Source organism: Pseudomonas sp. SJZ078 (assembly GCF_007828255.1).
Taxonomy (GTDB): Bacteria; Pseudomonadota; Gammaproteobacteria; order Pseudomonadales; family Pseudomonadaceae; genus Aquipseudomonas.
This window is the reverse complement of record NZ_VIUG01000036.1, coordinates 1-56013: the sequence shown is the minus strand read 5'-3', so window position 1 is coordinate 56013 and position 56013 is coordinate 1. Positions and strand designations below refer to the sequence as shown.

Genomic DNA, 56013 nt, shown 5'->3' with positions numbered 1-56013 from the left:
AATGGGCATAAAAAATCCGATACCAGAGGACTGGTATCGGATTTTCTAGAAAGCCCGGCTTGGACTCAAATGCTTAAGTGAACAGCATTACGGCAGGGCCGGGGGTTCTGAAGGTCACTCGTCGAGGAAGGAGCGCAGATGCTCGCTTCGTGTCGGGTGGCGCAGTTTGCGCAACGCCTTGGCTTCGATCTGACGAATCCGCTCGCGCGTCACGTCAAACTGCTTACCGACTTCCTCGAGGGTGTGGTCGGTATTCATATCGATGCCGAAACGCATGCGCAGTACCTTGGCTTCACGGGCAGTGAGGCCGGAAAGTACTTCACGAGTCGCTTCCTTGAGGCTCTCGACGGTGGCGACATCGATCGGCGACTGCATGGTGGAGTCTTCGATGAAGTCACCCAGATGGGAGTCTTCATCATCACCGATCGGCGTTTCCATGGAGATCGGCTCCTTGGCGATCTTCAATACCTTGCGGATCTTGTCCTCAGGCATCTCCATGCGTTCGCCCAGCTCTTCCGGGGTCGGTTCGCGACCCATTTCCTGCAACATCTGCCGGGAAATACGGTTGAGCTTGTTGATGGTCTCGATCATGTGCACCGGAATACGGATGGTGCGGGCCTGGTCGGCGATCGAACGAGTGATCGCCTGGCGGATCCACCAGGTGGCATAGGTCGAGAACTTGTAGCCGCGACGGTATTCGAACTTGTCCACCGCTTTCATCAGGCCGATGTTGCCTTCCTGGATCAGATCGAGGAATTGCAGGCCGCGGTTGGTGTACTTCTTGGCGATGGAGATCACCAGACGCAGGTTCGCTTCGACCATCTCTTTCTTCGCGCGGCGGGCCTTGGCCTCACCGATCGACATGCGACGGTTGATGTCCTTGATCTCGGCGATGCTCAGGCCGGTTTCGGTCTCCAGCGCGCTCAGCTTCTGCTGGCAACGAACGATGTCCGGTTGCAGGCGGGCAATGGCCTCGGCGTATTTGGTCTTGCCTTTGGCCAGCGCATCGGTCCAGCTTTCGTCGACTTCGTTACCCGGGAACTGGCGCAGGAAGTCGGCACGTGGCATGCGGGCATCGCGAACGCATAGTTGCATGATCGCGCGCTCTTGCTGACGCAGGCGATCCAGGGCGCTGCGAACACGCTCGACCAGGCCTTCGAACTGCTTGGGCACCAGCTTGATCGGCATGAACAGCTCGGCCAGGGCCAACAGCTCGGCAATCGCCTGCTTGTTGTCGCGACCGTGCTTTTTCAGCGCCTTGCGGGTGATTTCCATCTGCTCGGCCACGGCGCCGAAACGCTGTGCGGCAACGATAGGATCAGGACCGCTTTCGGCTTCTTCCTCGTCCTCGCTGGCTTCGGCGTCGTCGTCATCGCTGTCGTCGTCGGCCTTCTCGGCCTTGGCGTCGATCGGCGGCGGTACTTCGGCGGCAGGCGGCGTGGTGCCGTCGTCCGGGTCGATGTAGCCACTCAGTACGTCGGACAGGCGGCCACCTTCGGTGGTGACGCGGGTGTATTCGGAGAGAATATGGTCGACCGTGCCAGGGAAGTGCGCAATTGCGCCCATTACCTCACGGATGCCTTCTTCAATACGCTTGGCGATTTCGATTTCGCCTTCACGCGTGAGAAGCTCTACCGTACCCATTTCACGCATGTACATGCGCACGGGGTCGGTAGTGCGACCAATGTCGGTCTCGACAGCCGCCAGCGCTGCGGCCGCTTCTTCAGCGGCCGCCTCGTCGGTATCGGCGTCGGCCAGCATAAGGGCATCCTTATCTGGCGCAACCTCGAATACGTTGATCCCCATGTCGTTGATCATGCGGATGATGTCTTCCACCTGTTCCGGATCTGAAATATCCTCCGGCAGGTGGTCGTTGACCTCCGCGTAAGTCAGGTAGCCCTGCTCACGACCCAATAGGATCAACTCTTTGATACGAGACTGCTGTTGCGCTTTTCCGGACATAACACCCTATCCACTGAAGGTCTTGGCGGGCAAAAAACAAGCCGAGGATTATACCTGAGCTGTGACCTCACGCGCCAGTTGAGGTCGGGTTTGATGTGGAGACACTGCGTTTTAATAGTTCACGCATTTCATTCGCTATCTGGCTGGCATCCTCCGCAGTCAGCCCCGGTTGCCTTGCTTTCTTGATGAGGTTTTCCAGGTTCTGTGCGTCTTGTCCCGCGGATAACCTAGTAATGGTGTCTAAAAATTGTTGTTCAAGATTGTCGTTTTCAATCAACCACTCTTTTTCTGCTAACGCCTTAAGCAGGCGCCCCTGATCGGTTCCATGCCAGCGAGCCATAAGCTGAATGGAGCTTAGCTTAGGATTTTTCTGCACTGCCTCGACCAGCGCCACCAGCAGCTGTGCATAGATATTGCTCTCGTTTGCGAAATGATCAGCGGTTTCGACCTTGCCAGCCATCTGCGGGTGATGAATTAGCGTGCGAAGAGCGATTAGGGTTGGTGCTTCGACGGCTATCGGCACGCGCGGGGCACGTGGTTGGTCGCGATCACCGCGCTTGCCGTTCTTGTCCCAGGGTTTCTTGTCCCATTTCTTGCCGCCGCTACCGGTTTTTTTCGGGGTCCATTCCTGCTGCGGCGCATAGTCCTGCTGAGGATGATGATAGTCGGCGAAATCCGGCATCGCGTCGTAGTCGATGCCCGGGTCGTATGTCGGCGGTGCCTCCGCCGGGGCGCTATGGGCCAGTTGGTTGACCGCATCGCTGTTGAGACCGGTGATTTCGGTCAGGCGCTGGCGCATCAGCGTGCGCAGGTTGGCGCCGGGTACCTTGTCGATCAGCGGTGCCGCGAGGGTGACCATGTGGGCTTTGCCCTCGAGGGAGCGCGGGTCGGCCTCTTCGGTCAACTGCTGGAAGAAATAATCGGCCAATGGTTGCGCGTGCTGATTGATCCGCGCGCGGAACGCATCGGTGCCTTCGGAGCGCACCAGGGTATCGGGGTCCTCACCTTCCGGCAGAAACAGAAAGCGTGCCCGCCGACCATCCTGCAAGCACGGTAGCGTGGCTTCCAGTGCGCGCCAGGCGGCATTGCGACCGGCCTGATCGCCGTCGAAGCAAAACAGCACGCTGGGCACGACGCGAAAAAGTCGCTTCATGTGCTCTTCGCTGGTGGCCGTGCCCAATGTCGCAACGGCATTGCGCAGACCTTGCTGAGCGAGGGCGATGACGTCCATATAACCTTCGACGACGATGATCTCGTCGAGGTTGCGGTTATTCTTGCGGGCCTCATACAAGCCGTACAGCTCTTGGCCCTTATGAAATACCGGGGTTTCCGGGGAGTTCAGATACTTGGGCTTGTCATCGCCTAGAACGCGGCCACCGAAGGCAATGATTCGCCCACGCGTATCGCGGATCGGGAACATCACCCGGTCGCGAAATCGGTCGTAGCGCTTGCCGGTCTCGGCGTTCTCTATCAGCAGGCCGGCGTCGATCATGGCGCGTTGCTGCAGCGTGTCGCTGCTCAAGTGCTTGTACAGATTGTCCCAGCCGGGCGGGGCGAAGCCGAGGCCAAAGTCCCGGGCGATTTCGCCGGTCAGGCCGCGACCCTTGAGGTAATCTACCGCGGCCTTGCGGGCCGGATGGCTTTTCAGGGCTTGACGGTAGAACTCCGCCGCCGCGGTCAGCAGCGGGTAGAGCGGCGAGTCGGTGGGTTGGCGCGGCTTGTGCGCTCGACCGCTTTCCTCGCGAGGAATTTCCATGCCGGCGGCTTTGGCCAGTTCTTCGACGGCCTGGGGGAAATCCAGGTTGTCGTGGTCCATGATGAAGCCGAGGGCATTACCGCCCGCGCCACAGCCAAAGCAGTAATAGAACTGCTTGTCGGGGCTGACGCTGAAGGACGGGGTTTTTTCCTTGTGGAACGGACAGCAGGCGGTGTAGTTCTTGCCGGCCTTTTTCATTTGCAGGCGAGAGCTGACCACATCGACGATGTCGGTGCGGTTCAAGAGGTCGTCAATAAAGCTCTGGGGAATCAGCCCGGCCATGGCGTTCTCATCATCACTGCACGAAATAGGGGCCCGGAATCGGCAGGCGTAACCGGGGCCTGGTCTTGAGACACTGTAAACGGTGGCTCGACCGGGTTGTCTGCATCATTGCTGTCGGGAAGTGTATCTGCCGATAATCCGCTGACGTTAATTACCATCGGTATTCGACTGTTTGAATATGTTGCGCTGAATCCGGTAACGGCCGGTCAGGCCTCGGATAGCTCATCGAGCGGGCACGCAAGCAGGTGCCATGGGCTGATCGTCGTTAGAGGAATCAGGGTGTGCTCGTCAGTAGCCTTGGAAGGCTCGTCAGAAGAGACGTGCACCGCTGGCAAAAAAGCCAGGTCTGACGTGGTGAAGCGGTTGTCTCGGTCGCATCGGCGGCTTTGACAGTGAAGCATCAAGCGTTGTTCCGCAAATGCCATAAGCCCGGCTTGAAGGCCGGGCTTGGCAGAAGCTTGCTACGAACGTCTGTGTATTAGTACAGACGTACGGCGCGGCGCTGTTCGCGCTGAACTTTCTTGGCGTGACGCTTAACAGCGGCTGCTGCTTTGCGCTTACGCTCGGAAGTCGGCTTCTCGTAGAATTCGCGGCTACGAACTTCAGCCAGAACACCGGCTTTTTCGCAGGAGCGCTTGAAACGACGCAGAGCTACGTCGAAGGGTTCGTTCTCTTTTACTTTGACGGCTGGCATCCAGAGCTACCTTCATTCATTACCGGGGTCAACATCCTCGCGGCAAAAGAGCGCTTGAAGACGTCGGTTTTTAAGGGTTGCGGATGTTAACCCCTCAACGCCAGGAATGCAAAGCCTCTGATCGAAAACCGCTGGTCGGGGCACAACGTGGCGACTATTATGCGCGCCTTCGAATTCAGCCTCCACAAGGCGCAAACCCATGCTAGTACTGGGATTAGAAACGTCCTGCGACGAAACCGGCGTCGCGCTCTACGACAGTGAACGCGGCTTGCTGGCCGATGCGCTGTTCAGTCAGATCGACCTGCACCGCGCCTACGGTGGCGTAGTGCCCGAGCTTGCGTCCCGCGATCACGTCAAGCGCATGCTGCCCCTGATCCGTCAGGTCCTGGCCGAGGCCGGCTGTGTGCCGAGCCAGATCGATGCCGTCGCCTATACCGCCGGGCCGGGTCTGGTGGGCGCATTGCTGGTCGGCGCTGCCTGTGCCCAGGCGCTGGCTTTTGCCTGGGGCATACCAGCCCTGGGCGTGCATCACATGGAGGGGCATTTGCTGGCGCCCATGCTGGAGCCGCAGCCGCCGGAGTTTCCGTTCGTCGCCTTGTTGGTTTCCGGCGGCCATACGCAACTGGTCCGGGTCGACGGTATCGGTCGATACGAGTTGATGGGTGAAAGCCTTGACGATGCGGCCGGCGAAGCTTTCGACAAAACGGCCAAGATGATGGGCCTCAATTATCCGGGGGGACCAGAAATCGCCCGGCTTGCGGCCCAAGGGGTTGAGGGACGTTTCGTGTTTCCTCGTCCGATGTGCGACCGACCGGGCCTGGATTTCAGTTTCAGCGGCTTGAAGACCTTCGCCCTGAACACCTGGCAGCAGTGCGTTGGCGCCGGGGGCGACCATGAGCAAGCCCGTTGCGACATCTCGCTGGCGTTCCAGCAGGCCGTGGTGGAGACTTTGACCATCAAGTGCAAGCGCGCCCTGAAACAGGCCGGGCTCAAGCGCCTGGTCATCGCCGGCGGCGTGAGCGCGAACAAGGCCTTGCGGGTGTCGCTGGAAAAAATGCTTGGCGACATGAAAGGCGACGTTTACTACGCGCGGCCGCAATTCTGCACCGATAACGGCGCGATGATCGCCTATGCGGGCTGTCAGCGCCTGCAGGCCGGCCAGCAGGAAAGCCTGGCGATCAGCGTGCAGGCGCGCTGGCCGATGGAGCAGTTGTCGCCGTTGTGAAGTATTTAGAAATGTCGTTCGCGCCCGGCGAACAGGTCGCGTAGATTGCCCCGGTGACGCCAGACGATCAGCGCGACCAGTGCGGTCATCGGCAGCAAGGCCTCGGGTTCCTGCCAAGCCAGCAAAGGCAGGGTCAGCGGGGTGGCGATCAGGGCGGCCAGTGAGCTGGTGCGGGTGAGGTAGAACATCAGCAGCCAGGCCGAGACGGCCAGCAGCGCGGCGGGCGGATACAGGCCCAGCAGCATGCCGGCGGCGGTGGCGACACCCTTGCCGCCCCGAAAGCGGAAGTACAGCGGGAACAGATGACCGATGACCGCGCAGACACCGATCCAGGCCTGTTGCTGCAAGGAAAACCCTGCAAGGCTGGCGATCAGGACTGGTACAAGGCCTTTGCAGAGGTCGCCAAGCAAGGTCAGGACGGCGAGTTTGCGTCCGGCCAGGCGCAGCATGTTGGTGGCGCCGGCATTGCCTGAGCCGCTCATTCGCGGGTCGGGGTGACCCGTCAGGCGGCTGAGCACAATGGCGAAGGACAGCGAGCCGAGCAGGTAGGCGAGGATCGCCAGTAACCAAAACATGCTAACTATTCCGGGCGAGGATGCCCTGATTCTAACGGCGCATTGCGCCCTTGTCGTGCTGCGGAGAAGAGTGCTTGGACAGAGTGTTTATCGAGGGCCTGGAAGTCGACACGGTGATCGGTGCCTACGACTGGGAACGAGACATCCGACAGTGCCTGCGACTGGATCTGCGTTTCGCTTGGGATAACCGCCCGGCCGCCGCGGGTGATGACCTGAGTCTGGCGCTCGACTACGCCAGTGTCACATCGCGCATCCAGGCATTCGCCGCACAGGCCCGGTTCGAGTTGGTCGAGACCTTCGCCGAGCGGCTTGCCCAGGAACTGATGGACGAGTTCAAGATTACCTGGCTGCGTCTGAAAGTGACCAAGCCTGGCGCGGTTCCAGCGGCCAGCGGAGTGGGTGTGGAGATTGAGCGCGGATGTCGCTGACACAGGTTTTTCTCGGGCTCGGCAGCAATATCGAGCGCGAAACCCATTTGCGCGCGGGGCTTGAGGCCCTTGCGGGCTTTCTGGTGGACATACGCTGTTCGGCGGTGTTCGAGAGCCAGCCGGTGGGCATCAAGAGCGGGCCTTTCTTCAATTTTGTCGTATCGGCCTTCACCGACCTGCCGCTGATGGAGCTGGACCGTCGTCTCAAGTGCATCGAGGCGGATAATGGTCGTTATGCGCCAGACCGCAAGGGCCTGCCGCTGGACATCGACGTGTTGCTGTATGGCGAGCAGGTTGGCAACTTCGATGGGTTGATTCTGCCGCGGGCGGAAATCCTCAAGAACGCGTTCGTTCTGTGGCCGCTATCGTTGATCGCGCCGGATCGGATTCATCCGGGCGTGGGCAAAAGCTTCGCTGCTTTGTGGGATGAATCGCAAATCGATCAGATCCTGGCCCCGGTGGCTTTTGAGTGGCGAGGTGAACAGCTCACGCCGTTACAATTGCTGCGTTCTTCCTGACGCCATCGCGAGCAGGCTCCCACGTGGAAGCGAGCCTGCTTGCGATTACAGTATGACATCACTCAAAAAAGCAGACTGATACAATACCCTCGTCAGTTCGCCGCTTCCTTGTACGCCTTCAATGCTTTCAGCCGCTCGCGCTTGATCGCCTCCCCCAGCTCAGGCCCTTTGAAACCTTTCTCCAGCAAGGGCTGCACCGCCACCGCGCGCGCCGCCACTGCCGCACCGCGCAAATAGTCCGCCTGTGGATAACTTCGATTCTCCAAGCCCTTGCGGCCTCGGGCATCCATTTCGCAGGCTGCGATAAACTCTTCGAAACGTTGGGGGCGGCGGTACACATCAAAGCTCTGTAGCAGTTCGAGCAAGGTAGACGCCTTCAATTCAAGCGCTCGATGACCATGGGTGTGATATTGGCCAACCAATAGCGCCAATTCCTGGCAATCCCGTGGCACCTTGAAGCGTTCGTTAACCGCCTTGATCGGTTTCAGTCCCTTGTGCTCGTGGGCGATGTGGCGCGGCCAATCGTGCTCGGATGTCAGGGCTTTGCCCAGGTCATGCAGCAGGCAGGCCCAGCGGACCGTCAGCGGTTGTTGATGGAGGGCAGCCTGTTCCAGCACGCTCAGGGTGTGTACGCCGGTATCGATTTCCGGGTGATGGGCTTCGGGTTGCGGTACGCCGAATAGCGCATCGACCTCAGGCATCAGGACCTTCAGGGCATCGCAGTCGCGCAGGACCTGGATGAATACCTGTGGCTGGTTTTCCATGAGGGCGCGGGAAATTTCTTTCCAGCTGCGTTCGGCGGTCAATGCTTCCAGCTCGCCAGAATCGCTGAGCTGGCGCATCAGCTCCAGGGTCTCGTCTGCGACCTTGAACCCCAGTGGGGCATAACGGGCGGCAAAGCGGGCAACCCGCAGGACTCGGAGTGGATCTTCGGCAAACGCCGGAGAAACGTGGCGCAGCAGGCGGGCTTCGAGGTCCCGTTGGCCGTGGTAGGGGTCGGTGAGGTTGCCATGATCATCTTCGGCCATGGCATTGATCGTCAGGTCCCTGCGAACCAGGTCTTCTTCGAGAGTGACTTCAGGGCTGGCATGAAACACGAAGCCGCCATAACCCCGGCCGCTTTTGCGCTCCGTGCGGGCGAGGGCGTACTCCTCGCCGGTAGCGGGATCGAGGAACACAGGAAAGTCAGCACCCACGGGGCGAAACCCCTTGGCGAGCATTTCCTCGGCGGTGGCGCCCACCACGACCCGGTCGACGTCGGTGACGGGGATGCCCAGCAGGCGATCGCGAACGGCGCCGCCGACTTTATAGATCTGCATAAAAAACCTCCGTTGATCCGACAGGATAACCTTTGCATCGGGCCAACGGAGGCGAAAGTGGGATCAAAGGTGGATGACGGCCAGGTCCAGGCGGCCATAATCACCCTCGGTCTGTTCGTTTCTGGGTGGGACATGGTGGGTCTTCATGACCTGGTCGCCCTGCAGGGTTTCCAGATGAATGTCGAAGCCCCACAAGCGATGCAAGTGCTTGAGCACTTCATCCGTGGAATCTCCCAGCGGTTTACGATTGTGCGCCTGGTGACGCAAGGTCAGCGAGCGATCTCCCCGGCGGTCGATGCTGTAGATCTGTACGTTAGGCTCGCGATTGCCCAGGTTGTACTGCGCGGCCAGGGTTTCGCGGATGGTGCGGTAACCGCTTTCATCGTGGATGGCGGGCACCAGCAGGTCGTCCTTCTGGTCGTCATCGAGGATGCTGAACAATTTCAGATCGCGGATCACCTTGGGCGAGAGGTATTGCAGGATAAAACTCTCGTCCTTGAAGCTGCTCATGGCGAACTTGATCGTGGATAACCAATCCGAGCCGGCAATTTCCGGAAACCAGCGACGGTCCTCTTCGGTGGGGTTTTCGCACATGCGTCGTATGTCGCGGTACATGGCAAAACCCAGTGCATAAGGGTTGATGCCGCTGTAATAAGGACTGTCGAATCCGGGTTGGAACACCACGCTGGTGTGGGACGTCAGGAACTCCATCATGAAGCCGTCGGTGACCAGGCCTTCGTCATACAGGTCGTTCATCAAGGTGTAATGCCAGAACGTGGCCCATCCCTCATTCATGACCTGGGTCTGGCGTTGCGGGTAGAAATACTGGGCAATCTTGCGCACGATGCGCACGATTTCCCGTTGCCACGGCTCCAGCAGCGGAGCGTGTTTTTCGATGAAATAGAGAATGTTTTCCTGGGGTTCGGCGGGGAACCGCGCGTTGTCCTTCTCACTGTACTTGTCGGCACCCTTGGGGATGGTGCGCCACAGGTCATTGATCTGCTTTTGCAGGTGCTCTTCGCGGTCTTTCTGGCGCCGGCGCTCTTCTTCCGCGGAAATCGGATAGGGCCTTTTGTAGCGATCCACACCGTAGTTCATCAGGGCATGGCAGGAGTCCAGGAGGTCTTCCACGGCGTCGATGCCGTGGCGCTCCTCGCATTGCATGATGTACTGCTTGGCGAATACCAGGTAATCGATGATCGAACTGGCATCTGTCCAGGTGCGGAAGAGATAGTTGCCCTTGAAGAAACTGTTGTGGCCGTAGCACGCATGCGCTACCACCAGTGCCTGCATGCAGATGGTGTTTTCTTCCATCAGGTAGGCGATGCAGGGGTCGGAATTGATCACAATTTCATAAGCCAGCCCCATCTGGCCACGAGTGTAGGATTTTTCAGTACTGAGGAAGTGCTTGCCATAGGACCAGTGGTGATAACCCAGAGGCATGCCGACCGACGCATAGGCATCCATCATCTGTTCAGCGGTGATCACCTCGATCTGGTTGGGGTAGGTATCGAGGGCATAACGGTCCGCGATACGGCTGATTTCGCGGTCGTAGGCCTGGATCAGCTCGAACGTCCATTCGGAGCCGGTGGAGATGGGTTGGCGCTTCTGCTCTTTTTTGGCGGTCATGTCACTAACCTGCGCTGGAAGAGTTCACGGAAGACCGGATAGATATCCCCGGCCGAGACCAGTTGCTGTTGCGCGAACGTATCGGAAAAGGCTTCGGCAATGCGTTCGTACTCATACCACAGGGCCTGATGTTCCCGAGGTGTAATCTCCACATAGGTGTAGTACTGGACGAACGGCATGATCTGGTTGATCAGGATGTCACGGCAGATCGGTGAATCGTCGTTCCAGTTGTCCCCGTCAGAGGCCTGGGCTGCATAGATGTTCCATTCGTTGGCCGGATAACGCTCGGCCATGATTTCCTGCATCAGCTTCAAGGCGCTGGAGACGATGGTGCCGCCGGTTTCCCTGGAATAGAAGAATTCCTCTTCATCCACTTCCCTGGCACTGGTGTGGTGGCGGATGAACACCACGTCGATCTTGTCGTAGTTTCGCTTGAGGAATAGATACAACAGGATGAAAAATCGCTTGGCGATGTCCTTGGTGGCCTGGGTCATGGAGCCGGATACGTCCATCAGGCAGAACATCACGGCCTTGGAGCTCGGGTTGGGCTGTTTGACCAACAGGTTGTACTTGAGGTCGAAGGTGTCGAGGAATGGAACCCGATGGATACGAGCGCTGAGTTTCTCTATTTCCGCTTCCAGGTCCTGAATGTCGCCGAAATTGTCGGGTTCCTCACACTTCAGTCGAGCCAGCTCTTCTTTTACTTCGCGCAGTTTTGCCCGGCTGCTGCCCGACAAAGCGATGCGCCGGGCATGGGCTGAGCGAAGCGTGCGGATGATGTTGATCCGCGATGGATTGCCTTCATTACTGATGCCGGCGCGCACGGTCTTGAAGGTATCGGTGCCGGTCAGGTTGCGTTTGACCAGGTTCGGCAGCTCCAGGTCCTCGAACATGAACTCCAGGAATTCCTCCTGGGTAATCTGGAACACGAACTCGTCCATGCCTTCGCCGGAGTTGCCGGCCTTGCCGGGGCCCTTGCCGCCGCCTCCACCCGGTGGGCGAGGAATATGCTCCCCGCTGGTGAATTCCTTGTTGCCGGGGTGCACGACGGTCTGTTTGCCGCCGCGGCCATGGTGAAGCACCGGCTCGTCGATGTCGCGACCGGGAATGCTGATCTGTTCGCCGTGTTCCATGTCGGTGATGGAACGACGGCTGACCGCTTCTTCCACGGCCTTCTTGATGTGGTCACGATACCGCCGCAGGAAGCGCTGGCGGTTTACCGTGCTCTTGTTCTTGCCATTGAGGCGTCGGTCGATCACATAGCTCATGGGGCCCTCCGGGCAGCTTCAAGTAATGAGCTACAAGCTTCAAGTAGAAGCAGCTACCCGGTTGCCGGGGCTAACGCGCTTTTCCTTGCAGCTTGTAGCTTGTGGCTTGTAGCTGTTTTATTGCGATTTCCGGACCCGCAGATACCACTCGGAAAGCAGCCGTACCTGTTTGTCGGTGTAGCCACGTTCGACCATGCGTGTGACGAAGTCGTTATGTTTTTGCTGGTCCTCCTTGCTGGCCTTGGCGTTGAAGCTGATGACCGGCAACAGGTCCTCGGTGTTGGAGAACATTTTCTTCTCGATAACCACCCGCAGCTTTTCATAGCTGAGCCAGGTGGGATTCTTGCCGTTGTTGTTGGCCCGCGCGCGCAACACGAAGTTGACGATCTCGTTGCGGAAATCCTTCGGATTGCTGATGCCTGCCGGCTTCTCGATCTTTTCCAGCTCCTCGTTGAGCGCTACGCGATTGAGAATTTCCCCGGTTTCCGGATCGCGGTATTCCTGATCCTGGATCCAGAAATCCGCGTACAGTACGTAGCGGTCGAAGATGTTCTGGCCATATTCGCTGTAGGACTCCAGGTACGCGGTCTGGATCTCCTTGCCGATGAACTCGATATACCGCGGGGCCAGGTATTCCTTGAGGAAACGCAGGTACCGCTCGCGGGTTTCCGCCTGGAACTGTTCCTGCTCGATCTGCTGTTCCAGCACGTACAGCAGGTGAACCGGGTTGGCGGCGATCTCGTGAGGGTCGAAGTTGAAGACCTTGGACAGGATCTTGAAAGCGAAACGCGTCGACAGGCCGTTCATGCCTTCATCGACCCCTGCGTTATCACGGTATTCCTGGATCGACTTGGCCTTCGGGTCGGTGTCCTTGAGGTTTTCACCGTCGTATACCCGCATCTTCGAATAGATGTTGGAGTTCTCCGGCTCCTTGAGGCGCGAGAGCACGGTGAACTGAGCCAGCATCTTCAGGGTGTCGGGAGCGCAATGGGCCTTGGCCAGTGAGCTGTTGAACAGCAGCTTGTCGTAGATCTTCACCTCATCGGTGACCCGCAGGCAGTACGGCACCTTGACGATGTAGATCCGGTCGATGAACGCTTCGTTGTTCTTGTTGTTGCGGAAGGTGTGCCATTCCGACTCGTTGGAGTGAGCCAGCAGGATGCCACTGAATGGAATCGCCCCCAGGCCCTCGGTACTGTTGTAGTTGCCTTCCTGGGTTGCGGTCAGTAGGGGGTGCAGCACTTTGATGGGCGCCTTGAACATCTCGACGAATTCCATCAAGCCCTGGTTGGCCCTGCACAGCGCGCCCGAGTAGCTATAGGCATCGGCATCGTTCTGTGGGAATTCTTCCAGCTTGCGGATATCGACCTTGCCCACCAGGGCCGAAATGTCCTGGTTGTTCTCGTCGCCTGGTTCGGTCTTGGCCACCCCTATCTGATTGAGGATCGATGGGTAGAGCTTGACCACCTTGAACTGACTGATGTCACCGCCGAACTCGGCCAGACGTTTGGTGGCCCATGGCGACATGATGGTATTGAGGTAGCGGCGTGGAATGCCGAAGTCTTCCTCGAGAATCGCGCCATCCTCGGTGGCGTTGAACAGCCCCAGGGGCGATTCGAATACCGGCGAGCCCTTGATCGCGTAGAAGGGTACTTTTTCGATCAGTTGCTTGAGTTTTTCGGCCAGGGACGATTTACCGCCACCCACCGGACCAAGCAGATAGAGGATTTGCTTTTTCTCCTCCAGGCCTTGGGCTGCGTGGCGGAAATAGGACACGATCTGGTCGATGCATTCTTCCATCCCGTGGAAGTCTTCAAAGGCCGGATAGCGGCGTATCACCTTGTTGGAAAAAATCCGCGAGAGCCTCGAGTTGGTCGAGGTATCCAGCAGTTCGGGTTCTCCGATCGCCAGCAACAGACGCTCTGCAGCCGATGCGTAGGCACTGCGGTCCTGCTTGCAGAGTTCGAGGTATTCCTGCAGCGAGTATTCCTCCTGCCGCGTGGACTCGAAACGTTGCTGGAAGTGGCTAAAAATACTCATGACGTCACCTCGCTCGATACGTGGAGCCGGTGTCGGATCAATCAGTCGTTGCTGGTCAGCCGCTGGGAATCCAGCTGCCGTTTATCCCCCCAGAATGCTTCCAGGATGAAGGCTCCTGAAAGCTGACTCCCGATGATCCGCGCGCCGGTGTACCGGCTCTCCCCTGTTTTGGATGGCCTGAGGCTAAGAATAGTTCGGAATCGGAGAGGCACAGGTGGAATGCGTAATAAGTTATGGCAGACCGTTCGTCAGCTATCGCTCAAGCCCGCGGTCCACGCGGGTTTGGGCGGGTATAAAAAATTATTCGTGGGAGCCTTGCGCCGTATCTGACGGATAAGTCGTGCGCCACAGTTCAAAGCCGCCATCCAGGCTATAGACGTCGGTGAAGCCCTGGCCGACCAGATAGGCGGCTGCGCTCTGGCTGGAATTGCCGTGATAACAGACCACTACGACCGGAGCGTCAAGATCGGCCTTGGTAATGAAATCATGCAGGGAGTGGTTATCCAGGTGCTTGGACCCGCTGATATGAAGGGCGGAAAAAGTGCCGGGGTCGCGGATGTCGACGAAGACCGCGCCCTGCTCTCGCAGGGCCTGGGCTTGTTCCGGGGGAATGCGTTTGAACTCAGTCATGGGAAAGCTCCTGTCGCAGGCCAGGCGCCGATCAGACGGCGGTGCCGGTCGGCGACGATGCAGGGGTCGGGTGGTGGTGAGGGGACTTGGCATGCCCCTGTTCGTCGCAGTCGCAACGCAGTCGTTCGCCGGTATCGACGTTCATCAGTGTCAGCGCTTCGCCCCACACGCAACCGGTATCGAGGGCAAAGAGTCCTGGTTCGTCGCATTGGCCCAGCAGCGCTGCCCAGTGACCGAAAATGATCTTCAGGTCACGGGTCTTGCGCTCCTTGTGCTTGAACCATGGGGCATAGCCGGGCGGTGCGGTCTCGATGCCTTCCTTGCCCTTGAGGTCGAGCTTGCCATCGCGGGTGCAGAAGCGCATGCGGGTGAAATAATTGGTGATGACCCGCAGACGGGTCACCCCGGTGAGGTCGTTGTCCCACTTGACCGGATCGTTGCCGTACATGCCGTCCAGGTAGGGACCGAACAGGTTGTCGTCGCGTAGTGCCTGTTCGACTTCGCCGGCGCACTTGAGCGCCCTGCGCAGAGACCATTGGGGCGGGATGCCGGCATGCACCAGCGCCAGATTGCGCTGCTCGTCGTAGTGCATGAGCTTTTGCTGGCGCAGCCATTCCAACAATTCGATGCAATCGGGGGCGTCGAGGATTTCCTTCAAGGTGTCGGATTTCTTCAGGCGCTCGATGTTTTGCCAGACGGCCAACAGGTGCAGGTCGTGATTGCCGAGCACGCACACCAGGGACTGGCGGATGCTGAAGAGAAAACGCAACGTCTCCAGCGATTGCGGGCCACGGTTGACCAGGTCACCCACCAGCCACAAGGTGTCTTTCTGCGGGTCGAAGGCGACGCGCTCCAGCAGGCACTGGAGTGGGCTGAGGCAACCCTGCAGGTCACCGACCGCGTAGGTGGCCATCAGTGCAAGGCTCCGGGCACCGCCAGGCGAAAAGGCTTGATGACGGCATCGAAGCGCTTGCCGTCCTCGGCCAGCATCTGATAGGTACCCTGCATGGTGCCGACCCGGGTCGTCATCACGGTGCCGCTGCTGTAGCTGTGGCTGTTGCCAGCGTCGATCAGCGGTTGCTGGCCTACCACGCCCTCGCCACGTACCTCTTCGACATGACCGTCGCCATCGGTAATGATCCAGTGCCGAGACAGCAGCCTGGCCGGTAGCGAGCCGTTGTTGCGCACGGTGATGGTGTAGGCGAAGGCGAAACGGTTATGTTCGGGTTGCGACTGTTCTGCCAGGAAGCGGGTGGTGACGCTGACGTCGACCTGATAACGAGGATCGGACATGCAAAAGGGCCTTAGAAGCGGGACGCGGGCGTGGCTGAAGGGATCAGTCTAGGCCAAGTATCGGGTAGTAAACCAGAGGGGCGTCCCACCCGAGACGGTCATTGTCCGTCAGATGGCTTCGGCTTTCGGTGCGGCCTGTTCGCTGAGCTTGTCGGCCAGGCGCACGAAGGCCGCCAGATCCAGCTGCTCGGGGCGCAGGCTGCCATCGACCCCTGCGGCCTCGATTTCGGCGCTGCTGAGCAGCAACTTCAGTGTATTGCGCAAGGTTTTGCGACGTTGGTTGAAGGCTTCGCGTACCACGCGCTCCAGCAGGCGATGGTCCTTGGCCGGATGCGGTAGTACTGCATGGGGGACGAGGCGGACGATGGCCGAGTCGACTTTGGGCGGAGGATTGAATGCCCCCGGGCCGACGTTGAACAGGTGTTCGACACGGCAATGATACTGGACCATGATCGAGAGGCGCCCCCAATCACCGCCGCCAGGACCTGCGGCGAGGCGTTCGACCACTTCCTTCTGCAACATGAAGTGCATGTCGCGGATCAGGCCGGCGTTGCTCAGCAGGTGGAAGATCAGTGGCGTGGAGATGTTGTATGGCAGGTTGCCCACGACCCGCAGGCTGTTCGGCGCGGCGTTCAGGCTGTTGAAGTCGAACTTCAGCGCGTCGCCCTGGTGCAGGTTGAAGTTGCTCCTGCCGGCGAATTGCTGGTTGAGGATCGGAACCAGGTCCTTGTCCAGCTCCACCACGTCCAGTTGTGCACCGCTGTCTAGCAGGCCTTCGGTCAGGGCACCCTGGCCCGGGCCGATTTCCAGCATGCGGTCGTCGGGCTTGGCGTTAATGGAGCGCAGGATGCGATCGATCACACCGGCGTCATGCAGGAAGTTCTGGCCGAAACGCTTGCGCGCGCGGTGTTGGTATTGCTCGGTCATAAACGGGTCTCGGCCATCTGGTAGGCGGTTTCCAGCGCGACCTGCAGGCTGCCGGTATCGATCTTGCCACTGCCGGCCAGGTCCAGGGCGGTGCCATGGTCCACCGACGTGCGGATGATCGGCAGACCGAGGGTCACGTTGACTGCCGCGCCGAAGCCTTTGAACTTCAACACGGGCAGGCCCTGGTCATGGTACATCGCCAGCACCGCGTCGCAGTGCTCCAGATATTTGGGGGTAAACAGAGTATCGGCAGGCAGCGGGCCATGCAGGTTCATGCCTTCGCTGCGCAAGCGCTCCAATGTAGGTTCAATGATGTCGATTTCTTCGCGACCCAGGTGTCCGCTCTCACCGGCATGGGGGTTGAGCCCGCAGACCAGGATGCGTGGGTGGGCGATGCCGAACTTTTCCTGCAGGTCGGCGTGCAGTATCCGCGTGACACGCTCCAGGCGCTCCGGGGTGATGGCGTCGGCAATGTCCCGCAAGGGCAGGTGAGTGGTCACCAGGGCGACCCGCAGGCCACGGGTAGCGAGCATCATCACGACCTGTGCGGTGCGGGTCAGGTCCGCGAGGAATTCGGTGTGTCCGGAAAAGGCGATGCCGGATTCGTTGATCACACCCTTGTGTACCGGTGCGGTGACCATACCGGCGAAAGCGCCATCCAGGCAGCCCTGGCCGGCACGGGTCAGGGTCTCCAGGACAAAACCGGCGTTGGCCTTGTCCAGTTGCCCGGTGATGACCGGGGCGCCAAGGGGGGTATCCCAGACATACAGGCTGTCGGCCGGCGCTGGTGCATCCGGCCAGGCGTCCGGTGTCACTGCAAGCAGGTTGACGGCTACGCCCAACTGCGCAGCCCGCTCAAGGAGCAGGCTGCGGCTGGTGATTGCAATCAGAGGATATGGCTGGGGTTGCGCGGCGAGCAGCAGGCACAGGTCGGGACCTATGCCGGCAGGCTCGCCGGGCGTCAGCGCAAAACGCTTGGGTTTCACTGCGCAGCCTGGTCTGCACCAGGGAGTTTGATTTCAACGTAGGCTTCGTCGCGGATCTGGCGCAGCCAGGTTTGCAGCTCTTCGTCGTACTTGCGATTACGCAGTACCGTCATTGCCTGTTGTTCGCGGGCCTGGGTGGTGCTGTCGGTGGCGCGACGGCCAAGGACTTCCAGGACATGCCAGCCATAAGGGCTCTTGAACGGCTTGGACAGTTGGCCTTGTGGCGTTTCGGCCATGACCTTGCGGAACTCGGGTACCAGCGCGTTTGGATCAACCCAGTTCAGGTCGCCACCGTTGAGGGCCGATCCCGGGTCTTCCGAAAAGCTCTTCGCCAGTTCGGCGAAGTCTTCGCCCGCCTCGATGCGGTCGTAGAGCTTTTCCGCCAGGCGCTTGGTTTCGGCTTCGCTGCGAATCTCGCTGGGTTTGATCAGGATGTGGCGAACATGGACTTCGTCACGCACCTGCGCGCCGCCGCCACGTTTCTCCAGCACTTTCAGGATAATGAAGCCGCCAGGAGTGCGGGCAGGCTGGGTGATGTCACCCACCGCCATGGCGCTCAGTTCGCGGTCGAATGGAGGCGGCAGTTGAGCAGGCTTGCGCCAGCCCATGTCGCCGCCTTCCAGGGCGTTTTCGCTGCCGGAGCGGGCGACGGCCATCTGACCGAAGTCGGCACCTTGCTTGAGCTGCTGGTAGACATCCATTGCCTGGCGATAAGCACTCTGAATCGCTTCGGAGTTCGCGCTTTCCGGCGTAGGAATCAGGATGTTCGCCAAGTGCAGTTCTTCGGAAAGCTGCATCTTGCCCAGGTCGGACGCGAGGAAATTCTTCACTTCCTGCTCGGAAACCTGGATGCGTTCAGACACTCGACGCTGGCGCACGCGACTGATGATCATCTCGCGGCGGATCTGGTCGCGGGCGTCATCGTAGGACAGGCCATCATGCGCCAACGCAGCGCGGAACTGGTCGATGGTCATGTTGTTACGCTGAGCGATCGTACCGACGGCCTGGTTCAGCTCTTCGTCGGTGATACGGATACCGGAGCGTTCACCGATCTGCAATTGCAGGTTTTCGACGATCAGACGCTCAAGCACTTGCTGATCCAGCACACCCGGCGGTGGCAGGCCTCCGCCGCGCTTGGCGATGGTTTGCTGCACTTCATGGACACGCTGGTCCAGTTGGCTCTGCATGACCACGTCGTTGTCGACAATGGCCACCACTCTATCGATGGACTGAACCGCGGCGTTGGCCGCGGTACCCAGGAACAGCGCGCCCAGCATCAGCGGGCGCAGACAATCAGAAAGCTTGGTCTTCACGTTCACGATAACCTTGGATGCCTTTGTCGAGGAAGCTCTCTACCTTGGCGCCGGTGAGGCCGCCGAGTCCCTTCAGGACAATTTGGAGGAAGACGCCGTGGTCGCCTTTTTCGTTTTCCGGGGCGGCTTGACTGAACTCTTCGTAGTCGACCCAGTAACGGTTGATCAGGCGCAGTTTCCAGCAGCAGTTGTCGTATTCGAAACCACCAAAGGCTTCCAGGGTACGATTGCGGTTGTAGTCATACTGCCAGCGGCTGATAGCGTTCCACTGCGGAACGATCGGCCAGATGACCGAGAAATCGTGCTGCTTGATCTTGTAGTAGTCCTTCACGTAGCCAGGGGTGCCCGGTGTGCCGTAGTCGCCGCCACCCACTTGCCATTGACCGGTGGCCTCGTCATAACGGATCTGGTCGTTACGATAGCGATAACCGGCGTTGATGACCTTGTTCGGGTTGTCTTCCGGCTGGTAATGGAACATCGCACTGCCCGAGCGGGGGCTGTGGGTATCCGGGTCCCAGTTGTAGGTGGCAGTGGTACGCCAGTCGCGATTCCAGCGGAATTCGTATTCCAGCGCGTATGGAGACACGTCCGACTTGGCGTCTTCGCGGGTCTTGAAATCGATGCCCGGCAGTTGGACTTCGCGATCCTTGAAGTACAGGGCCTGGCCGACGCTGACGCGCTGACGCTCGAAACCGTTTTCTTCGATCCAGCGGCTGGTCACGCCCAGGGACAGCTTGTTCTCGTCGCCGACACGGTCGGAACCGGTGAAGCGGTTATCCCGGAACAGCGAGGAGTAGCTGAAGGTCGATTCACTGGTGTCGAACACGGGAATGTCGCTCTGATCCTTCTCCGGTACGTAGAGATAGAACAGGCGGGGTTCCAATGTCTGGCGGTAGTTGCTGCCGAACCACTGAGTGTCGCGGTCGAAATACAGCCCGCTGTCGATGCTGGCAATTGGCACGCCGCGGTTCTGGCTGCTGCTGTAGGTGCCTCGCAGCCGATCAGCCTCTGCGTTCTGCGCGGCAACCTGCGTTTTGCCGATACCGTCCAGGTCCAGATCGTACTGAGTGTATTGATACTTGAGCGACGGCTTGATGTAGCCGTAGCTAGCATTCATCGGCAGACTGATGACCGGAGCCAGGTTCAGGCGATCGCCGTTAGCCCGTGCGAGGCCACGAATGTTGTTGTCCAGAAATGGTGAAGTGTCACCATTCTCATCGCTATAGTCGCCGGTTCGCAAATCACGATCAAACCGCACGAGCTCCGTCTTATACGCGAAATCCAGACCATACGGGTGGTCAGGCAATGACCCATTGAAGGTGATCTGCGGCAGGCGGTTATACGGCGTGATCTTCGAAATCGTCGCCATCTGATACGCCTGGGCATTCACCCGAGCCGTGTAGTTATCCCCGCGATAGCTGACCGCACCCTGCTGGTTCACGTAATCCCTGGACTCGACACCGATCTGGTCGGTCTGCAAATCCTGGAAGTAATACGGGTCGCTGATCTTGGTGTAGTCGACTTCCGTCAGCACACGCGAGTCCAGCCCGCCCTTGTGCTGCCAGTTGTACATATAGCGGGTCTTGCTGTAGTCGGACTGCTTGGCGCGCTCGTCTTCTTCATCATTGAGGTACGCAGCGCCGAACTGACCTTCGCTGGACTTGGTCAGGTAACGGAATTCGCCTTCCATCAGCAGGCCGCGCTTGCTCATGTAGCGCGGATACAACGTGGCGTCGTAGTTAGGCGCCAGGTTGAAGTAGTACGGGGTGACCAACAGGAAGCCGGTGTCGCTGCCGCTGCCGATGGTCGGTGGCAGGAAGCCGGACTGGCGGCGGTCGTCGATCGGGAAGTAGATATAAGGCGTGTAAAGGACCGGGATGTCCTTGACCCGCAGCGTCACGTTGGTCGCGGTACCGAAGCCGGTGGCCGGGTTCAGGGTGATGTTGTTGCCCTTGAGCGTCCAGGCGTTGCTGTTCGGTTCGCACGTGGTGTACGTGCCGTCCTTGAGGCGGATGATCGCGTTCTCGGCACGCTTGGCGTACAGCGCGTTACCGCGGATGCGCGACTTGTGCATCACGTATTCGGCGTTGTCGACCTTGGCTTCGCCGGTGTCCAGCTGGACATCGGCATGGTCGCCGACAATCAGCGCGCCGTTGTCGCGGACTCGCACATTGCCGCTCAGCTCGCCACGGTTCTCTGCCTGGTACAGGTTGGCTTCGTCCGCCTCGACCTGCATGCTGCCCTGGCGCATGACCACGTCACCGGCCAGGGTCGCCACCTGCTGTTCCTGCTCGTAGCGTGAAGCCTTCGCGCCGAGGAAGGTCGGTGCATCGCTCTTGGCCGTCTTGTCATTCATGCCAGGACGGGGCGGCTCGATATAGGCGCCGGAGCAATAAGGTCCGGTTTCGGCCAGTTGCGCAGGCGTGAGGTTCTCCCGTGGAACCCAATCCAGGTGGCTGTAGTCTGCACTGCGCGACTTCAGGCCGCGACCCTTGGCTTCGGTGACCAGCACCGGCTTGTCGCCGGCTGCTTCAACCGAGCTGTTGCCGGCCGCAGCGTCGCCGCTGTCGGCAACGGCACTGCCTTCATGCACCGGACGTGGCGGCAATGCGGCGGCCGGGGTCTTGGGGGAACAGTCCCAGGCACCCGAAGCGGAGACGGAGCAGTCATACTGCTGCGCCGCGACAACGAATGAAGAGGCCAGGGGTTGCAGGGCCAGCAGACTGCCGGTGACCAACAACGGAAATTTTCTACGAAACGCGGGGGATTTCAATGCCATCTTATTAGTCCGGGCTTCCTGCGTGCCATCTGCCCGCGGTGTGGGCCGCACGCCTCTCGATGGTCTGAAAAAGATGCTGGATAATAAAGCATGACCCGCTTGACGGCTAGGGCCGTCGGAGACCCTTGCAATGCCCGACCAAGATGTACGCTTGCAACACCTGAAAGTTTGGCTCGATGAGCAACTTCCGATCCTTTTTGCCGCCCAGAGCTGGGGTGTCGTACCGCCGGCCACATTGACCGCGGCCAGCAGCGACGCGAGTTTCCGGCGTTATTTCCGCTGGGAAGGCGAGGGGCGCAGTCTGATCGTGATGGATGCGCCGCCGCCCCAGGAAAACTGCAAACCCTTCGTGGACATTGCGTTTTTGCTGGCGAGATCCGGAATAAATGTGCCAAAAATTTATGCAGAAGATCTCGAGCGCGGCTTTCTTTTGCTCAATGACCTGGGTAACCGGACCTATCTGGACGTGATCGATGGAGAAAATGCCGACGATTTATTCCGTGATGCCCTGCAGGCGCTGCTGGCTTTCCAGCAGTTGCCGATGGTCGCGCCGTTGCCCAGCTATGACGTTGCCTTGCTGCGCCGGGAGCTGGAACTGTTCCCCGAGTGGTACGTCAAGCGCGAACTGGGCATCGAGTTCGATTCGATACAGCAACAACTTTGGCAAGAGGCCAGTGACCTGTTGATCGACAGCGCCCTGGCCCAACCCAAAGTCCTGGTGCATCGCGACTACATGCCGCGCAATCTGATGCTCAGCGAACCCAATCCCGGGGTGCTGGATTTCCAGGATGCGGTCTACGGCCCGGTGACCTACGACGTGACCTGTCTGTTCAAGGACGCCTTCCTCAGTTGGCCCGAGGCGCGTGTCCGTGGCTGGCTGGAGGATTACTGGCGGCAAGCTGGCGCGCTTGGTATCCCGGTTCAGCCGGATATTGAAGACTTCCTGCGGGCCAGCGACCTGATGGGCGTGCAACGCCATCTCAAGGTCATCGGGATTTTCGCGCGCATCTGCCACCGCGATGGCAAGCCGCGTTACCTGGGCGATGTGCCGCGCTTCTTTGCCTATATAGAGGCTGTCCTCGCTCGTCGTCCTGAACTGGCGCAACTGCAGGCATTGTTGTCCAGCCTGCCTCGCCCGGCCGGAGCGACGGCATGAAGGCGATGATCCTTGCGGCGGGTAAGGGCGAGCGCATGCGTCCCTTGACCCTGACCACCCCGAAGCCGTTGATTCGCGTCGGCGGCATCCCATTGATCGAATACCATCTGCGGGCGTTGGGCATCGCCGGTTTCAGCGATGTCGTGATCAATCACGCCTGGCTCGGTCAGCAGATCGAGGATCACTTGGGAGATGGTGCGAGATTTGGCGTGCGGATCTGTTATTCACCCGAAGGCGAGCCGCTGGAGACGGGTGGTGGGATTTTCCGGGCCTTGCCGCTGCTGGGCGATGATGCGTTCGTGGTGGTCAATGGTGATATCTGGAGCGACTACGATTTCAGTGGCTTGCGCGGGCCACTTGAAGGGTTGGCGCACCTGGTGTTGGTGGATAATCCCGACCATCACCCGGGCGGTGATTTCATCCTGGCCGACGGAAAGGTTCACGAAGGAGAACCGGCTGCCGACAAACTGACCTATAGCGGCATTGCCGTCCTGCACCCAAGGTTGTTCGAGGGCTGCACGGATGGCGCGTTCAAGCTCGCACCGCTGCTGCGCCGAGCCATGGCAAAGGGGCAGGTCAGTGGCGAGCGCCTGGAGGGGCATTGGGTCGATGTGGGGACCCATGAACGTTTGATGCAAGTCGAAACCTTGATAGAAGCGAGCCGTTGATATGTGGTGGCCAGGGACTCTGATAGGAGCCGGAGCGGGCTTTGCCATAGCCAGCATTCCGGGGGCCATGCTTGGGGCGTTGTTGGGCCAGGCGTTGGACCGGCGCCTGAACTTGCAAGGCTGGGCACAGATACGTGAGCGCCTGGGCGGTCGTCCGGCGTTGCGCAACGACGAGCTGCTGTTTGTCTTGTTGGGACGGTTGGCGAAAGTCGACGGTCGGGTGGTGGACGGTCACATCCAGCAGGCCCGCCAGGAAATGCGTGCGCTGGACCTGAGCGAGCCGGCACAACGCCGGGCCATAGCGGCATTCAACCGAGGCAAGTCCGGAAATGACCGCGTGCGTGGTTATCTGCGTCGTCTCGCCACTCAACCCCATGCCGCCGAGGGTGTGCTGCGGGCCTGTTGGCGGATGGTCTGGGCTGACGGCCGTGCCGGCGCCAATGAGCGCGAGTTGCTCATTCAGTGGGGCAAGTGGCTGGGTTGGACACCCCAGCAGGTCCAGGCGCTGGCGATTGATTACGAACCCCAGAAGCCGTCGCTGCCCAACAGTGGCGTGACCTATCAGGAAGCGTTGCGCTTGCTGGGGGTTTCAGCCACTACTGAGCCTTCGCAGATCAAACGGGCCTATCGTCGACTGCTCAGCCGTCACCATCCAGACAAAATTGCCGGCAGTGGCGCAACGCCTTTGCAGGTGCGCGAGGCCACGGACAAGACCCGGGAATTGCATAACGCTTATCGGTTGATTCGGGAGCGGCGGGATTTTCGCTAGTGTCGTTGAATAAATAGTGGCAAGGCCCTGGGGCGGCTTCGCCGCCCGCGGGGATAAATCCCCTCGCCACGAGCCGGTACCTGGCGAAAGAATCGCGTAGGCGTCATTCAGCGGGATTCTGCGGGTTCAACCACCCTCGAACCCGCCGGAACAACTGCTCCTGCTGCGCCGCCGCGTTGGGCAAGGCCTTGAGAGAGACCTGGCTGAAATTCGAACCCTTCAAGCGTTTGCTCGCCTGCAAGCGTTCCAGCGCTGCGTTGCGATCCAATGGCCTGTCCATATAGAAGACATCGGCGGTTGCCAGTTTCAAGGTCGGCGTCAGTTCGGCCAGGCCGGGTTTGGCGGTGGCCGGGGTCTGCGCGGCGACCATCACGAAGCGTTCGACCTGCGGGGGCTGTTTTTCGCTGAGATAACGCGCCGCCCAATAGGCGCCAGTGCCGTGGCCCAGCAGCACAATGCGGCGCGAGCTCTGCTGCTCGGCGTAGGCGAGGGCTGCATCGATGCGAGCGAAAACGCGTTCGGCGTCGGCCTTGGCATGTTCTTCATCGGCTTGGGCAACGACCGGGTCGACGGCGTCTGCTTCACCGCCCGCCACTTGTTCGATCGGCGGCGCAGTGGTGGCGTCCGGGGCCGCGGCAGCCGTGTCGGCCGGTTTGGTTTCCGGCGGGGTTTCCACGGCACGCGGTGCGATGACATCGCTTTGCGGGTCCGGCAGCGTGATACTCAGGGTATTCCATTCGACGTCGGGCAATTTTTTACGCAACGGTCCGATGACTTGAGGCCAATCAGCCGTTTCACCGGCACCCGGGATTATGATGACCGCGCCCTTGGGATCGCTGGTGTTGGCCGGTTTCCAGAGGGCCAGGAAGGTGTCGCTGCCGGTTTGGAGCTGTTGTTGTTCCTGGGTCGGGACTTTTCGCTCCAGCGCGGCCGCCTCTTCCTGGCTACGCTCGAGCAAGGGTTGGCGCTCGAGCGGTTTTGTCTCGGTGGGTTGATCCGACACGGCGGGCGTCGGTTCGTCAGCCTGTACAGAAAACGCACTCGGCAGGATCAGCGACAGGCACAATGCTGGCAATGCCAGGCGGTGGACAAAGGGCATCGGATATTCCAGGGCCAGAAGTATTTCCGGCAGCCTAATGGGTTGGTCAGTATTTGTCAGTGCGTGAGACTTCAATGATGCGTTTTTGCTGCCTGTGGGTTATCGGCTGTTTATGGTTTCCCTTGATGACGTGGGCTGCGCCCGCGCCTTCTGCCCATGGGGTGCAATGGAATGTCGGACAACGGCAATGGTTGGCACAACATCCTCAATTGCGGGTTGGCCTGGTCCTGCAAGCGCCGTATGCGCAGTACGATCGACGCTTGCAGCGCCTGTCCGGCACCAACGTCGAGTTGATGCAGTGGTTGGGCAAGGTATTGAACGTCGAGCTGACCTGGCGCAATTTCCAGGACCTGGCGCAACTGGAGGCCGCGCTGCGCGATGGTGAAGTGGATATCGCCCCGGGTCTGACCCAGACGCCGGGTGGACTCAGGCTCTGGCTGTTCTCCGATCCATACATGCGCGTGCCGCAGTTGATTGTCGGTGAGCAGAAGGGCGCCGAGGGTGTGGAACTGGAAAAACTCGACGCCCAGGTCCGGGTCGCGGTACGCATGCCCAGCACCACGGCGGATTACCTGCACAACACCTATCCGACATTGAATCTGCAGGGCGTGCCGATGGAGCGCGAGGCCCTGCAGCTGTTGCTCAGCCAGCAGGCTCGCTACGCGGTGGTCGACGAGGCGCAATTGGGCCGGCTCATGATCGAGCCGGAGTTCGCCGAGCTGGTGGTGGTCGGCGACATCGGCCTGCCGCAACTGCTGCGGGTCGCTACGCGTCGGGACTGGCCGGAGTTGGCCGAAATAGTCGACAAGGGGCTGCAGGCGATTCCCGCCAGGGAACTGGAGCAACTGCACAGCCGCTGGCTCAAACCCAAGTATCCGCGCCTGACCGAGACCCCGGGGTTCTGGCAGAACCTGACGTTGTTGATGCTGGCCTTGCTATTGAGCGCCATCGCCATCGTATTCTGGCAGCGTCGTCAGCAACGTGGGTTGGAGCGACGCCTGCGCTCCGCGCGCGAAGATATCGCCCAGCGTGCCGCCAGCGAGGAGGCGCTGCGGCTCACCCAGTTTTCCATCGATCAAAGCACGGTCGGCATTCTCTGGGTCAACTGGGACAGCCATGTGCGTTACGCCAACCGCGCCGCCGAAACCATGCTTGGTTATGGACCCGGTGCGATCATCGAGCGTCCCTTGATCGACTTCGAGCCGGGCCTGCACATGGATCGCTGGCTGAACCTGTGGAAGCGCGCCCGGGCCAGCGAGGACGGACCACAGAGCTTCGAGACCGAGTGCGTGCGGGCTGATGGCAGCATTCTGCCGGCCGACGTTTCCCTGAGCTTCCTGCGCTTCCGTGATGCCGAATACCTGGTGGTCTACCTCAACGATGTGACCGAGCGCCGTCGTGCGTTGGCGGCGTTGCGCGAAAGCGAAGCGCGCCTGCAAGGCATCGCTGCCAACGTGCCGGGCCTGGTCTTCCGCCTGGAGCGGGCACCGGTGACCGGCCAGATCGATTTTGCCTACATCAGCGAAGGCAGCGAGAGCCTGGTGGGTTATTCCCCCGCGACCCTGGCTCGCAGCGACACCGGCTTGCGCAGCCTGGTGCATCCGGAGGATAAGGCCGATTATCACCGCACCCAGGACCAGGCGCTGGACAGCGACAGTGACTGGTCGTGGCAGGGGCGCATCCTGACCCGCGAAGGCCGGGAGCGCTGGGCCGAGATCAAGGCGATCACCCGTCGTCTCGAGGATGGCGCCTACGTCTGGGACGGCATTGTCTGGGACATCACCGAAAGCAAGCGTATCGAGCTGGAACTGGCCAGCTCCCGTGAGCAATTGCGCGAATTGTCGGCGCACCTGGAAAGTGTGCGGGAGGAGGAAAAGGCCCGTATCGCCCGGGAAGTCCACGACGAACTGGGTCAGATGTTGACGGTGCTGAAGCTGGAAACGTCCATGTGTGAGTTGGCCTATGCGCAACTGGACCCCGGCCTGCAGGAGCGTCTCAACAGCATGAAGCGCCTGATCGCCCAGCTTTTCCAGCTGGTGCGAGACGTGGCGACGGCGTTGCGACCGCCGATCCTCGATGCCGGTATCGCCTCGGCCATCGAATGGCAGGCCCGACGCTTCGAGGCGCGTACGCAGATCCCGTGCCTCGTGCAGGTGCCCGACAATCTGCCGGCCCTGAGCGATGCCAAGGCGATCGGCCTGTTCCGTATTCTTCAAGAGGCGCTGACCAACGTGATGCGCCACGCCCAGGCGCACACCGTGGAACTGACGCTGGTTCGCGAAGGCGATGAATTGTGTCTGATCGTGAGTGATGACGGTGTAGGATTTATTGCCGATACAAGTCGGCCGACATCCTTTGGGCTGGTGGGAATGCGCGAGCGAGTGCTGATCATGGGCGGGCGGTTGTCCCTGGAGAGTGAGCCGGGGGAGGGGACTACCTTGGCAGTGCGGGTGCCCTTGCTTGAGGCCTGATGGGGTGGGTTTTATGTACACATAGCCCCTGCGGGAGCGAGCCTGCTCGCGATTGGATTCTGAATCTGGAGAAGAACGTGATCCGTGTACTGGTAGCCGAAGACCACACCATCGTCCGTGAAGGCATCAAGCAATTGATCGGCCTGGCAAAGGATCTGGTGGTGGCGGGAGAGGCGAGCAATGGCGAGCAGTTGCTCGAGACCCTGCGACATGTGCCCTGCGAAGTGGTGCTGCTGGACATATCCATGCCGGGCGTCAATGGCCTGGAGGCGATCCCGCGGATCCGTGCGCTGAGCAATCCGCCGGCGATCCTGGTGTTGTCGATGCATGACGAGGCGCAGATGGCGGCCCGGGCGTTGAAGGTGGGCGCGGCTGGCTACGCGACCAAGGACAGCGACCCGGCGTTGCTGCTCATGGCGATTCGCAAGGTCGCGGTGGGCGGGCGTTACATCGACCCGGACCTGGCCGACCGCATGGTGTTCGAAGTCGGCCTGACCGACACTCGCCCGTTGCATTCGCTGCTGTCCGAGCGCGAGTTCTCGGTCTTTGAGCGCCTTGCCCAAGGCGCCAACGTCAACGATATCGCCCAGCAACTGGCCTTGAGCAGTAAAACCATCAGTACCCACAAGGCGCGGTTGATGCAGAAACTCAACATCACTTCCCTGGCGGAACTGGTGAAGTACGCGATGGAGCACAAGCTGCTCTAGGCACGCCACAGATCCCTTGTGGGAGCGGGCTTGCTCGCGAGTGCGGTGTGTCAGTCAAATATGCATCACTGATACACCGCATTCGCGAGCAAGCCCGCTTCCACAGGAAATATGCGCTGACATACTTATTTGCGACACGCCCAGCATTGCTTTTACCCCCAGCTTGCGGCTTGCAACTCATAACTCGCCACTGCCCTTATCCAATCCCGCCGCCCTTGTAGGGCAATCCCTACCCCGACTCTTCCATCCGGCTGAGGCGATTCTCTCCTGCGCCCCGATTTGCGCGGGCACGAGGCTCCACTAGGCTTGATTCACAAGTAGTCATCAATACAAAAGGTGCGGGTATGAGCCAGGTTGATTCAAGCGCGGGGGCCAGCGATGTGCTGGTCAGCTTTCGTGGTGTGCAAAAGAGCTACGATGGCGAGAACCTGATCGTCAAGGACCTCAACCTGGACATTCGCAAGGGCGAGTTCCTGACCTTGCTCGGGCCGTCCGGTTCCGGCAAGACCACCAGCCTGATGATGCTCGCGGGTTTTGAAACCCCGACCGCCGGTGAGATCCAGTTGGCCGGCCGTGCCATCAACCATGTGCCGCCGCATAAGCGCGACATCGGCATGGTGTTCCAGAACTATGCCCTGTTCCCCCACATGACCGTCGCCGAGAACCTGGCGTTTCCATTGACCGTTCGGGGCCTGAACAAGAGCGATGTCAGCGATCGGGTAAAACGGGTACTGAGCATGGTCCAGCTGGACACCTTCGCCCAGCGCTACCCGGCGCAATTGTCCGGCGGCCAGCAACAACGTGTCGCCCTGGCGCGGGCGCTGGTATTCGAGCCGCAACTGGTGCTGATGGACGAACCCCTCGGCGCGCTGGACAAGCAACTGCGTGAACACATGCAGATGGAAATCAAGCATCTGCACCAGCGCCTCGGCGTGACCGTGGTCTATGTGACCCACGACCAGGGCGAAGCCTTGACCATGTCCGACCGCGTGGCGGTGTTCCACCAGGGCGAGATCCAGCAGATCGCTCCGCCGCGCACACTCTACGAAGAACCCAAAAATACCTTCGTCGCCAACTTCATCGGCGAAAACAACCGTCTCAGTGGTCGCCTGCACAGTCAAACCGGCGATCGCTGCCTGGTGGAGCTGGGCCGTGGCGAGAAGGTCGAGGCGCTGGCGGTAAACGTCGGCAAGCCCGGCGAGCCGGTGACCCTGTCGATCCGTCCGGAGCGGGTGAGCCTCAACGGCGCAAGCGAACAATGTGTCAACCGCTTCTCAGGGAGGGTGGCGGAATTCATCTATCTGGGCGACCACGTCCGGGTTCGCCTGGAAGTCTGCGGCAAGAACGACTTCTTCGTGAAACAACCGATTGCCGAGCTCGACCCCGAGCTGGCCGTCGGCGACGTGGTTCCGCTTGGCTGGCAGGTTGAGCATGTGCGTGCGCTCGACCCACTTCTAGAGGCGAATTGATCGCCCCCCTGCTGTAATCAACACACCAACCCTGCACGTGGAGAGAACAATAAATGTTGAGATCCCTGAAGTTCACCGCCCTGACCCTGGGCATGATGGGTGCGGCAAGCGCGATGGCGGCGGGCCCGGACCTGACCGTGGTGTCTTTTGGCGGGGCGAACAAGGCGGCTCAGGTCAAAGCCTTTTACGCACCGTGGGAAGCGGCCGGCAACGGCAAAATCGTGGCTGGCGAGTACAACGGCGAAATGGCCAAGGTCAAGGCCATGGTCGATACCAAGAGCGTTTCGTGGGATCTGGTTGAAGTCGAGTCCCCTGAATTGTCCCGTGGTTGTGACGAAGACATGTTCGAACAGCTCGACCCGGCGCTGTTTGGCAAGACCGAAGACTACGTCAAGGGCGCCATCCAGCCTTGCGGCGTAGGTTTCTTCGTGTGGTCGACCGTACTGGCCTACAACGCCGACAAACTGAAAACCGCGCCCACCAGCTGGGCGGATTTCTGGGACACCAAGCAATTCCCGGGTAAACGCGGCCTGCGCAAGGGCGCCAAGTACACCCTGGAATTCGCCCTGATGGCCGACGGTGTCGCGCCAAAAGACGTCTACAAGGTGTTGGCCGGCAAGGATGGTCAGGACCGCGCGTTCAAGAAACTCGACGAACTCAAGCCGAACATCCAGTGGTGGGAAGCCGGCGCACAGCCGCCGCAGTACCTGGCGTCCGGTGACGTGGTCATGAGCTCGGCCTACAACGGCCGGATCGCCGCCGTACAGAAAGAAAGCAACCTGAAAGTGGTGTGGAACGGCGGCATCTACGACTTCGACGCCTGGGCCATCCCGCGTGGCCTGGACAAGACCCGCGCCGAAGCGGCGAAGAAATTCATCGCCTACTCGGTGGCGCCACAGCAGCAGAAGACCTATTCGGAAAACATCGCCTACGGCCCGGCCAATACCCAGGCAGTACCGTTGCTGTCCAAGGATGTCCTGAAAGACATGCCGACCACCCCGGAAAACATCGCCAACCAGGTGCAGATCGACGTCAGCTTCTGGGCTGATAACGGTGAGCAACTGGAGCAGCGCTTCAACTCCTGGGCTGCGAAGTAACCCGACATCCGAGACTGGATGGGATCCATGTGGGAGCGGGCTTGCTCGCGAAGGCGTCATCACTTCCAACATTTATGTTGACTGGTACACCGCTTTCGCGAGCAAGCCCGCTCCCACAGGTTGGGTGTTTCAAAAGAACAGGGGCGGCACACCGTCCCTGTAACGACAAAAAAGATTTGCGGAGTTCGCCATGGCCATCGCCGTTCCACTGAACGCGGGCACCAGCCCCACCTTGAAGCAGCGGCTCAAGCGCGCCGAGCGGGTCAACCGCTGGAAGGCCCAGGCCTTGATCGCGCCGCTGGTGCTGTTTCTGTTGCTGGTGTTCCTGGTGCCAATCGTGGCGCTGCTGTTCAAAAGCGTCAGCAACCCGGAAGTGGTCGGCACCATGCCGCGCACCGTGGCTGCGATTGCCGCGTGGGATGGACGCGGTTTACCTGGGGAGCCGGTGTACAAGGCCGCCAGTGAAGACCTGGCCGACGCTCGCAAGAATCAGACCCTGGGCGATTTGTCCAAGCGCCTGAACATGGAATCGGCCGGCTATCGCAGCCTGCTGACCAAGACCGCTCGCGCGCTGCCGTTTGCCAGCGAGCCGGCTTCTTATAAAGAAGCACTGGAAGGCCTCGATGAGCGCTGGGGCGATCCTGCGTATTGGCAGGTCATCCGCCGTAATACCAGCAACGTCACCCCTTATTACCTGCTGGCGTCCGTCGATCATCGCATCGACGACCTCGGCGAACTGGCCCCGGCCACGCCTGACCAGGCGATCTACCTCGATATCTTCGCCCGCACGTTCTGGATGGGCCTGATCATCACCGCGATCTGCCTGGTACTGGCTTATCCGCTGGCCTACCTGTTGGCGAACCTGCCGTCGCGCCAGAGCAACCTGCTGATGATCCTGGTGTTGTTGCCGTTCTGGACTTCGATTCTGGTGCGGGTGGCCGCGTGGATCGTTCTATTGCAATCCGGTGGGCTGATCAACAGCGCGCTGCTGGCCATGGGCGTCATCGACAAGCCCCTGGAGTTGGTGTTCAACCGTACCGGCGTCTACATCTCGATGGTACACATCCTGCTGCCGTTCATGATCCTGCCGATCTACAGCGTGATGAAGGGCATCTCGCCCACCTACATGCGGGCGGCGATTTCCCTGGGCTGTCATCCGTTCGCCAGTTTCTGGCGGGTGTACTTCCCGCAGACCTATGCCGGTGTCGGCGCCGGTTGCCTGCTGGTGTTCATCCTCGCCATCGGCTACTACATCACCCCGGCATTGCTGGGCAGCCCGAACGACCAGATGGTCAGCTACTTCGTCGCGTTCTACACCAACACCAGCATCAACTGGGGCATGGCCACGGCGCTCGGCGGGCTGCTGTTGCTGGCGACCATCGTGCTTTATCTGATTTACAGCTGGCTGGTGGGCGCCAGTCGCCTGCGCCTGAGCTAAGGGGAGATCGAAATGCTGAGTCCTTACATGTCTCCCGTCGAACGGGTGTGGTTCTACTGCTTGCGCACGCTCTGCGGGTTGATCCTGTTGTTCCTGATCCTGCCGGTACTGGTGATCGTCCCGCTGTCGTTCAACTCCGGCAGCTTCCTGGTGTATCCGCTGCAAGGCTTTTCGCTGCACTGGTACCAGGACTTCTTCGCCTCGGCCGAGTGGATGCGGGCGCTGAAGAACAGCATCATCGTAGCCCCGGCTGCCACGTTGCTGGCGATGGTCTTCGGTACGCTGGCGGCCATCGGCCTGACCCGTGGCGATTTCCCGGGCAAGGCGCTGGTCATGGCCCTGGTGATTTCACCCATGGTGGTCCCGGTGGTGATCATCGGCGTGGCCAGCTACCTGTTCTTCGCGCCGCTGGGCATGGGCAACAGTTTCCTCTCGCTGATCGTGGTCCACGCGGTGCTTGGCGTGCCGTTCGTCATCATTACCGTCTCGGCGACCTTGCAAGGGTTCAACCATAACCTGGTGCGTGCGGCGGCCAGTCTTGGGGCTTCGCCGCTGACGACGTTTCGTCGGGTGACCTTGCCGTTGATCGCCCCGGGTGTGATCTCCGGAGCGCTATTCGCCTTCGCGACTTCGTTCGATGAAGTGGTGGTGACCCTGTTTCTCGCCGGTCCCGAGCAAGCCACCCTGCCACGGCAGATGTTCAGTGGCATCCGCGAAAACCTCAGCCCTACCATCGCCGCGGCGGCGACGCTGTTGATCGCCTTCTCGGTGATCCTGCTTTTGACCCTGGAGTGGTTACGTGGGCGTAGCGAGAAGCTGCGTACCACCCAGGTATAAGTTGGTGTGGGAGCGGGCTTGCTCGCGAAAGCGGTGTATCAGTCGACATAAATGTTGAATGTGCCCCCCTATTCGCGAGCGAGCCCGCTCCCACATTGGGTTTGTGGTGCATTCAGGCGCTGAATGGCAGAACAACGCGCAATACCGAGCTATCCTTGTGCCAGCCCATACTCGAACAAGAGGCCGCGCACATGAGTCTTTCCTCATTCAAGATCGCCCACAAACTGATCACCGGTGCCGCTGCCATCGAGCAACTGGCGGGCGAGCTGACCCGGCTGGATGTGGATAATCCGCTGATCGTCACCGATGCCGCGCTGGTCAAGTCCGGCACCGTGGAACTGGCCCTGCAACACCTGGGCGGGCGCGACTACGAGATTTTCGACCGGGTCATGCCGGACCCGGAAATCGCCATCGTCGAAGACTGCATGCAGGCCTACCGCGACGGTGGCCACGACGGCCTGATCGGCCTCGGCGGTGGCAGCGCCATCGATATCGCCAAGTGCGTGGGCGTCTACGCCGGTTATCACGGCGAGCTGCAGGACATGTTCGGTGTCGATCAGGTACCCCGCAAGGGGCCGCCGATGATTGCCATTCCCACCACGGCGGGTACCGGCTCGGAGGTCACCAACGTGGCGATCCTCTCCGACAAGGCTGCGCAGCTGAAAAAGGGCATCGTCAGCGATTATCTGTTGCCGGACGTGGCACTGGTCAGTCCGCAGATGACCCTGACCTGTCCTCCTGGCGTGACCGCGGCCAGTGGTGTCGATGCGCTGGCTCATGCCGTCGAGTCCTACCTGTCGCTCAATGCGTCACCGATCACCGATGCCCTGGCCATCGGTGCGATCAAGCTGATCAGCCGCGCGTTGCCCAAGGCCTTTGCCAACCCTGCTCACCTGCAGGCGCGCGAGGATATGGCCACCGCCAGCCTGATGGCCGGCATGGCGTTCGGCAATGCCGGGGTCGGGGCGGTGCATGCATTGGCTTATCCGCTGGGTGGGCGCTTCCACGTGTCCCATGGCGTTGCCAACGCCATGCTGCTGCCCTATGTCATGCAATGGAACAAGATGGCTTGCGTGGAGCGCATGCGGGACATTGCCGAAGCAATGGGCATAAAGACCGGCCATTTAAGTGATCTTGAAGCCGCCGACGAAGCGGTGGAGGCCATGGCCGCGTTGTGTAGCGCCGTAGAGATCCCCAAAGGCCTGAGCGGCCTGGGTGTCACCGAGGGCGTGATCCCGTCCATGGCCGTGGAGGCGGCGGGAATCGAGCGGTTGATGCGTAACAATCCACGCAAGTTGAGTGTCGCTGATATCGAGAAGATCTACCGCGCAGCGTATTGATCGTCGGCCACGGTGGGCGCGCCAAATCTTGAGGTATACAATGCGCGCCATCGCGATTTCGCTCAAAACAGGTGCGTCATGCAGCCCTTCGCCATTGCTCCGTCGATCCTCTCCGCCGACTTCGCCCGCCTGGGTGAAGAGGTGGACAACGTCCTGGCCGCCGGCGCCGACATCGTGCACTTCGATGTCATGGACAACCACTACGTACCCAACCTGACCATCGGTCCGATGGTTTGCGCGGCGCTGCGCAAGTACGGCATCACCGCGCCGATCGATGCGCACCTGATGGTCAGCCCGGTGGACCGCATCGTCGGCGACTTCATCGAAGCGGGTGCCACCTACATCACCTTCCACCCCGAAGCCACGCTGCACGTCGATCGCTCCCTGCAGTTGATCCGTGAAGGCGGCTGCAAGGCTGGCCTGGTGTTTAACCCGGCGACACCGCTGGACGTCCTCAAGTACGTGATGGACAAGGTCGACATGGTCCTGCTGATGAGCGTCAACCCCGGTTTCGGCGGCCAGAAGTTCATCCCGGCGACTCTCGACAAGCTGCGCGAAGCCCGTGCGCTGATCGATGCGTCGGGGCGTGACATTCGCCTGGAAATCGACGGCGGCGTGAATGTGGGCAACATCCGCGAAATCGCCGCAGCGGGCGCGGACACCTTTGTAGCTGGCTCGGCGATCTTCAACGCACCGGACTACAGAGAAGTGATTGAAAAGATGCGCGCCGAACTGGCCCTGGCGCGCCCATGAGCGGCTTCGAGCAGCTGTTTCCCGGCTGCCTGCCGCGTCTGGTGATGTTCGACCTTGATGGCACACTGGTCGATTCGGTCCCGGACCTCGCGGCAGCGGTGGACGATATGCTGCTCAAGCTCGGGCGTCCGCCCGCCGGCCTCGAGGCGGTGCGCCACTGGGTCGGCAACGGTGCGCCCATGCTGGTGCGCCGGGCCCTGGCCAATCATATCGATGCCCAAGGGGTCGATGATGCCGAGGCTGAGCGAGCGTTGGAGTTATTCAATGAAGCCTATGAGGGCAATCACCCGCTGACGGTGGTCTACCCCGGTGTGCGCTCGACCCTCAAGTGGCTGCATAAACAAGGCGTGGAGATGGCGTTGATCACCAACAAGCCGGAACGCTTTGTCGCGCCATTGCTGGACCAGGTGAAAATCGGCCGCTACTTCCGCTGGATCATCGGCGGCGATACCTTGCCGCAGAAAAAGCCCGACCCGGCGGCGCTTTTCTTCGTCATGAAAATGGCCAACATCCCGGCCTCCCAATCGTTATTTGTTGGCGACTCGCGCAGCGATGTCCTGGCGGCGAAAGCGGCGGGGGTCAAGTGCGTGGCGCTGAGTTATGGCTACAACCACGGCCGGCCGATCGCAGAAGAGTTTCCCTCGCTGGTGATCGACGACCTGCGCCTGTTAATTCCCGGTTGCCTGGACCCGGCCGCTGAGATAACGTTGCCCGACGCTGTTCAATCCTCTTCTGGAAACGCCATCGTGGTGGTCACTCGCAAACTCTGGATGAAAGTCATGAAGGCCCTGGCCCGCTGGCGTTGGCGCGCCTGACTTGATCCTGGCCGGTTACCCGGCGCGTTTGCATACCTGACTGTCAGCTCCTCTTGCCACGAGGCACCCTCATGATCCGCGAAGAATTCCTGCGCCTGGCCGCTGCCGGCTACAACCGTATCCCGCTCGCCTGCGAAACCCTGGCCGACTTCGACACTCCGCTGTCGATCTACCTCAAGCTGGCCGACCGGCCCAACTCCTACCTGCTCGAGTCGGTGCAGGGCGGCGAGAAATGGGGCCGATATTCCATCATCGGCCTGCCGTGCCGCACGGTGCTGCGGGTCCATGACCATCGCATCAGCGTGACCCACGACGGCGTCGAGATGGAAAGCCACGAAGTCGAAGACCCGTTGGCCTTCGTCGAAACCTTCAAGGCCCGCTATAACGTGCCGACCATCCCCGGCCTGCCACGTTTCAACGGTGGCCTGGTGGGGTATTTCGGCTACGACTGCGTGCGCTATGTGGAAAAACGCCTGGGCTCTTGCCCGAACCCGGATCCGCTGGGTGTGCCGGACATCCTGCTGATGGTTTCCGATGCGGTGGTGGTCTTCGACAACCTCGCCGGCAAGATGCACGCGATTGTCCTGGCGGATCCTTCCCAGGAAGATGCCTACGAACACGGTCAGAAAAGCCTGCAGGCGCTGTTGGAAAAACTTCGCCAGCCGATCACCCCGCGTCCAGGGCTTGATTTCAGCAAGCAGGCGGCCGCCGACCCGGTGTTCCGTTCCAGTTTTACCCAGGCCGATTACGAAAGGGCCGTCGATACCATCAAGGAGTACATCCTGGCGGGCGACTGCATGCAGGTGGTGCCCTCGCAACGGATGTCCATCGACTTCAAGGCCGCACCCATCGATTTGTACCGGGCATTGCGCTGCTTCAACCCGACGCCTTACATGTACTTCTTCAATTTCGGCGATTTTCACGTCGTGGGCAGTTCGCCTGAAGTGCTGGTGCGGGTCGAGGACAACCTGATCACTGTGCGGCCGATTGCCGGTACTCGCCCTCGTGGCGCTACGGAAGAGGCGGATCGGGCGCTGGAAGAGGACCTGTTGTCGGATGCCAAGGAAATCGCCGAGCACCTGATGCTGATCGACCTGGGCCGCAACGATACCGGGCGGGTTTCGGAGGTCGGTTCGGTAAAACTCACCGAGAAGATGGTCATCGAGCGCTATTCCAACGTGATGCATATCGTGTCGAACGTCACCGGCCAGTTGAAGGCCGGGCTGACGGCCATGGACGCCTTGCGGGCGATCCTGCCGGCGGGAACGTTGTCGGGCGCGCCGAAAATCCGCGCGATGGAAATCATCGATGAGCTGGAGCCGGTCAAACGGGGTGTATACGGTGGCGCCGTGGGTTATTTCGCCTGGAACGGCAACATGGATACCGCCATTGCCATCCGGACCGCGGTGATCAAGAACGGCGAACTCCATGTGCAGGCCGGTGGTGGCATTGTTGCCGATTCGGTGCCGGTGCTGGAATGGGAAGAAACCCTGAACAAGCGTCGGGCGATGTTCCGGGCCGTGGCGCTGGCCGAGCAGACTGCAAACGATTGACGTCAGCAGCCCTCCAGGCAGAACTCAATCCCCGTGGGAGCAAGCCTGCTCGCGATAGCGGCGTATCAGGCACATCGACTTTGAATGTGCTGCCGTCAATCGCGAGCAGGCTCGCTCCCACAAGGGGTACCATCAGAAATCCAGGCTGACTCCCAGGCTCACCCCTTGCTGGGTGAGGTCATCGTCCTTGCGCAACGTATAACCTCCTCGCAATGCCAACTCGCTCGTCAACTGATGGCTGATCCCCAGGCTCAGGCGATTCAGGTGGCTCTGTGGCGTGTAGCCTTCAAGCGTGAAGTCGTTGGCCGGCACACTGTTGAGGGCCATATTCACCTTCTGCGTGTCATCTTCATACTCACGTTCGTGGGCATATTCGCCAAACACCTGGGTCTGGCGGGTCAGGTTGTATTTGCCCTGCAAACCAATGCCCAGGCGTTTCGAGTCGCGGGTCTGGTCATCGAGCGTCAGGGCTGTGGAACGGTTGCTCTTCTCGGAGTAGCCGTCGACTTCCACTTTCGCATAATCGGCACTGATGAACGGTGACAGGTGCCATTCGCTGCCGGGCCGGGCAATGTCGTAGCCCAGGCGACTGCTGAACGCCCAGAGACGGCCGTCGGTATCGCCTTTCTCCTGTGCCTCGCTGGCGCCCAGGTCGAATTTGCGTTCCAGGTTGTCGTAGTCGAGTTTGCCGCCGGTCAGCGCTGCGTCAGCCCACCAGCGATTCTGCTGGAACTGGGCGAATGCGGTCGCCAGGTAGCTGTTTAGCCTGTAGTCCGAATCGTTATGGCCTGCTTCCATGTCCTGGCGATAGAAGCCAGCGGCCACGCCCACGCGCCAGGCTTCGTTGAGGCGATAACTGCCTCCGATACTGAGGTTCTGGCCACTGCCATCGGCGCTGGCGCTGTTGCTCTGGTTGTCCAGGTCCAGATGCTGACCGCCCCCCGCGACGATCGCGCGCCACTGGCCGACTGCCTGCCAATTGCCCCAATCCGATTGCCATTGGGTACGCAGTTCATCCTGGTGGGCTCGAAGCGTCGAATGGGCCATTTCAGGCAGCAATGTCAGCTCCCAGGGTGCCGAGAGCAGGGAGTAGGCATAGTCGGCGATCAGCTTCTGTCCGGCTTCGGTAGGGTGGACCGAGTCGTTGTAGACCAGTTTGCTCGGGTCAGGTGTGGCGCTGTGGAGGCCATAAGTGGGGTTTTCGGTGCAGCCGTTGCCGCTGAAGCACGTAGCGATGAGATTCGTACCGCTGGCAAAGCCGAATCGTGCTGGGTCGGCGAAGCTTTCCTGCAACAACAGTGGAACATTCAGTGGAATGACTTCGGCGTCGATACCTTGCAGTCGGGTGATCAACTGCTGGTTGAACTGGCTACTGAGCTGCGAAACGGCATTCTGCAACGGGGTACCATTCAAGGCAGGTGTCAGGCCCAGATCGGGCAGCAGCCAGACCATCAGGTATCGGGCGCCCGCTGTTTGCAGGGTCTGGACGCTGTTAGCCAGACGGTCCGCGGCATCCTGCGCCTGCCGAGGGGTCAAGACCAGGCCCTGGAGAAAATCGTTGCCGCCACCGGAAATGTAATACAACGCGTTCGGATCGGCGCGCAGTCCGTTGGCCAGGTAACCGGCACGGCTGCGTTCGCCGGTATTGGAAACGGTGGTGATCGAGTCGAGAATCTGGTCGGTGCGGTAGCCGCCCACGGCCCAGTTGTTGCCGTCCGCCAGCCCCGCGTTGGCACGGGCTGCCGAGGTGGAGGCGGCGGTTTCATCGGCGGAGTAACCCAGCTGTCCACCGAGCAGTTGGGTGGCGTTGGCAGAATAGACCTCACCGCTGCCATTCAGGTAGACCGGGCCGGTGCGGTTGGTAAAGCGTCGGGTCGCCCCGGGCGGGCCGTCGGGGTCTGTGAGCTGGCCGGCGTCGTTGAGGCTGTCACCGAAGACGATGAAGCTGGAGTAGGGGGTTGCGCTTGCATGGACGCTGGCCATCGCCAGCAGGCAAGCGGTGACAGGTATGAACAACGTATGTCTGATCATGGGCAAAGTCCGTTTTGTCTTGTCGTTGCTGGAATAACGACAGCGTCAGACTATTTGCGTTCGGCCATCCATCCGGAACGTTGCGATTGTTTGCAGGCCCTTCGGGTCGCTCATATTGCGCGCTCCGTCCAGCTAAGCTACTGTGCCGGAACGTATGAACGAGACTTCCCCCGTGTCGATTGTCAGCAAACTTCTGGATCAACTGATCAAGGCTCACGCCCGTTGGCGTTGGCGCGCCTGACCGTTCTCTGCCGGCCTCGCCGGACCTGTACCGATTTGCCTTCTTTACCCGCTTTAAAGCCGTTTCGCTGGCGCACGATTTGCCCGGCCAAGCGCAGTACCGTGCGGGTTCTCTTCGAAGGCTGTATTTAAAGTCAGTGAATTCAATAGGTTGCTTACGCCATGTTGCTGATGATCGATAACTACGACTCCTTTACCTACAACGTTGTGCAGTACCTCGGCGAGCTGGGCTCGGAAGTAAAGGTGGTGCGCAACGACGAATTGACCATTGCCGAGATCGAAGCCCTCAAGCCTGAGCGCATCGTGGTTTCACCTGGTCCCTGCACGCCGACCGAAGCGGGGATCTCCATCGAAGCTATCAAGTACTTCGCCGGCAAACTGCCCATCCTCGGCGTCTGCCTGGGCCATCAATCGATCGGCCAGGCCTTCGGTGGCGATGTGGTGCGGGCCCGTCAGGTCATGCACGGCAAGACCAGTCCGGTGTTCCATGAAGACAAGGGTGTGTTCGAAGGCCTGAACCGTCCTCTCACCGTCACCCGCTATCACTCCCTGATCGTCAAGCGCGAAACCCTGCCTGACTGCCTGGAACTGACCGCCTGGACTCAACTGGAAGACGGTTCGGTGGACGAAATCATGGGGTTGCGCCACAAGACGCTGAACATCGAGGGTGTGCAGTTCCACCCCGAATCCATTCTTACCGAACAGGGCCACGAGCTGTTCGCCAACTTCCTCAAACAAACCGGCGGCACGCGCTAAGGACTTTCCATGGATATCAAGACAGCCCTGGGGCGTATCGTTGGTCATCTCGACCTGAGCACCGACGAGATGCGCGACGTGATGCGCGAAATCATGACCGGACAGTGCACGGATGCGCAGATCGGCGCCTTCATGATGGCCATGCGCATGAAGAGCGAAAGCATCGACGAAATTGTTGGTGCGGTCTCGGTGATGCGTGAACTGGCGGACAAGGTCGAACTCAAGACCCTGGCTGGCGTGGTGGATGTGGTGGGCACCGGCGGTGATGGCGCCAATATCTTCAACGTTTCCACTGCCTCGGCTTTCGTCGTCGCGGCCGCCGGTTGCACGGTCGCCAAGCATGGCAACCGCGCGGTTTCGGGCAAGAGCGGCAGTGCCGACTTGCTGGAAGCGGCCGGCATCTACCTGAACCTGACGCCGGTCCAGGTAGCCCGTTGCATAGATAACGTGGGTATCGGCTTCATGTTTGCCCAGACCCACCACAGTGCCATGAAGCATGCCGCCGCACCGCGTCGTGACTTGGGCCTGCGTACCCTGTTCAACATGCTCGGCCCGCTTACGAATCCGGCCGGTGTGAAACATCAGGTGGTGGGTGTGTTCAGCCAGGCGCTGTGCCGGCCGTTGGCGGAAGTCTTGCAACGCCTGGGCAGCAAGCACGTTCTGGTGGTTCATTCGAAAGACGGCCTGGACGAATTCAGCCTGGCGGCGCCGACATTCGTAGCTGAACTTAAAAATGACCAGATCAGCGAATACTGGGTCGAACCTGAAGACCTGGGCATGAAGAGTCAGAGCCTGCACGGCCTGGCCGTGGATGGACCGGCCCAGTCGCTGGAGTTGATCCGCGATGCCCTGGGGCGCCGCAAGACCGAGAATGGCCAGAAGGCTGCGGAAATGATTGTGCTCAACGCCGGCGCTGCTTTATACGCTGCCGACCATGCCAGCAGTCTCAAGCAAGGTGTGGAACTGGCCCATGATGCATTGCATACCGGCCTGGCTCGGGAGAAGCTTGAGGAGCTGGGTGCCTTTACTGCCGTATTCAAAGTGGAGAACGAAGGATGAGCGTGCCAACGGTTCTGGAAAAAATTCTGGCTCGCAAGGCCGAGGAAGTGGCTGAACGCAAGGCTCGGATCGGTCTGGCCGAGTTGGAAAACCTGGCGCGTGCGGCGGACGCTCCCCGTGGCTTCGCCAATGCACTGATCAATCAGGCGAAGAAAAAGCAACCGGCGGTGATTGCCGAGATCAAGAAGGCTTCTCCCAGCAAGGGTGTGATCCGTGAGCATTTCGTACCGGCCGATATCGCTCGCAGCTATGAGAAGGGCGGTGCGACTTGCCTTTCGGTGCTTACCGACATCGATTTTTTCCAAGGCCACGACGACTATCTGAAGCAGGCACGTGCGGCTTGCAAGCTGCCGGTGATCCGTAAGGATTTCATGGTCGATCCGTATCAGATCGTGGAAGCTCGCGCCCTGGGCGCCGACTGCGTGTTGTTGATCGTTTCCGCGCTGGATGACGTGAAAATGGCCGAACTGGCCTCCGTCGCCAAGGATGTAGGACTGGATGTGTTGGTGGAAGTGCATGATGGCGACGAGCTGGAGCGAGCCCTGAAAACCCTCGATACCAAGCTGGTCGGCGTGAACAACCGCAACCTGCACACCTTTGAGGTCAGCCTGGAAACCACCCTGGATCTGTTGCCGCGTATCCCGCGTGATCGCCTGGTCATCACCGAAAGTGGCATCCTCAATCGGGCCGATGTCGAACTGATGGAAGTCAGCGATGTGTACTCGTTCCTGGTGGGCGAGGCGTTCATGCGGGCTGAAAGTCCGGGAACTGAACTGCAACGCCTGTTCTTCCCCGAACGTGGCACTCCGGTGACAGGTTCGGCGCTGGATTGATCGGATGTCATCGGTGATTTCTCTTCGCGTCGAAGCTGGCCTGCAAGCCGAACAGGATTTGTTGGCCAGCGTCTGCGCTGGCGATGCCGAGTTTGGTCTGCTGTTCTGGCAGCCCGATGACCGTGCCCTGGTGATGCCGCGTCGTTTGAGTCGCCTGCCACGGTTCGAACGCGCCTGCGAGGTTTCGGCTGCCAACGGCTGGCCTGTGCTGCTGCGCGAAACCGGTGGCGAACCGGTGCCGCAATCGGCGGCGACCGTCAATATCGCGCTGGTCTATGCGCCACCCCGCAGCGAAGGCGATCACGGCCGGATCGAAACGGCGTATCACCGGTTGTGCGGCCCGATCTGCCAGTTGCTGGAGGAATTGGGCGGTGCGGCTTCGCTGGGAGAGGTGGACGGAGCGTTCTGCGACGGGCGATTCAATGTCAACCTGGACGGCCGGAAAATGGTCGGCACTGCTCAGCGTTGGCGCCAGAGCAAAGGCGGGCAACGCCCGGTGGGGCTGGTACATGGAGCGTTGTTGCTGGAAAACGAACGGGACTCGATGGTCGCCGCGGTCAACCGCTTCAATGAGGCCTGCGGCCTGGAACAACGCGTGCGTGCCGAGAGCCACATCGCCCTGCATGAAAGGTTCCCGGCCCCCCACGCGCTGGAGCGGCTCGAGGGGCTTTATCAGGATCTACTCGGCGCGCTGATCTAGCGCGTTCCGAACACCACCATGGTCTTGCCTTTGACATTGACCAGGTTGCGTTCCTCCAGATCCTTGAGTACACGTCCCACCATTTCTCTCGAGCAACCGACAATCCGACCGATTTCCTGCCGGGTGACCTTGATCTGCATGCCGTCGGGGTGCGTCATAGCATCGGGCTGTTTGCACAGTTCCAGCAGACAACGGGCGACGCGACCGGTCACATCGAAGAAGGCGAGGTCGCCCACCTTGCGGGTGGTATTACGCAGGCGCTGTGCGATCTGTCCGCTAAGGACGTAGAGAATGTCGGGATCTTGCAGAGAGAGCTCTCTGAACTTGCTGTAGCTGATTTCCGCGACTTCACATTCGATCTTGCTCCGTACCCAGGCGCTGCGCTCCTGCTCTTTGCCCGCCTGTTCGAACAACCCCAACTCACCAAAGAAATCTCCGGAGTTGAGATACGCGATGATCATTTCTCGACCGTCATCATCTTCGATCAGGATGGTGACCGATCCCTTGATGATGAAAAACAGCGTTTCGGAACGGTCGCCTGCGCAAATGATGTTGTGTTTGGCTGGATAACGACGACGCTGGCAATGCATCAAGAGCTTGTCGAGATTCTTGATCTTGAATGTGGGAGTAATGGCAACCATGGTTGTGTCCCGAAATACTGCGCGGTGTGTTGGTCTGGTTTTTTTATGGGAGCGAGTGGCAAATCGCTACGAGCTGGCGATAAGCCAGTGGTTGGCCGCCAGCTTAACAGAGGCATTCTCAATTGATTCGAGAATTTACCTGGATGGAGATGGCCCAGGCGACTTACGGCAAGGGCTGTCATGCCGGGGGCCTGTGCTAAGCTGACGACCCTTTTTTTAGACAGTGGAGTCTTGGCGATGAAGGCACGCATCCAATGGGCTGGCGAAGCCATGTTCCTCGGTGAGTCGGGCAGCGGTCATGTGGTCGTCATGGACGGCCCACCGGAAGCCGGTGGTCGAAACCTGGGTGTTCGGCCGATGGAAATGCTCCTGCTGGGCGTAGGAGGCTGCAGTAACTTCGACGTTGTCAGCATTCTCAAGAAGTCGCGCCAGGCGGTCGAAAGTTGCGAGGCCTTCCTGGAAGCGGAGCGCGCCACCGAAGACCCGAAAGTGTTCACCAAGATCCATATGCACTTCGTGGTAAAAGGCCGGGCCCTGAAGGAAGCCCAGGTCAAGCGTGCCATCGAGCTGTCCGCCGAGAAATATTGCTCGGCTTCGATCATGCTCGGCGCAGCCGGTGTTGAAATCACCCACGATTATGAAATCATCGAATTAGGTTGAATCGACATTCAACCATCATAAAAGCGGTGCAAGCTCTGGCGGTCAGAAGCCGACGTCTGCATAATGCGCCACTTTTTTCAGGGCAGTGGCCGGTCTCCTGATCGGTCGCTTGTCTGGACAGACAACCAAAATCGCCATCGCGAAGAGGTGTTAACCGTCCTACGCAGATGCGTCGTTCGCATCTGACGGGCATGCTTGATCACGCGGCCGGGCCGCAATACACAGAGAGTTTTCAAACGGTGAAAAGCAAACTCAAGCTCCATGGTTTCAACAACCTGACAAAGACCTTGAGCTTCAACATCTATGACATCTGCTATGCGGAAACCCCGCAAGACCAGCAGGCCTACGTCGAGTACATCAATAAAGAGTACAACGCCAAGCGCCTCACGCAGATCCTCACGGAAGTTGTCGATATCATTGGTGCCAACATCCTGAACATCGCCAGTCAGGACTATGAACCCCAGGGCGCCAGCGTGACCATTCTGATCTCGGAGGAGCCGGTGACACCGACCGACAGCCAGATCGAAGAGTCCCCGGGCCCATTGCCCGAAATCATCCTGGCCCACCTCGACAAGAGTCACATCACGGTACATACCTACCCGGAAATACACCCGGTGGACGGTATCGCGACGTTCCGTGTGGACATCGATGTTTCGACCTGTGGCGTCATTTCACCGCTCAAGGCACTCAACTTCCTGATCCATCAGTTCGACTCGGACATCGTGACCGTGGATTACCGAGTGCGTGGTTTCACCCGCGACGTGGAAGGTCACAAGCACTTCATCGACCACGAGATCAATTCGATTCAGAACTACCTGTCCGAAGACACCCGTGACGCGTATCAGATGACCGATGTGAACGTGTATCAGGAAAACCTGTTCCACACTAAGATGCTGCTCAAGGACTTCGAACTGGACAACTACCTGTTCGGCGATGCCACCAGCAACCTGTCTGCTGAACAGCGCGACCAGGTGGAAGAGCGTGTGAAGCATGAAATGCTGGAAATTTTCTACGCGCGCAACATGCCGCGCTGAAATTTCGGGTACAAAAAAAGGCGACATAAGTCGCCTTTTTTCATTCCCTGAAGTACGGGGCGTTTCTGTCAGATCCGATAAGTACTCTTGGTCATGACCTTCGCCAACAGGCTCATGCCGAATTTCACCGGGGCTGGAAAGCGGAAACCACCGGCCTCCAGCGCACTTTCTGCATGGTGCTCTTCATCCTCGCGCATCTGCTCCAGGATCGCCCGCGACTTTTCGTCCTCTGCTGGCAATTGATCCAGGTGTTCATTCAGGTGTTTACACACCTGGTGTTCGGTCGCCGCAACGAAGCCGAGGCTGACTTTATCGCTGATCAATCCGGCCACTGCGCCGATTCCGAATGACATCCCGTAAAACAGCGGATTCAACACGCTGGTATGGCTGCCCAGTTGGTGAATGCGTTGTTCGCACCAGACCAGATGGTCGACTTCTTCCTCGGCGGCATGTTCCATCGCCTCGCGTACCTTCGGCAGCTTTGCTGTCAGCGCCTGGCCTTGATAGAGCGCCTGGGCGCAGACTTCGCCGGTATGGTTGATACGCATCAGCCCGGCAACATGGCGGGTCTGCTCGTCACTCAGTTGCGCGTCCGGCTGCACGATGGCCGGTGATGGGCGATACGGTTGGCCACTGAAGGGCAACAGCGTGCGCATCGCGGCATCGGCCTGTAACAGCAGGCGGTCAATCGGCGAGTAGTGACGTTGGGTAGTCATGCTTACCTCCGGAAAAAATCATGGTGGCCAGTTTAACCCAATCGGCCGCTCAGGATTTGCGTTGGGTCAGGGTATCAACCCGGCGGCCAGTTCATCTGGCGCTGCCCAAGTACGTGCATATGAATGTGATAGACGGTCTGTCCACCGAGTTCATTGCAGTTCATCACCACCCGGAAACCGTCCTCGCAGCCTTGTTCCTTGGCGAGGCGCTGGGCTGTGAACAGAATATGTCCGGCCAGTCCCTTGTCTTCTTCGGTCAGGTCATTGAGGGTGCGAATCGGTTTTTTCGGAATGACCAGGAAATGCACTGGCGCCTGTGGGGCGATGTCGTGGAATGCCAGGACCTGGTCATCCTCGTAGATGATCTTTGCCGGGATTTCCCGGTTGATGATCTTGGTAAACAAAGTATCCACAGCTGTTTCTCCCTTTGGTTTGTGGAAGTCGAGTGTACTGAAGGTTCGATGGGTGGGCCCGGGTTTCCATACAAATTTCATTCAGCGTGGGCAATACGCCTTGTTGATCAGGCCGGCGATGCTTCGCACCATCCAGCGCGAACCTAGCCGCGGCAGGGCTGCGAGCCAGCGATTGCGGCGTCCGGGGATGATGATCGCTCGGTTTCTGTCGAGCGCGCGCACGGTATACAGAGCCACTTCTTCCGGGCCCATCAGCAGGTTATCGTCCTTGAGTTTCTGTTCGTCGAGATGGGCCTTGGCGAAAAAACCGGTCTGGGTCGGACCCGGGCAAAGGACCGACACCTTGATCGCGCATTTCTTCAGCTCGACTCGCAGTGCTTCGGAGAAGTGCAGCACATAGGCCTTGCTGGCGTAATAGGTACTCATCCAGGGGCCCGGTTGGAAAGCGGCAATCGAGGCGACGTTCAGGATCTGCCCGCCGCCATACAGTGCCATGCTATTGCCTACGGCGTGACAAAGACGTGTCAGGGCGAGAATGTTGACTTCGATCAGATCCTGCTCGGTCATCCAGTCCTGGCCCAGGAACGGGCCGCAGGTACCCATCCCGGCGCAGTTGACCAGCAGATCGATCTGGCGCTCGCTTTCCTCCAGTTCCAGCAGGAAACCTGAAAGCCGTAGCGGTTCCCCCAGGTCGCAGGCCCGGAAAAGTACTTCGACGCCAAACCGCTGGGTCAGTTCTATTGCAATACTTTCCAACCGATCGCGCTGTCGGGCCACCAGCAGTAGATTGCGGCCGCGCCTGGCCAGGGCTTCGGCCATGGCCAGGCCGATGCCGCTGGAGGCACCGGTGATCAGGGCGTAACGGGTCATGCAGTTCTCCATCGCAACGGCCCCGTCGCCCGTAGACTTTACTGTCACCGGAACGAAGGGCGCTTACTGTTCCTCGGAGTCTACCGAAGGTGCCTCTGCCTCGGCAGGTTCTTCGGCAGGTTCCGCGACATCTTCATCCGTGGACTCGCTGCTTTCATAGCTGCTCAGCGAGCTGGTGCCGTAATCCTCTTCGATGGCACTGAAGACGCCAGCCACTGTAGCGAAGATGATCAATACGATCATGACGAGCCAGAGCGACGCGAGTACCTTGACCCCGGTGTTGTTACGCGGCGGAGGAGGGCCATAGCGATTGGCGCCTTCATTGCCGGGAGCGAAAATGAGCACGAACGGAAAGACACTGCCCACGAACGGGATGAGGTTCAGTAGCCACAGCCAGCCGGACCAGCCAAGGTCATGCAGACGCTGGACGTTGAACTGAATGCTGACATAGGCGAAACCAAGGAATACGACCGCTGCCAGCAAACCGCCGACGATCATCGCCGCTATCGAGCCCGAGGTGAAAATCCATGCCGCCCCGAGTGCGAAAGCCGCGCCGACCACCAGCATCATGACCAGGGTCAGGGCCATGGTCCATGCAAGGTATCGCAGGCGTCCGATGCGACCATCGAAGCTGAACGGCTTGAGCGTGGCGTATTCGGCAACGGCGTCGCCGACATGGGCCCGGGGTGGCGCATACGGGGAGGCCGGCTCAATGAGCGATTCAGGATGACGCGCGGTCATTGACGGTGACGACTGCTGCACTTCGTCGAGATTCAGCTGGAGGGCTGGCTCGGCTTCGATGCGTGCATCGATCCCGCTCTGGTTGAGGGCTTCCAGATACTTCTGCGCCTCGGTCTGGGACAGGTTGCTTTTCAGGGCCACCTTGTGGCCGCCGAACAGTCGTTCGATAGCGCTGATGTCGCTCCGGAACAGATTGGCGAGGTTGAGTTTGGCGGTGGCCGCATCGACGCCCGGTAACAGGGTTCCGTCGAATACGATGTTGAAACGGGTTTCGCTCATGACGGGCATCCTTGTCATTGAAAGTTTGATATTTGTTGTTGATCGGGCCAGTGTCAGTGGGGCCATCGGCCGCCAAGCTGTACCGCTCGGGCCTGGGCCCCGCGGTATTCTTCATCCAGGCGCGCCACCAACTGATCGACGCTTGGCAAATCACTGATTTCCCCAACACCCTGACCTGCGGACCAGACGGTTTTCCAGGCTTTGGCTTCATCGTTCAATGGTTTGAGTTTCGAAGCGGAAGCCGCGTCACTTTTGCCTTGCAGGGCGGCCAGGTCAAAACCTGCGTTTTCCAGGCTCTGGCGCATGAAGCTGGCCGGCACGCCGGACACGGCAGGAGTATGCACGATGTCTGCGGCTCGGGATGTGAGCAACATCTCTTTATAGGCGTCAGGCGCGTGACTTTCAGTCGTACCGATAAAGCGTGTTCCCAGGTAGGCCAAATCGGCGCCGAGCATCTGCGCAGCCAGAATCTGATGGCCGTGGTTCAGGCATCCCGCAAGCAGCACTGTCTTGTCGAAGAACTGGCGGATTTCGGCGACCAGCGAAAAAGGGCTCCAGGTCCCGGCATGCCCGCCTGCACCGGCGGCCACGGCGATCAGACCGTCGACACCGGCTTCGGCGGCTTTCTCGGCATGACGACGTGTGGTCACGTCGTGGAAGACCAGGCCTCCGTAGCCATGGACGGCATCGACCAACTCCTTGACGGCGCCGAGGCTGGTGATGACGATCGGCACCTTGTGTTCGATGCAGATGGCCAGGTCGGCCTGGAGCCTCGGATTGCTTTGATGAACGATCAGGTTGACGGCATAGGGCGCCGGGTTCTCCATGCTCGCCAGGCCCGCTTCGATTTCTTCCAGCCAAGCCTTGAAACCGCTGCTTTCGCGCTGGTTCAGAGCAGGGAAACTGCCGACGATGCCGTTACGACAGCAAGCCAGCACCAACTGTGGATTGGAGATCAGGAACATCGGTGCCGCCACGACGGGCAGGCGCAAGCGTTGTTCAAGCAATGCAGGTAGCGACATTGGAATTGCCCCGGATGAAGAGTGCCGATTGGAGGTTAGAACGGCCGGACGACCACCAGGATGACGATAGCCAGCAATATCAACACCGGTACTTCGTTGAACCAGCGATAAAAGACATGGCTGCGGGTGTTTTCACCGCGAGCGAAGCGTTTCACCTGGGCTCCGCACATGTGGTGATAACCGATCAGCAGCACCACCAGGGTCAGCTTTGCGTGCATCCAGGCGCCTTGGCCGAAGTAGGCCCCGGCATTGAGACTGAGCAGCCAGATGCCAAACACCAGGGTGGCAATCATCGCCGGCCCCATGATGCCGCGATACAACTTGCGTTCCATGATGCTGAAGCGTTCCTTGCTGACGCTGTCCTCGCTTTGAGCGTGATAGACGAACAGGCGAGGCAGATAGAACAGGCCGGCGAACCAGCAGACCATGCTGACAATGTGAAGTGCTTTAAGCCACAGATAGAGCATTTTTGGTGATTCCCAATTTACGGTAGTTCGATAGTAGTCATTCATGCGGCCACACGTCACCTTGGCGGTTGTCGGCAAGCCGCGCGGCCCCTATCATCGACGGTTTTCCAGTGGGTTCGTTGAGGGCAGGTCTATGGTCAAGGTCGGTATCGTCGGCGGCACGGGTTATACCGGTGTCGAACTGCTGCGTCTGTTGGCACAGCATCCGCAAGCTGAGGTGGTGGTCATTACTTCCCGATCCGAGGCCGGTCTGGCTGTTGCCGACATGTATCCGAACCTGCGAGGCCATTACGATGGCCTGGCGTTCAGCGTTCCGGACATCAAAACCTTGGGCGCCTGCGATGTGGTGTTCTTTGCTACGCCGCATGGTGTCGCCCACGCCCTGGCGGGTGAACTGCTGGCCGCCGGGACCAAGGTCATCGACCTGTCGGCGGACTTCCGTCTGCAGGACGCGGATGAATGGGCCAAATGGTATGGGCAACCTCACGGTGCCCCAGAACTGCTGGACGAGGCGGTCTATGGGCTGCCGGAAGTCAATCGCGAGAAAATCAGACAGGCACGGCTGATCGCGGTACCGGGTTGTTATCCAACCGCTACGCAATTGGGCTTCCTGCCGTTGCTCGAGGCCGGCCTTGCCGATGCCTCGCGGCTGATCGCCGATTGCAAATCCGGTGTCAGTGGTGCCGGTCGCGGTGCCAGCGTCGGTTCGTTGTACTCCGAAACATCGGAAAGCATGAAGGCCTACGCCGTCAAAGGTCACCGTCATCTGCCAGAAATTCGCCAGGGCCTGCGCCGGGCAGCGGGCAAGGACGTCGGCCTGACGTTCGTGCCGCACCTGACGCCCATGATCCGCGGCATCCACTCCACGCTGTACGCAACCGTTGCAGATCGCTCCGTGGACCTGCAGGCGCTGTTCGAGAAGCGTTATGCCGACGAACCGTTCGTCGACGTGATGCCCGCTGGCAGCCACCCGGAAACGCGCAGTGTGCGGGGAGCAAATGTCTGCCGGATTGCGGTACATCGTCCACAGGACGGCGATCTGGTCGTGGTGCTGTCGGTGATTGATAACCTGGTCAAGGGCGCGTCCGGTCAGGCGGTGCAGAACCTGAACATCCTGTTCGGCCTGGATGAGCGGCTGGGCTTGTCCCATGCGGGGATGTTGCCTTGACAACGGTCATGGGCGGCAAGCGTCAAGCTTGCCGCTGCTCTTGTAATAGTTGACCAATTTTCTAGGAGAAGCGGATAATGCCCGCCATTAGGCATTATGGCGGCGTCAGCGCCGGGAGATATTCAGCATGAGCGTCGAAACCTTCACTCCCACAGCTTTGCAATTCACCCACGGTGCCGCGCACAAGGTGAAGAGCCTCGTCGATGAAGAGGGAAATGATCGTTTGAAGCTGCGCGTCTTCGTGACGGGCGGCGGTTGTTCGGGTTTTCAGTACGGCTTCACGTTCGATGAAGAAGTGGCCGAAGATGACACCATCGTCGAGCGCGAAGGGGTCAGCCTGGTGGTCGATCCAATGAGCTTCCAGTACCTGGCCGGTGCCGAAGTGGACTACCAGGAAGGTCTGGAAGGTTCGCGTTTCGTGATCAAGAATCCGAACGCTACTACCACTTGTGGTTGCGGTTCTTCGTTCTCGATCTGATCTGCTGACAGCTTCAGCAAAACGCCGCAGTGCCTTGGGGCTCTGCGGCGTTTTGCTGTCCAGAGATCGACCTGCGGGATCAAGCGGGGTAAATGGCGCCGAGTACACGTAAGCCGCGCGCGCCCGTAACGCTTGGGCGATTTGCGGGAATGTTTTCCAGGCAGCAATGCGCAAGCCACGCGAAGGCCATGGCTTCGACCCAATCCGGGTCTACGCCGTAAACAGCCGTGCTGCTGACTTTGGTGTCCGGCAGGAGATCGGCCAGGCGCTTCATCAGTGTGCGGTTATGCACGCCGCCGCCGCAGACCAGCAATTCGTCCGTATCCGGTTGGGCGCTTTGCAGTGATTCGACGATGGTCAACGCCGTCAGTTCGAGCAACGTAGCCTGCACGTCCTCGGCAGCAAAAACGGGCAAATGCGACAGATGTCGGGTCAACCAGGGCAGGTTGAACACTTCCCGTCCGGTGCTTTTGGGGCCCTTGGTCAGGAAGAAAGGGTCGCTGAGCAGGGCCCTGAGCAGCGTTGGTTCCACCTTGCCGCTCGCTGCCCACTGGCCGTCGCGATCGAAATGCTCATGGCGCTGTTGATGAATCCAGGCATCCAGCAATACGTTGCCTGGGCCGCAATCGAAACCGGCCACGGGTTTTTCAGGTTCTATCAGGCTGAGATTGCTGAAGCCGCCGACATTCAACACGGCACGGTGGCCGGTCCGCCCCTCAAACAGGGCTTCGTGAAAGGCGGGAACCAACGGTGCACCTTGTCCGCCGGCGGCGACATCGCGGCTGCGGAAGTCGCTGACGACGGTAATGCCGGTCAGCTCACTCAGCAGTGCGGGATTGCCGATCTGCACGGTAAAACCGCGTGCTGGCTCGTGACGGATGGTCTGGCCATGGCTGCCAATCGCCCTCACGTCCTCCGGCTTGAGCTTCTGGCTGTCGAGCAGGGCATGAATGCCTTGTGCCGCCAGGCATACCCAGTTCTGCTGGGCAATGGCGGAGCGGGCGATTTCGTCGGGCCCGCTGCTGCACAAGCCAAATAGCTCGGTGCGCAGCGCGTCTGGCATGGGAATGTAGTGCGTGGCGACCAGGCTGATCGCCGGGGTCAGTTCTACCAGCGCGATGTCCAGGCCATCCAGGCTGGTTCCGGACATCACACCAATGTAGAGCGCCATGGCTTAGCGCTTGCTCGAGGCGAGCAGCGTGGCTTTCTCTTGATCCATGCGAGCCATCAGGGGCTGGCTTTGAGCGAGGAAGCGCGCGCGTTCGGATTTGGCGATTGGGTCGGCCATTGGCAGTTTCTGGCCGAGTGGGTCGACATGAACGCCGTTGACCTGGAATTCATAGTGCAGGTGCGGACCGGTAGACAGGCCGGTGGTACCGATATAGCCGATCACCTGGCCTTGCTTGACGGTGCCGCCCGTCTTCACACCTTTGGCGAAGCCCTGCATATGGCCGTACAAGGTGCGATAGGTATTGCCGTGCTGGATGATCACCGTGTTGCCATAACCGCCACGACGTCCGGCCAACAATACCTTGCCGTCACCGGCGGCCTTGATGGGCGTGCCTCGTGGGGCGGCATAGTCGACGCCTTTATGGGCGCGGATCTTGTTCAGGATCGGGTGCTTACGGCCTGCGGAAAACTTCGAGCTGATGCGGGCGAAGTCAACCGGTGTACGGATGAAGGCCTTGCGCATGCTGTTGCCGTCGGCGGTGTAGTAACTGCTGTTGCCTTGTTTATTGGTATAGCGCACTGCCGTGTAGGTCTTGCCACGATTGGTGAAGCGCGCGGAAAGGATCGGACCGTTGCCAACGCTCTTTCCATTGACCACTTTCTGCTCGTAGATGACATCGAACTCGTCGCCCTGGCGAATATCCTGGGCGAAGTCGATGTCGTAGCCAAAAACACTGGCCATGTCCATTGTCAGGCTATGGGAAAGGCCGGCACGTGCGGCCGATTGCGACAGCGAACTGTTGATCACGCCATGGACGTACGCTGAGCGTACGGTTGGCTTGGCAGTTACGCGGTTGAATACATAACCCTTGTCATTCTTGGTCAGGGTGATGCTTTCCAGGTCGCTCAGCTTGGTGTGCAGGTTGGTCAGCTGCCCTTGCGGGTTGAGTTCGAATTCGAGCTTCTGGCCGTGTTTCAACTGGGTGAACTGTTTAGCTTGCTTGTCGCTATCCAGCACTTCATGGACGGAGGCGGCGGGCAGGCCAACCTTCTCGAAGAGGGTGGACAGGGTGTCGCCCTTGGCCACGATCACCTCGCGGTGTCCCGGCTCTTTCTTCTCTTCCACGGCCGGAGCCTGTGCCTGGGCGGCCTCGGTGGTGTCTTCGGCGCTATCATCTATCTGCGCGAAAGGAGAGGCAGTCGGTTCGTTTGTGGCTTGAATGGCTTCGGCAGCGTCTTGTTCTTGTGTCAGTTGTTCAGCAGGGCTTTCCAGTTCAAGACTCAGAGTCGTCTTTTTGGCTTCAACATCGCTGGAAGGAAACACCAGGAGCGCCAGGCTAAGGAGGGCTGCGATGCCGCTTGCGGCAAGCAGGTGGGTCTTCGGGTAAAGCGGCGGCGCTTTAGACGGTTCTGTGGTCATAAGTAATTTGGCTTTTGAAAATATGAATTGGAAAAGATGAATGACATGATGAAGATGAAATAACTGTATAAAATATAACCAAATCCCCTGCGAAGCAAGCCCGCACGCGCTCTGCTCGCGGATTGGTGTCCGCGCGCCGGGCAAACCTTGTATTTGGTGTGCGATCTTGTATGGTTGGGGCCCTTTGAATCTGAGCCTTGCGGGTCTGTTATGAAGTCGGTTGAAGAGCAGCTAGCGCTGATCAAACGTGGTGCGGAAGAACTGTTGGTCGAGTCCGAGCTGATCGAGAAGCTCAAGCGCGGGCAGCCGCTGCGTATCAAGGCTGGTTTCGATCCGACGGCGCCCGATCTGCACTTGGGCCATACCGTGCTTATTAACAAGTTGCGCCAGTTCCAGGATCTGGGGCATCAGGTCATCTTCCTCATAGGTGACTTCACCGGGATGATCGGTGATCCGAGCGGGAAGAGCGCAACGCGTCCGCCACTGACCCGCGAGCAGGTGCTCGATAATGCCGAGACCTACAAGGCTCAGGTATTCAAAATTCTCGATCCGGCCAAGACCGAAGTGGCTTTCAACTCCACCTGGATGGATCAGATGGGGCCGGCGGATTTCATCCGCCTGACGTCCCAGTACACTGTGGCTCGCATGCTCGAGCGCGATGATTTCGATAAGCGCTATACAACCAATCAGCCGATCGCCATCCATGAATTTCTCTATCCGCTTGTGCAGGGCTATGACTCGGTCGCGTTGCGCGCGGACGTCGAGCTCGGCGGTACGGATCAGAAATTCAACCTGTTGATGGGGCGTGAGCTGCAGCGTGGTTATGGTCAGGAAGCTCAGTGCATCCTGACGATGCCGTTGCTGGAAGGTCTGGATGGTGTGAAGAAAATGTCCAAGTCGCTGGGCAACTACGTTGGCATCCAGGAAGCGCCGGGCGTCATGTACGGCAAGCTGGTTTCCATTCCTGATGCGTTGATGTGGCGTTATTTCGAGCTGTTGAGCTTCCGCTCCATGGACGAGATCAATGCGTTCCGCGCAGATGTCGAGACGGGGGCTAACCCACGCGATATCAAAATCAAGTTGGCTGAGGAAATTGTTGCTCGCTTCCATGGTGAAGAGGCTGCGGCCAATGCTCATCGTGCGGCGGGTAATCGGATGAAGGATGGCGAGCTTCCGGATGATTTGCCGGAGATCGAGCTGTCCGCTATGGAGTCTATGCCGATTGCCGCAGTCCTTAACAAGGCGGGGTTGGTCAAGAACGCGGCAGTGGCGCGAGATCTCCTGGGTTCGGGTGGGGTTCGTATAGATGGCGAGATTGTGGATCGCACCTATATATATGAGCTGGGTTCTACCCATGTATGCCAAGCCGGTAAGAAGGCTTTTGCGCGTATCACGCTGAAATCCGAATAAGACTGCAAATAGGTGTTGACGGCAGATTCTGAGTCTCTATAATTCGCCCCACTTCCGGCGCAGTCGAAACGGAAAACTCTTTGAGTTTCAATGAGTTAGATGTTTTCTG

At 59.8% G+C, this 56013-nt stretch carries 51 protein-coding genes; 25 read left to right on the top strand and 26 right to left on the bottom strand.

Annotation, left to right across the window (positions count from 1 at the left end; all coding sequences use genetic code 11):
• Positions 1-114 precede the first annotated feature (114 nt).
• The 3 genes from rpoD to rpsU all read right to left on the bottom strand — a co-directional run bounded on the left by rpoD (position 115) and on the right by rpsU (position 4694).
• Positions 115-1962 (bottom strand): RNA polymerase sigma factor RpoD, encoded by a 1848-nt coding sequence (gene rpoD / locus FBY02_RS24190; RefSeq protein WP_047702299.1) that lies wholly within the window; start codon positions 1960-1962, stop codon positions 115-117.
• 67 nt (positions 1963-2029) lie between these two features.
• Positions 2030-4000 carry a DNA primase gene (gene dnaG / locus FBY02_RS24185; RefSeq protein ID WP_144930607.1) on the bottom strand — a complete coding sequence of 657 codons (1971 nt, stop codon included), beginning with the start codon at positions 3998-4000 and terminating at the stop codon, positions 2030-2032.
• A gap of 478 nt (positions 4001-4478) precedes the next feature.
• Entirely contained in the window at positions 4479-4694 is a 216-nt protein-coding gene (gene rpsU / locus FBY02_RS24180; protein ID WP_002551877.1) for a 30S ribosomal protein S21, read from the bottom strand.
• 199 nt (positions 4695-4893) lie between these two features.
• On the opposite strand from rpsU, the gene tsaD reads away from it, so the two are divergent.
• Complete coding sequence (gene tsaD, locus FBY02_RS24175) at positions 4894-5919, top strand: tRNA (adenosine(37)-N6)-threonylcarbamoyltransferase complex transferase subunit TsaD (protein WP_144930605.1); 1026 nt, start codon at positions 4894-4896, stop codon at positions 5917-5919.
• Positions 5920-5924: 5 nt separating this feature from the next.
• Here tsaD and plsY read toward each other — a convergent pair whose 3' ends face one another.
• On the bottom strand, positions 5925-6494 hold the full coding sequence (gene plsY / locus FBY02_RS24170; protein ID WP_144930603.1) for a glycerol-3-phosphate 1-O-acyltransferase PlsY: 570 nt from the start codon (positions 6492-6494) through the stop codon (positions 5925-5927).
• A 74-nt stretch (positions 6495-6568) separates the two neighbouring features.
• Here plsY and folB point away from each other — a divergent pair, with 74 nt between their 5' ends.
• Together folB and folK are read left to right on the top strand one after the other, a co-directional pair.
• Entirely contained in the window at positions 6569-6922 is a 354-nt protein-coding gene (gene folB / locus FBY02_RS24165; RefSeq protein WP_144930601.1) for a dihydroneopterin aldolase, read from the top strand.
• Positions 6913-7440 carry a 2-amino-4-hydroxy-6-hydroxymethyldihydropteridine diphosphokinase gene (folK, locus tag FBY02_RS24160; RefSeq protein ID WP_144930599.1) on the top strand — a complete coding sequence of 176 codons (528 nt, stop codon included), beginning with the start codon at positions 6913-6915 and terminating at the stop codon, positions 7438-7440. The genes folB and folK overlap by 10 nt, the downstream gene beginning before the upstream one ends.
• A 92-nt stretch (positions 7441-7532) precedes the next feature.
• On the opposite strand, the gene FBY02_RS24155 is transcribed toward folK, so the two are convergent.
• The 11 genes from FBY02_RS24155 to FBY02_RS24105 form a co-directional block, all read right to left on the bottom strand.
• The gene (locus tag FBY02_RS24155; RefSeq protein WP_144930598.1) at positions 7533-8759 is read right to left on the bottom strand and encodes a multifunctional CCA addition/repair protein; all 1227 of its coding nucleotides are present in this window, start codon (positions 8757-8759) and stop codon (positions 7533-7535) included.
• A gap of 63 nt (positions 8760-8822) precedes the next feature.
• Positions 8823-10388, bottom strand: a complete 1566-nt coding sequence (locus FBY02_RS24150; RefSeq protein ID WP_047702293.1) for a SpoVR family protein — start codon at positions 10386-10388, stop codon at positions 8823-8825.
• Complete coding sequence (locus tag FBY02_RS24145) at positions 10385-11656, bottom strand: YeaH/YhbH family protein (RefSeq protein WP_144930597.1); 1272 nt, start codon at positions 11654-11656, stop codon at positions 10385-10387. The genes FBY02_RS24150 and FBY02_RS24145 overlap by 4 nt, the downstream gene beginning before the upstream one ends.
• Before the next feature lie 117 nt (positions 11657-11773).
• Positions 11774-13696 (bottom strand): PrkA family serine protein kinase, encoded by a 1923-nt coding sequence (locus tag FBY02_RS24140; protein WP_041023943.1) that lies wholly within the window; start codon positions 13694-13696, stop codon positions 11774-11776.
• 300 nt (positions 13697-13996) lie between these two features.
• Positions 13997-14326, bottom strand: coding sequence for a thiosulfate sulfurtransferase GlpE (gene glpE / locus FBY02_RS24135; RefSeq protein ID WP_144930596.1), 330 nt, complete (start codon positions 14324-14326; stop codon positions 13997-13999).
• Between the two features lie 31 nt (positions 14327-14357).
• Positions 14358-15239: a symmetrical bis(5'-nucleosyl)-tetraphosphatase gene (locus FBY02_RS24130; protein ID WP_144930595.1), complete on the bottom strand. Its 882-nt coding sequence runs from the start codon at positions 15237-15239 to the stop codon at positions 14358-14360.
• Positions 15239-15619, bottom strand: coding sequence for a Co2+/Mg2+ efflux protein ApaG (gene apaG / locus FBY02_RS24125; protein WP_047702288.1), 381 nt, complete (start codon positions 15617-15619; stop codon positions 15239-15241). The genes FBY02_RS24130 and apaG overlap by 1 nt, the downstream gene beginning before the upstream one ends.
• A gap of 108 nt (positions 15620-15727) precedes the next feature.
• Positions 15728-16546 carry a 16S rRNA (adenine(1518)-N(6)/adenine(1519)-N(6))-dimethyltransferase RsmA gene (gene rsmA / locus FBY02_RS24120; RefSeq protein ID WP_144930594.1) on the bottom strand — a complete coding sequence of 273 codons (819 nt, stop codon included), beginning with the start codon at positions 16544-16546 and terminating at the stop codon, positions 15728-15730.
• A complete protein-coding gene (gene pdxA, locus FBY02_RS24115) occupies positions 16543-17532 on the bottom strand; it encodes a 4-hydroxythreonine-4-phosphate dehydrogenase PdxA (protein WP_144930593.1) in 990 nt (329 codons plus the stop codon). Before pdxA ends, rsmA begins: the two co-directional genes overlap by 4 nt.
• A complete protein-coding gene (surA, locus tag FBY02_RS24110; protein WP_178112036.1) occupies positions 17529-18851 on the bottom strand; it encodes a peptidylprolyl isomerase SurA in 1323 nt (440 codons plus the stop codon). The genes pdxA and surA overlap by 4 nt, the downstream gene beginning before the upstream one ends.
• Positions 18826-21624: an LPS-assembly protein LptD gene (locus tag FBY02_RS24105; protein ID WP_144930591.1), complete on the bottom strand. Its 2799-nt coding sequence runs from the start codon at positions 21622-21624 to the stop codon at positions 18826-18828. Before FBY02_RS24105 ends, surA begins: the two co-directional genes overlap by 26 nt.
• 130 nt (positions 21625-21754) lie before the next feature.
• On the opposite strand from FBY02_RS24105, the gene FBY02_RS24100 reads away from it, so the two are divergent.
• The 3 genes from FBY02_RS24100 to FBY02_RS24090 are packed head-to-tail and all read left to right on the top strand — an operon-like array spanning position 21755 to position 24217.
• The gene (locus FBY02_RS24100; RefSeq protein WP_144930590.1) at positions 21755-22780 is read left to right on the top strand and encodes an aminoglycoside phosphotransferase family protein; all 1026 of its coding nucleotides are present in this window, start codon (positions 21755-21757) and stop codon (positions 22778-22780) included.
• A complete protein-coding gene (gene murU / locus FBY02_RS24095; RefSeq protein ID WP_144930589.1) occupies positions 22777-23448 on the top strand; it encodes an N-acetylmuramate alpha-1-phosphate uridylyltransferase MurU in 672 nt (223 codons plus the stop codon). Before FBY02_RS24100 ends, murU begins: the two co-directional genes overlap by 4 nt.
• 1 nt (position 23449) lies before the next feature.
• On the top strand, positions 23450-24217 hold the full coding sequence (locus tag FBY02_RS24090; protein WP_144930588.1) for a TerB family tellurite resistance protein: 768 nt from the start codon (positions 23450-23452) through the stop codon (positions 24215-24217).
• A 103-nt stretch (positions 24218-24320) separates the two neighbouring features.
• On the opposite strand, the gene FBY02_RS24085 is transcribed toward FBY02_RS24090, so the two are convergent.
• Entirely contained in the window at positions 24321-25316 is a 996-nt protein-coding gene (locus tag FBY02_RS24085) for an alpha/beta hydrolase family protein (protein WP_144930587.1), read from the bottom strand.
• 74 nt (positions 25317-25390) lie between these two features.
• On the opposite strand from FBY02_RS24085, the gene FBY02_RS24080 reads away from it, so the two are divergent.
• The 10 genes from FBY02_RS24080 to trpE all read left to right on the top strand — a co-directional run bounded on the left by FBY02_RS24080 (position 25391) and on the right by trpE (position 37796).
• Complete coding sequence (locus tag FBY02_RS24080) at positions 25391-27787, top strand: PAS domain S-box protein (RefSeq protein ID WP_144930586.1); 2397 nt, start codon at positions 25391-25393, stop codon at positions 27785-27787.
• A 77-nt stretch (positions 27788-27864) separates the two neighbouring features.
• A complete protein-coding gene (locus FBY02_RS24075; protein ID WP_144930585.1) occupies positions 27865-28494 on the top strand; it encodes a response regulator transcription factor in 630 nt (209 codons plus the stop codon).
• A 344-nt stretch (positions 28495-28838) separates the two neighbouring features.
• Complete coding sequence (locus FBY02_RS24070; RefSeq protein ID WP_047702278.1) at positions 28839-29963, top strand: ABC transporter ATP-binding protein; 1125 nt, start codon at positions 28839-28841, stop codon at positions 29961-29963.
• Positions 29964-30016: 53 nt separating this feature from the next.
• Complete coding sequence (locus FBY02_RS24065; protein WP_047702277.1) at positions 30017-31060, top strand: ABC transporter substrate-binding protein; 1044 nt, start codon at positions 30017-30019, stop codon at positions 31058-31060.
• Between the two features lie 190 nt (positions 31061-31250).
• Complete coding sequence (locus tag FBY02_RS24055; RefSeq protein WP_144930584.1) at positions 31251-32498, top strand: ABC transporter permease; 1248 nt, start codon at positions 31251-31253, stop codon at positions 32496-32498.
• Between the two features lie 12 nt (positions 32499-32510).
• Positions 32511-33335 (top strand): ABC transporter permease, encoded by an 825-nt coding sequence (locus FBY02_RS24050; RefSeq protein WP_144930583.1) that lies wholly within the window; start codon positions 32511-32513, stop codon positions 33333-33335.
• A 191-nt stretch (positions 33336-33526) separates the two neighbouring features.
• Positions 33527-34675, top strand: a complete 1149-nt coding sequence (locus tag FBY02_RS24045) for an iron-containing alcohol dehydrogenase (protein ID WP_144930582.1) — start codon at positions 33527-33529, stop codon at positions 34673-34675.
• 78 nt (positions 34676-34753) lie between these two features.
• On the top strand, positions 34754-35428 hold the full coding sequence (gene rpe / locus FBY02_RS24040) for a ribulose-phosphate 3-epimerase (protein ID WP_144930581.1): 675 nt from the start codon (positions 34754-34756) through the stop codon (positions 35426-35428).
• Positions 35425-36243 (top strand): phosphoglycolate phosphatase, encoded by an 819-nt coding sequence (locus FBY02_RS24035; RefSeq protein ID WP_144930580.1) that lies wholly within the window; start codon positions 35425-35427, stop codon positions 36241-36243. The genes rpe and FBY02_RS24035 overlap by 4 nt, the downstream gene beginning before the upstream one ends.
• A 71-nt stretch (positions 36244-36314) precedes the next feature.
• A complete protein-coding gene (trpE, locus tag FBY02_RS24030; RefSeq protein WP_144930579.1) occupies positions 36315-37796 on the top strand; it encodes an anthranilate synthase component I in 1482 nt (493 codons plus the stop codon).
• Between the two features lie 132 nt (positions 37797-37928).
• On the opposite strand, the gene estP is transcribed toward trpE, so the two are convergent.
• The gene (estP, locus tag FBY02_RS24025; RefSeq protein WP_144930578.1) at positions 37929-39827 is read right to left on the bottom strand and encodes an esterase EstP; all 1899 of its coding nucleotides are present in this window, start codon (positions 39825-39827) and stop codon (positions 37929-37931) included.
• 402 nt (positions 39828-40229) lie between these two features.
• On the opposite strand from estP, the gene FBY02_RS24020 reads away from it, so the two are divergent.
• From FBY02_RS24020 to FBY02_RS24005, 4 genes are read left to right on the top strand one after another with little or no spacing between them, the layout of a single operon-like run.
• Positions 40230-40823, top strand: coding sequence for an aminodeoxychorismate/anthranilate synthase component II (locus FBY02_RS24020; RefSeq protein WP_018928869.1), 594 nt, complete (start codon positions 40230-40232; stop codon positions 40821-40823).
• Positions 40824-40832: 9 nt separating this feature from the next.
• The gene (trpD, locus tag FBY02_RS24015; protein WP_144930577.1) at positions 40833-41882 is read left to right on the top strand and encodes an anthranilate phosphoribosyltransferase; all 1050 of its coding nucleotides are present in this window, start codon (positions 40833-40835) and stop codon (positions 41880-41882) included.
• Positions 41879-42715 (top strand): indole-3-glycerol phosphate synthase TrpC, encoded by an 837-nt coding sequence (trpC, locus tag FBY02_RS24010; RefSeq protein WP_144930576.1) that lies wholly within the window; start codon positions 41879-41881, stop codon positions 42713-42715. Before trpD ends, trpC begins: the two co-directional genes overlap by 4 nt.
• Before the next feature lie 4 nt (positions 42716-42719).
• Entirely contained in the window at positions 42720-43415 is a 696-nt protein-coding gene (locus FBY02_RS24005; RefSeq protein WP_144930575.1) for a lipoate--protein ligase family protein, read from the top strand.
• Here FBY02_RS24005 and crp read toward each other — a convergent pair.
• Positions 43412-44056, bottom strand: a complete 645-nt coding sequence (gene crp / locus FBY02_RS24000) for a cAMP-activated global transcriptional regulator CRP (protein WP_024777435.1) — start codon at positions 44054-44056, stop codon at positions 43412-43414. The two genes, FBY02_RS24005 and crp, sit on opposite strands and share 4 nt — an antisense overlap.
• 237 nt (positions 44057-44293) lie before the next feature.
• Here crp and FBY02_RS23995 point away from each other — a divergent pair, with 237 nt between their 5' ends.
• Positions 44294-44716, top strand: coding sequence for an OsmC family protein (locus FBY02_RS23995; protein WP_003206127.1), 423 nt, complete (start codon positions 44294-44296; stop codon positions 44714-44716).
• Positions 44717-44955: 239 nt separating this feature from the next.
• Entirely contained in the window at positions 44956-45750 is a 795-nt protein-coding gene (speD, locus tag FBY02_RS23990; RefSeq protein ID WP_024777437.1) for an adenosylmethionine decarboxylase, read from the top strand.
• A gap of 68 nt (positions 45751-45818) precedes the next feature.
• Here speD and coq7 read toward each other — a convergent pair whose 3' ends face one another.
• From coq7 to hemJ, 6 genes are all read right to left on the bottom strand, one after another.
• Positions 45819-46466 carry a 2-polyprenyl-3-methyl-6-methoxy-1,4-benzoquinone monooxygenase gene (gene coq7 / locus FBY02_RS23985; protein ID WP_144930574.1) on the bottom strand — a complete coding sequence of 216 codons (648 nt, stop codon included), beginning with the start codon at positions 46464-46466 and terminating at the stop codon, positions 45819-45821.
• A 74-nt stretch (positions 46467-46540) separates the two neighbouring features.
• Positions 46541-46879 carry a histidine triad nucleotide-binding protein gene (locus tag FBY02_RS23980; protein WP_041023616.1) on the bottom strand — a complete coding sequence of 113 codons (339 nt, stop codon included), beginning with the start codon at positions 46877-46879 and terminating at the stop codon, positions 46541-46543.
• A gap of 81 nt (positions 46880-46960) precedes the next feature.
• Positions 46961-47749 carry an SDR family oxidoreductase gene (locus FBY02_RS23975; RefSeq protein ID WP_144930573.1) on the bottom strand — a complete coding sequence of 263 codons (789 nt, stop codon included), beginning with the start codon at positions 47747-47749 and terminating at the stop codon, positions 46961-46963.
• 63 nt (positions 47750-47812) lie between these two features.
• Positions 47813-48769 carry a DUF805 domain-containing protein gene (locus FBY02_RS23970; RefSeq protein WP_144930572.1) on the bottom strand — a complete coding sequence of 319 codons (957 nt, stop codon included), beginning with the start codon at positions 48767-48769 and terminating at the stop codon, positions 47813-47815.
• 53 nt (positions 48770-48822) lie between these two features.
• On the bottom strand, positions 48823-49791 hold the full coding sequence (locus FBY02_RS23965; protein ID WP_144930571.1) for a nitronate monooxygenase family protein: 969 nt from the start codon (positions 49789-49791) through the stop codon (positions 48823-48825).
• A 35-nt stretch (positions 49792-49826) separates the two neighbouring features.
• The gene (hemJ, locus tag FBY02_RS23960) at positions 49827-50258 is read right to left on the bottom strand and encodes a protoporphyrinogen oxidase HemJ (protein ID WP_055127424.1); all 432 of its coding nucleotides are present in this window, start codon (positions 50256-50258) and stop codon (positions 49827-49829) included.
• A gap of 133 nt (positions 50259-50391) precedes the next feature.
• Here hemJ and argC point away from each other — a divergent pair, with 133 nt between their 5' ends.
• Positions 50392-51426: an N-acetyl-gamma-glutamyl-phosphate reductase gene (argC, locus tag FBY02_RS23955; RefSeq protein WP_047702261.1), complete on the top strand. Its 1035-nt coding sequence runs from the start codon at positions 50392-50394 to the stop codon at positions 51424-51426.
• Positions 51427-51553: 127 nt separating this feature from the next.
• Positions 51554-51904 carry an iron-sulfur cluster insertion protein ErpA gene (gene erpA, locus FBY02_RS23950; RefSeq protein WP_003177727.1) on the top strand — a complete coding sequence of 117 codons (351 nt, stop codon included), beginning with the start codon at positions 51554-51556 and terminating at the stop codon, positions 51902-51904.
• A 79-nt stretch (positions 51905-51983) separates the two neighbouring features.
• Here erpA and FBY02_RS23945 read toward each other — a convergent pair whose 3' ends face one another.
• On the bottom strand, positions 51984-53075 hold the full coding sequence (locus FBY02_RS23945) for an anhydro-N-acetylmuramic acid kinase (protein WP_144930570.1): 1092 nt from the start codon (positions 53073-53075) through the stop codon (positions 51984-51986).
• Between the two features lie 3 nt (positions 53076-53078).
• A complete protein-coding gene (locus FBY02_RS23940) occupies positions 53079-54494 on the bottom strand; it encodes a peptidoglycan DD-metalloendopeptidase family protein (RefSeq protein WP_144930569.1) in 1416 nt (471 codons plus the stop codon).
• Between the two features lie 210 nt (positions 54495-54704).
• Here FBY02_RS23940 and tyrS point away from each other — a divergent pair, with 210 nt between their 5' ends.
• Positions 54705-55904, top strand: a complete 1200-nt coding sequence (gene tyrS, locus FBY02_RS23930; protein WP_144930568.1) for a tyrosine--tRNA ligase — start codon at positions 54705-54707, stop codon at positions 55902-55904.
• Positions 55905-56013 lie beyond the last annotated feature (109 nt).

Excerpts from the sequence above, each read along its gene's own strand:
- FBY02_RS23995 (WP_003206127.1), top strand. The coding sequence starts at position 44,294 with ATGAAGGCACGCATCCAATGGGCTGGCGAAGCCATGTTCCTCGGTGAG.
- FBY02_RS24090 (WP_144930588.1), top strand. The coding sequence starts at position 23,450 with ATGTGGTGGCCAGGGACTCTGATAGGAGCCGGAGCGGGCTTTGCCATA.
- apaG (WP_047702288.1), bottom strand. The coding sequence starts at position 15,619 with ATGTCCGATCCTCGTTATCAGGTCGACGTCAGCGTCACCACCCGCTTC.
- rsmA (WP_144930594.1), bottom strand. The coding sequence starts at position 16,546 with ATGACCGAGCAATACCAACACCGCGCGCGCAAGCGTTTCGGCCAGAAC.
- FBY02_RS24105 (WP_144930591.1), bottom strand. The coding sequence starts at position 21,624 with ATGGCATTGAAATCCCCCGCGTTTCGTAGAAAATTTCCGTTGTTGGTC.
- FBY02_RS24155 (WP_144930598.1), bottom strand. The coding sequence starts at position 8,759 with ATGCAGATCTATAAAGTCGGCGGCGCCGTTCGCGATCGCCTGCTGGGC.
- FBY02_RS24145 (WP_144930597.1), bottom strand. The coding sequence starts at position 11,656 with ATGAGCTATGTGATCGACCGACGCCTCAATGGCAAGAACAAGAGCACG.
- FBY02_RS23965 (WP_144930571.1), bottom strand. The coding sequence starts at position 49,791 with ATGTCGCTACCTGCATTGCTTGAACAACGCTTGCGCCTGCCCGTCGTG.
- FBY02_RS24020 (WP_018928869.1), top strand. The coding sequence starts at position 40,230 with ATGTTGCTGATGATCGATAACTACGACTCCTTTACCTACAACGTTGTG.
- trpD (WP_144930577.1), top strand. The coding sequence starts at position 40,833 with ATGGATATCAAGACAGCCCTGGGGCGTATCGTTGGTCATCTCGACCTG.
- FBY02_RS24080 (WP_144930586.1), top strand. The coding sequence starts at position 25,391 with ATGATGCGTTTTTGCTGCCTGTGGGTTATCGGCTGTTTATGGTTTCCC.
- trpE (WP_144930579.1), top strand. The coding sequence starts at position 36,315 with ATGATCCGCGAAGAATTCCTGCGCCTGGCCGCTGCCGGCTACAACCGT.
- FBY02_RS23970 (WP_144930572.1), bottom strand. The coding sequence starts at position 48,769 with ATGAGCGAAACCCGTTTCAACATCGTATTCGACGGAACCCTGTTACCG.
- glpE (WP_144930596.1), bottom strand. The coding sequence starts at position 14,326 with ATGACTGAGTTCAAACGCATTCCCCCGGAACAAGCCCAGGCCCTGCGA.
- crp (WP_024777435.1), bottom strand. The coding sequence starts at position 44,056 with ATGGTTGCCATTACTCCCACATTCAAGATCAAGAATCTCGACAAGCTC.
- FBY02_RS24100 (WP_144930590.1), top strand. The coding sequence starts at position 21,755 with ATGCCCGACCAAGATGTACGCTTGCAACACCTGAAAGTTTGGCTCGAT.
- FBY02_RS24055 (WP_144930584.1), top strand. The coding sequence starts at position 31,251 with ATGGCCATCGCCGTTCCACTGAACGCGGGCACCAGCCCCACCTTGAAG.
- FBY02_RS23945 (WP_144930570.1), bottom strand. The coding sequence starts at position 53,075 with ATGGCGCTCTACATTGGTGTGATGTCCGGAACCAGCCTGGATGGCCTG.
- rpsU (WP_002551877.1), bottom strand. The coding sequence starts at position 4,694 with ATGCCAGCCGTCAAAGTAAAAGAGAACGAACCCTTCGACGTAGCTCTG.
- FBY02_RS24150 (WP_047702293.1), bottom strand. The coding sequence starts at position 10,388 with ATGACCGCCAAAAAAGAGCAGAAGCGCCAACCCATCTCCACCGGCTCC.
- hemJ (WP_055127424.1), bottom strand. The coding sequence starts at position 50,258 with ATGCTCTATCTGTGGCTTAAAGCACTTCACATTGTCAGCATGGTCTGC.
- trpC (WP_144930576.1), top strand. The coding sequence starts at position 41,879 with ATGAGCGTGCCAACGGTTCTGGAAAAAATTCTGGCTCGCAAGGCCGAG.
- FBY02_RS23975 (WP_144930573.1), bottom strand. The coding sequence starts at position 47,749 with ATGACCCGTTACGCCCTGATCACCGGTGCCTCCAGCGGCATCGGCCTG.
- plsY (WP_144930603.1), bottom strand. The coding sequence starts at position 6,494 with ATGTTTTGGTTACTGGCGATCCTCGCCTACCTGCTCGGCTCGCTGTCC.
- FBY02_RS24035 (WP_144930580.1), top strand. The coding sequence starts at position 35,425 with ATGAGCGGCTTCGAGCAGCTGTTTCCCGGCTGCCTGCCGCGTCTGGTG.
- argC (WP_047702261.1), top strand. The coding sequence starts at position 50,392 with ATGGTCAAGGTCGGTATCGTCGGCGGCACGGGTTATACCGGTGTCGAA.
- estP (WP_144930578.1), bottom strand. The coding sequence starts at position 39,827 with ATGATCAGACATACGTTGTTCATACCTGTCACCGCTTGCCTGCTGGCG.
- erpA (WP_003177727.1), top strand. The coding sequence starts at position 51,554 with ATGAGCGTCGAAACCTTCACTCCCACAGCTTTGCAATTCACCCACGGT.
- FBY02_RS24140 (WP_041023943.1), bottom strand. The coding sequence starts at position 13,696 with ATGAGTATTTTTAGCCACTTCCAGCAACGTTTCGAGTCCACGCGGCAG.
- FBY02_RS24065 (WP_047702277.1), top strand. The coding sequence starts at position 30,017 with ATGTTGAGATCCCTGAAGTTCACCGCCCTGACCCTGGGCATGATGGGT.
- FBY02_RS24005 (WP_144930575.1), top strand. The coding sequence starts at position 42,720 with ATGTCATCGGTGATTTCTCTTCGCGTCGAAGCTGGCCTGCAAGCCGAA.
- folK (WP_144930599.1), top strand. The coding sequence starts at position 6,913 with ATGTCGCTGACACAGGTTTTTCTCGGGCTCGGCAGCAATATCGAGCGC.
- tyrS (WP_144930568.1), top strand. The coding sequence starts at position 54,705 with ATGAAGTCGGTTGAAGAGCAGCTAGCGCTGATCAAACGTGGTGCGGAA.
- coq7 (WP_144930574.1), bottom strand. The coding sequence starts at position 46,466 with ATGACTACCCAACGTCACTACTCGCCGATTGACCGCCTGCTGTTACAG.
- FBY02_RS24070 (WP_047702278.1), top strand. The coding sequence starts at position 28,839 with ATGAGCCAGGTTGATTCAAGCGCGGGGGCCAGCGATGTGCTGGTCAGC.
- FBY02_RS24130 (WP_144930595.1), bottom strand. The coding sequence starts at position 15,239 with ATGGCCACCTACGCGGTCGGTGACCTGCAGGGTTGCCTCAGCCCACTC.
- FBY02_RS24085 (WP_144930587.1), bottom strand. The coding sequence starts at position 25,316 with ATGCCCTTTGTCCACCGCCTGGCATTGCCAGCATTGTGCCTGTCGCTG.
- rpe (WP_144930581.1), top strand. The coding sequence starts at position 34,754 with ATGCAGCCCTTCGCCATTGCTCCGTCGATCCTCTCCGCCGACTTCGCC.
- FBY02_RS23940 (WP_144930569.1), bottom strand. The coding sequence starts at position 54,494 with ATGACCACAGAACCGTCTAAAGCGCCGCCGCTTTACCCGAAGACCCAC.
- FBY02_RS24050 (WP_144930583.1), top strand. The coding sequence starts at position 32,511 with ATGCTGAGTCCTTACATGTCTCCCGTCGAACGGGTGTGGTTCTACTGC.
- murU (WP_144930589.1), top strand. The coding sequence starts at position 22,777 with ATGAAGGCGATGATCCTTGCGGCGGGTAAGGGCGAGCGCATGCGTCCC.
- FBY02_RS24045 (WP_144930582.1), top strand. The coding sequence starts at position 33,527 with ATGAGTCTTTCCTCATTCAAGATCGCCCACAAACTGATCACCGGTGCC.
- dnaG (WP_144930607.1), bottom strand. The coding sequence starts at position 4,000 with ATGGCCGGGCTGATTCCCCAGAGCTTTATTGACGACCTCTTGAACCGC.
- rpoD (WP_047702299.1), bottom strand. The coding sequence starts at position 1,962 with ATGTCCGGAAAAGCGCAACAGCAGTCTCGTATCAAAGAGTTGATCCTA.
- tsaD (WP_144930605.1), top strand. The coding sequence starts at position 4,894 with ATGCTAGTACTGGGATTAGAAACGTCCTGCGACGAAACCGGCGTCGCG.